The sequence below is a fragment of the Agrobacterium sp. AGB01 genome (genome assembly GCF_014851585.1).
Classification (GTDB): Bacteria; Pseudomonadota; Alphaproteobacteria; order Rhizobiales; family Rhizobiaceae; genus Agrobacterium.
Window position 1 is genome coordinate 922,747 of record NZ_JACVAB010000001.1, and the last position, 56,628, is coordinate 979,374.

Consider the following 56,628-nt stretch of genomic DNA (forward strand, 5'->3'; position numbering starts at 1 on the left):
CATCGAGAATACCGATGTCCTCCCAGATGTCGGCAAGGGCCGCCTCCAGATTGCTGCGCGCCGTTTCTTCATCACTGGACGAAATCTCAACGATGAAGGCGCAGGCGCTTTCCGGCAGCCAGGAGAGGTCAAAATTGCGCAAGGCGGCATGGTCACGAATAAACAGTGGCCACATCATTTCTGCCGCTTCCAGCTTGAGGCCGGTCATGTCAGTGAGACGTTCGGCAATGGCCAGCGCGCTTTTCGCATTATTGACCGCCAGCATGGCGGTGGCGCGGTATGGCCGCAAAGTTTCAAGTTTCAGCACGAGGCGTGTGATGATACCGAACGCGCCCTCGCTTCCGATCAGCAACTGCTTGATGTCAGGCCCGGCACTGACTTTGACCACGCGGGTCAGGTCGCTGAATATCGTACCATCAGGCATGACGGCCTCGATGCCGAGTATCTGATGGCGCATGACGCCGTTGCGAAATGCCAGCAGTCCGCCTGCATTGGTGGCCGCCATGCCGCCAATCGTTGCCGTTCCGCGCGAAGGAAGGTCAATGCCGGTGGTGAGGCCGTATGCCGCTGCCGCTTCCTGAAGGGCCTGCAACGTCATGCCCGCCTGCACTGTTACGGTCTTTTCCTCGATATTGATGCTATCAACGGCGTTCAGCCGTGATGTCGAGATGATGATCTGCCCTTCATGGCTGACGCAACCGCCAGCAAGACTGGTGCGCCCGCCATGAGGCACAATGCTGACGCCGTGTTCGCGACACCATGTCACCAGTGCAGCGACGTCCACTGCGCTAGAGGGAGACACCACAATGCCTGCGCCAAAATTGTCCGGGTGTTCTCCGGGGTCGCGTCCTTGCAAGTCGGCATGTCCTGCAACGTGCATATCCGGGAAGGCAAATTTCAGCTTCGCTTCAAGGGTGAGGGCGGACGTGTCTGGCATTAGCGGTTCGTTTCGCGACGTGAATTCAGTTGGCAAATCAATAGCAGCCTGCGGCCGGGCGTCCAATGTAGTTTGAGCAATCCACTAATTTTGATGACGACGTGCCTTGACGGTCAAGCGTGATCATTTGCTTAAACGCGCCTTGACCGACGCTAAAACCGACCTTATTTGTATATTACGTGAACGTAAAAGTAATTTAATCGTCAGGTTGTCTGACAATAATGTGTGAATCGACATGACTTGCCGCATTCAGCGCTCGACAAGTGCCGTTTGCTTTGCCAAGAAAGAACCGAAAGACAGGGACGGGGTGGTCAACCCGGCGGGATTGAGAGGCTGATATGACAGAGCAACATGAACTTCCTGAACGCGAGTCGATGGAATTCGACGTTGTGATTGTGGGTGCAGGTCCTGCGGGTCTGTCGGCAGCAATTCGTTTGAAGCAGGTTAATCCGGACCTGTCGGTGGTTGTCTTGGAAAAGGGCGCCGAAGTTGGCGCACACATCCTGTCCGGCGCGGTGGTTGACCCTATTGGTATCGACCGCCTGTTGCCCGGCTGGCGTGAGGAAGAGGGCCATCCCTTCAAGACCGAGGTGAAGGACGACCAGTTCCTGTTCTTAGGGCCTGCTGGCTCAATTCGTCTGCCCAACTTCATGATGCCACCGCTAATGAGCAATCACGGCAATTACATCGTGTCGCTTGGTCTGGTCTGTCGTTGGCTGGCGGAAAAGGCGGAAGCTCTCGGTGTCGAGATCTATCCCGGTTTTGCTGCCAGCGAGGTTATCTATGGTGATGACGGCGCTGTCATTGGCGTTGCAACCGGTGATATGGGCATTGAAAGAAACGGCGAACCTGGCCCCAACTTCACGCGCGGTATGGCCCTGATGGGTAAATATGTGCTGATCGGTGAGGGTGTGCGTGGTTCTCTGGCCAAGCAGCTTATCTCGAAATTCGACCTGCAGAAGGACCGTGATGTCCAGAAGTTCGGTATCGGCATCAAGGAATTGTGGCAGGTAAAGCCCGAGAAGCACAAACAGGGTCTGGTGCAGCACTCGTTCGGCTGGCCGCTGGGCTTTAAAACCGGTGGCGGATCTTTCTTGTATCATCTGGAAGACAATCTGGTGGCCGTCGGTTTCGTGGTACACCTCAACTACAAGAACCCGTATCTTTATCCGTTTGAAGAGTTCCAGCGGTTCAAGACGCATCCGACGATCAGTGAAACCTTCGAGGGCGGCAAGCGCCTGTCCTATGGCGCCCGCGCCATCACCGAAGGCGGCTACCAGTCGGTGCCAAAACTTTCCTTCCCCGGAGGCGCACTGATCGGCTGCTCAGCCGGTCTGGTTAATGTGCCGCGCATCAAGGGCAGCCACAATGCCGTGCTATCTGGCATGCTGGCGGCAGAAAAGATCGCCGATGCGATTGCCGCAGGCCGCGCCAATGATGAAGTGGTCGAGATCGAAAATGAATGGCGCCTGGGCGACATCGGCAAGGACCTGAAGCGGGTTCGCAACGTCAAACCACTGTGGTCCAGGTTCGGCACGTTGCTGGGCATTGGCCTGGGTGGTCTCGACATGTGGATCAACCAGATTTTCGGCTTGTCAATCTTCGGCACCCTGAAGCACGGCAAGACCGATGCGGAAAGCCTTGAGCCTGCTGCGAAACACAAGCCGATTGCCTATCCGCGACCAGATGGCGTGTTGACCTTCGATCGCCTGTCATCGGTGTTCCTGTCTTCCACCAATCATGAGGAAGACCAGCCGGTGCATCTGCATGTCAAGGACATGGATTTGCAGAAGCGCTCCGAGCATGATGTCTATGCAGGGCCTTCTACACGTTACTGTCCGGCAGGCGTGTATGAATGGGTCGAGAAGGATGGCGAAGAAGTCTACGTCATCAACGCGCAGAACTGCGTGCACTGCAAGACCTGTGACATCAAGGACCCCAACCAGAATATCAACTGGGTTCCGCCACAAGGCGGCGAAGGGCCGGTTTACGCCAATATGTAAGATGGCCCGGCCCGCACGGACCGCCGTCGACAAGGACAGAAGGCCAGGTTGTGAAAATGGATGATCTTGTCTCGTTTTCCATTCGGCCCGCGCGGCGCAATGAAATAGAGACATTGAGACAGATTGAGCTCGATGCCTTTTTTGCGCTTCGCGATGCCGGCGGGATTCCGGGCGAACCAAGCGCCACATCGGCTGACAGTCTTTTCGTCATGCTTGACAATGGTCTTCTTGTCGTTGCCGTAAACAGCGAAGATCGCCCCTTGGGTTTTCTTGGCGCAACGCAGATCGGCGATGAACTCTACATCAATGAAATCGATGTTTTGAGGGCAGTGCAAGGCAAGGGGCTGGGCAAAGCTCTGATTGTCTGGGCTGTCGAAGAGATGGGGCGACGCCGACTGCGACGTGCGACGCTGACCACCGACCGGTTTGTGCGGTTCAACGCACCGTTTTACGCCCGCAACGGTTTCCGTGTGTTGGCGGATGATGAACTGTCGTCTCATCTGCGGCAAACACTGGGTCACCAGATTAAATGTGGTCTTGATCCTGCCCGCCGGGTCGCCATGGCTTCGGATAAGCACTAAATCCACAACCGCGTGCAACGGCCTGTTGAATTCCCTGCGTTTAACCATGACATGTGGGGAGGTGCTGATATAATGCTGTGGCGCATATCGCGTCCTGGGGTGGTGTTATGGACTTTGGTGTTAAATGCGGCGTTATCTCCTTTGGCCTTAAAAGCAGATGGCTATGGTCTGCTGTTGCGGCATGCGGTTTTCTATCGGTCATGACCTCAGCGCATTTCACTGCCGCCGCCGATTGCCGGTCTGATCCGGCCCCCGGCGTGGACTGGAGCCAGTGCAACAAGCGATTGCTGATGCTCGGTGGAAGCAATTTCGAAGGTGCCAACCTGGAGGGCACTGATTTCACCTATACAGACCTGCGTGAGTCGATTGTGAAGTCGGTGAACTTCACCAAGGCCAAGCTGGTCAGAACGTCACTTGCAAATACCGATCTTGCAGGCGCAACACTCAACAAGATTGAAGCCTACCGCAGCGATTTCACCAATGTGAAGGCCGACAAGGTGCCATTTGTGAACGCGGAAATGCAAAGAGCCGATTTTACCGGCGCACATCTTGCTGGCGCGGATTTTTCGAAGGCCGAACTCGGCCGGGCGAATTTTGAGAACGCGGTGCTGGATGACGTGCATTTCAGCATGGCAAACTTGTCTCGCGCGCGCTTCATCGGTGCAAAGCTTGGCGGCGCGGTGGATTTGCAGAACGCATTTCTTTTCTTGGCACGTTTTGAAGGCGTCGACCTGTCAAAGGTCTCTGGATTATCTCAAGGCCAGCTTGATCTCGCCTGTGGTGATGCAAACACCAAGCTACCGGAAGGCCTTACGGCATCTAAAGAGTGGCCCTGCCATCCAGACGAAGACCCTTCATGATGTAAAAAATCCCCCTGACCAAAGGCCAGGGGGATTCAAGATCACTAGAAGCCGGACAGGACGATCTTGCCCTTGGCCGTGCCGCTTTCAATCAGCGCATGGGCTTTTTTCAGGTTGGCGGCGTTGATGCTGCCATATGTTTCCGTCAGCGTTGTCTTGATTTTCCCGGCATCGACGAGTTCTGCCACATGGCTCAACAACTTGTGCTGCTCGATCATGTCAGGTGTCTGGAAGACAGCGCGTGCGAACATCATTTCCCAGTGCACCGACAGGCATTTACGCTTGAATGGCATGACGTCAAACCCGCCTTTGGGATCATCAATCAACGCAAAACGGCCCTGTGGTGCCAGCAAGGTCACGCTTTCGCCGCCATGAAGATCGCTCTGTGTGGTGGAAAACACGAAGGAAGGCGCGCCTATTCCAAGTGCCTCGACCTGCGTGGCTATCGGCTGGCTATGGTCGATGACATGGTGAGCGCCGAGTTCTTTTGCCCATTCTTTCGTTTCCGGACGTGACGCCGTTGCGATGATCGTCAGATCGGTCAGCTGGCGCACCAGTTGGATGGCAATCGAGCCAACACCACCGGCGCCACCAATGATGACGATGGCGTTAGCGCCACCGGATACCGGCTCATTGATCTTTAGGCGATCATACAGGGTTTCATAGGCGGTGATGGCTGTCAGGGGCAGGGCAGCCGCTTCTTCAAAGCTCAGGCTTTTGGGCTTTGCGCCGACAATGCGCTCATCGACCAACTGGAATTCACTGTTGGAGCCCGGCCGGTTAATGACGCCAGCGTAATAGACCTCGTCTCCGGGCTTGAACAGGCTGACCTTGTCGCCAACCGCCTTGACCACACCCGCCGCATCGAAGCCGAGTACGCGGTGCTGGCCATCTTCAGGCACAGCACTTTTGCGCACCTTGGTATCAACGGGGTTCACCGATACCGCCTTGATCTCGACAAGCAGGTCGTGACCGGTGGCGACTGGAACTGACAATTCAATGTCCAGAAGGGACGTTTCGGCAGTGATGGGTTGAGGGTTCAAATAACCGACGGCACGCATGTAAAGCCTCCTTGCTTGTTTGCATGCATGGTAATTGATACATATGAAATGAAACCGCAAGAATGCACAAATTCTGTATATACGCACAAAAAGGATACTGTGATGTCTCGTCCTCGTGCAAAATTGACTGGCAACTTTCCCGGCTGTCCCGTTGAATCCACGCTGAGTTTTCTCGATGGCAAGTGGAAGGGCGTCATCCTCTATCACCTGCTGAATGGCGGTACGCTTCGCTTCAACGAACTGCGTCGCCACATTCCAAGCGTCACCCAGCGCATGCTGACCAAGCAGTTGCGTGAGTTGGAAGAAGCAGGTCTGATTTCTCGCAAGGTTTTTCCCGTCGTGCCGCCTCGGGTGGACTATGCGCTGACGCCACTGGGTCTCAGCATGCAGCCGGTTATCGCCGCCCTGAAGACTTGGGGTGATAGCCACGTCGTTTGCGAGAACGGCACGAAATACGTCCGCACACCGGATGGCAGGAAGGAACTGGCAGCCTGAGCTGCCAGTCCTTTGATCAGAGCAGGGTGCCGCTGAGGATCAGCAATGCGACGCTGAAGTAGATGACCAGACCCGTGACATCGACAAGAGTTGCCACAAAGGGTGCCGAGGCGCTTGCTGGATCCAGACGCAGTTTCTGGAGGATGAACGGCAGCATTGAACCACAGATCGAACCGAAGCTGACGATGCCGACCAGTGCGGAAAATACCGTGAAGCCAACCAGCAGCCAGTGTTCGCCGTAATCGTAAAAACCTGCCTTCTGCCATACCGTCAGCCGCAGGAAACCGATTGCGCCGAGTATGGTGCCCAGCATCAGGCCGGTTGGCAGTTCACGCAGCAGAACTCGCCACCAGTCGGAAAGCTTTAGCTCTCCCAGCGCCAATGCACGAATGATCAGTGACGTTGCCTGCGAACCGGAATTGCCGCCGGAGCTCATGATCAGCGGAATGAACAGCGTCAGCACGACAGCCTTTTCCAGCTCGCCCTCAAAATGCTGCATGGCGCTCGCCGTCAGCATTTCACCGATAAACAGCGCAGCCAGCCATCCGGCACGTTTGCGGATCATCTCTGGAAAGCCGATTTTCATATAGGGCTTTCCAAGAGCCTCCATGCCACCGAATTTCTGTGCATCTTCGGTCGTGTCGGCAATCATCGTGTCGATCACATCATCGACGGTCACAATGCCAAGAACATGTCCGTGTTCATCAACCACAGGCAGGGCCAGCAGGTTGTGCTTGCGGATCAGCTTGGCGACCACTTCCTGCGAGGCCAAGGGGTCGATGAAAACAACGCTTTCTGCCTGGGCGACCGACAGGATCGAGGCTTCTGGCTGACCGGTCAGCAGGCGGCGAAGTGTCACGACATTTGTCAAAACGCCGTCATGGCTCAGCACATAGATGGCGTAGACCGTTTCGCGGGAACGACCGACTGTACGGATATGATCAAGCGTCTGCTCAACGGTCCAGTCATCAGGGACGCTGACAAACTCCGTGGTCATGATGCTGCCCGCCGTGCGGGGCGGATAGTTCATCAGATGCTGTATGGCGAGTGCCGTTGTGCGGTCCAGTCGTGAAGACAGCCGGGCGCGTTCACCGTCTTGCATTTCCTGCAAAAGGTCTGCGACACGATCGTTTGCCATGGTGTTCAGCAGGCGAACGGCAACGTCGATCGGCATTGCGTTGATGATGGCAGCGGCGTGATGCAGCTCCGGGCGAGCCAGAATGGCCACGGCTTTTGGCTGTGCCATGTTGGAAAGGGCAGATGCAGCCTGTGCCACGTCAAGCGTGTTCAGTTGATCTACACGTTCTGCAATGGTGAGGCCTGTTGCATGGGTGCCACGAAATAGGCGTGCAGCCTTGCCGGCTCTCTGGGAGAGGGTGTGAAAGTTCATGATTACTCACCTTTCTATCGATCCGCCGATTGCGGCAGATCGTGGTGAGCCGACAGGAGTCAGATCAGAGCACGAACGCCGTTCTCGGCAAAGGCAATCGACTAATACTGTCGCTAGACATCTAATGATGCTCCGGTTGAAATCCGCGCGATGAAAAACCATGCGCGTAAGGCATGTGTTGCGCCTGAAACGGCCAATAGTCAAGAAGAGAATAACTACGTTTTTGCAAGGCTGCTTTGCTTTGGCACGCGTGTCGAAAAACGATGCCAAAGCAATGCGCTAAGGGGGCAGTTCAGGCCGTTTTTGCGCGTTTGTCGATGGAGACGGAAATCGCAAAAACCACAAGGCCAGCGGCTGAGAGTGCAGCGCCGACATAACCGGTTGCAGCGTAGCCGTAGCCCCATGCAATCACCAGACCACCGAGCCACGCGCCAAGCGCATTGGCGATGTTGAAGGCGGAGTGATTGGAGGCGGCGGCCAGCGTCTGTGCATCCGCTGCAACGTCCATCAGGCGGGTCTGAGCAGCCGGGCCAGCTGCAAAGCTACAGCCAACAAGGAACACGCAAAGGCAAAGCATGAACCAGTTATCAGCTGTTAGCGAGAACAGTGTCATGACCAGAATGTTGAACACCAGCATGCCACCAATCGTGCCGGTCAGCGAAATATCGGCAAGGCGTGAACCGATGATGTTACCGACATTCATGCCGATGCCGAACAGCGCCAGAACGATGGAAACCGAAGCAAGCGGCATCATCGCAACATCGGTCGTTGTTTTGGAAATGTAGCTGAAAATCGAGAACATGCCACCGAACCCGACCGAAACGATCAGCAGGGTCAGCCAGACCTGAACGCGTTTGAATGCACCAAGCTCACGTGCAATGCTGGCACCTTCGGCAACAGTGTCACGGGGCTGGAACAACCACACCAGGCCAACCGTCAAAAGCCCGATACCACCCACCAGCATGAAGGCCGCGCGCCAGCTCATCAACTGGCCGATAAATGTCGCCAGAGGTGTTCCAAGCAGTGTTGCAATGGTCAATCCCAGCATTACACGCCCGACAGCTCGGGTTCGTTTGTGGACGGGTGCCATGGAGGCGGCCACCAGTGCGGCAACACCGAAATAGGCGCCATGCGGCAAGCCGGTTATGAATCGCAGTGCGGTGAAGGAAGCAAAGTCCGGGGCCACGGCACTCAGGATGTTGCCGATGGTGAACAGCCCCATCAGACAAAGCAACAACGTACGACGGCTAAGGCGCGCCGACAGAACCGCAATGATCGGTGCACCGACCACAACACCCAGTGCGTAAGCGGTAATCACATATCCGGCCTGCGGAATACTGACCCCATAGGTGCTGGCCACTTCCGGCAGCAGACCCATAATGGCGAATTCACCGGTACCGATACCAAAGCCACCGGCAGCCAACGCAATTTCGATAAGCGCGATTGCAAGGGGCGATAACTTGGCCGCGTCAGTCGCGGAACCGGATGATTGCGCACGTGTATCGTGCATGACGGACTCGGTCATGAGGAAACCTGATATGTGAACTGTATTCGGTGCGGGAGCTGCAACGGATGTGCAGGGACTGACAACTGGTCACCAAAATGACCTGATCTGACGTTTATCATTTGATTGTGCGGTGCGGTAGAGGCTTCGCATCAAAAATGACGTCGGGTGATTTTATCTGGAACAGAATTTCAAATCATGAGTTTTATCGCCGCGGCAACGGGCGGCCCATCTGTGGGGAACAGAGATGAAATTGATTGCTATATTCAACCGCGACGGCGGTACGTTCAAAACAACTGACATGACTGAATATTGCTCTCTGGTACAGACAACGTTCCGCGGGGCAGGGCATGATATTGAATGCCGCCTTGTCGAAGGCGCCAATATTGTCGAGGAAATGGAAAAGGCAGCGGCAACGCCAGGGCTCGATGGCCTGATTGCCGGTGGCGGCGATGGCACCATCTCGGCTGCTGCCGGTATTGCATGGAAAAATGGCCTTTCACTCGGTGTCGTTCCCGCCGGTACCATGAACCTGTTTGCCCGCTCGCTAAAGCTGCCGCTTGATATAAGGGCGGTCGTTGACGTGCTGGCGGAAGGTAATGTGCGTGACGTGGACATCGCCAGCGTTAACGGACGCCCTTTTGTACACCAGTTTTCTGCTGGTCTGCATGCCCGCATGGTGCGTTATCGCAACAACATGGCCTTTGCCTCAAGGCTCGGCAAGATACAGGCGAGTGCCCGTGCGGCGCTGGGCGTCGTGCTCAATCCACCGGTCTTCGATGTCGAATATATGGTCGATGGCGTGACGCGCCACCGGGAGGTCTGCGCCATTTCTGTCTCTAACAATGAATTTGGCCAACATCCCTTTCTGGTGCCAGATGATGTTGCCGGTGGCCATCTGGGTTTTTATCTGGCCGACGTCATGACGCCACCGGGCGTCGTGCGACTGGCCTTTGATATCTTGCGAGGCAAGCTGAAGGAAAATGCTGCGGTCACCTCAATGACCACGCCGGAACTGGAGCTGCATTTTCCCAAAAGCCGCCGCGATGTGCGCTGCGTTATCGATGGCGAGTTGCTGCCGATGGAACGGGATGTGCTGATCAAGCTGCATCCCGGGGAATTGAAGGTGTTCACGTCCCCGGTTATCCAGCAAGCTGCTGCCTGACGTTCATACTCTCGGCAGGTAAGTCCGGTAATCGAAGTCCGATACCGTCTGCAGATAGGTGATGGCTTCCTTGCGTTTGGTATCGGCAAACAGCTTTTGATAGGCCGCGCCAAACGCATCGGCGATAAACGCCGATGCCGCAAAATCCTCGACGGCTGTCAGAAAATCGTGGGTCAGCTTGCTCTGGGATTGTACTACACCGCCGGGTTCGGTTGCCGGACCGGGATCAAGATCATTTTCGATGCCGCGTAACATTCCCCCTAGAATGGCCGTCAGTAGCAGATGCGGATTGGCGTCTGCACCGGCAACCCGGTGTTCAATGCGCGCTGCCGGACCGTGCGTATCGGGGATACGAACAGAGGTACCACGATGGGCAAATCCCCAATCGATGTCGACAGGTGCAAATGAGCCGGGCTGGAAACGCCGGTAGGAATTGGCAAAAGGTGCAAAGATCAATTGCGCATCGCGCATGGTCTCCAGCATTCCTGCACACACAGACTTCAGTCGGGTTGGTTCACCGCCTTTCGCGTCGAGTATATTGTTGCCTTCTCCATCGAGAATGCTGATGTGGACATGCAGCCCCGATCCAGCCTGATCCGAATAGGGCTTGGCCATACATGTCGACTTCAGGCCATGGTGTTTGGCAGCCTGTTCGGCAATCCGCTTCAGATAAATGCAGTCGTCGGCGGCCGCCAATGCATCTGGCCTGTGCAGCAGGTTTACTTCAAACTGGCCGGGGCCGAATTCTGCTGTTGTTGCATCAGCGGGCAGCCCTTGTATCTTGGCCCAGGCATTCAGCGTTTGCAGATAATCGTCCATGATGTCTGTGGCGCCCATATCGTAGAGCTGCGCACCGGTCGCTTCGCCCTTGTAGGCAAGCCGGGCAGGCGGGCGTGGTTTGCCGGTTGCGCGCCAGTCATCCTCCACAAGATAAAACTCAAGCTCGGTCGCAACAACCGGTGTGAGGCCAAGCTGCGCATAACGTTCCAGCATGCGTGACAGTATGGCGCGCGGGTCCATGAAGCTTGGTCCACCATCCATGTCGTGCATGGTGGCCAACACCTGCGCTGAACCCTCTGGTGCCCAAGGCATCGGCGCCAGGCTGCGCTTGTCTGGCACACACACGCCATCAGGATCACCCAGCGTTAGCGACAGGCCAGTAAATTCGTCATTGTCATCACCCCAGATATCCAGCGACTGCGTGGAGGCGGGAAGCCGGACGGAGCTTTCCCATATTTTTTTCTCGGCTTTGAGCGGAATGCGTTTGCCTCTGAGATCACCATTCATGCCAACAAGCAGCAGCTCTATGCGTGGCTGCATTTCAACAAAATGGCTAGGGAGTACGGTTTCTCTGCGGGTCATTTTGGTATTTCGGCTTTCTCGTCTGATCGTAGAACGTGCAACGATAAGCTTAAACACACCGCCTTGCCAAACGCATTTCATAACGCCATGCTCGCTCCAGCAACATGACTGAGAAAATCGGTGGTAACTGGCATGAATGAAATGAGCAAAACCCTTTCCAACCTCGCAGCTATCGATGCTGCTCACCATCTTCATCCTTTTTCAGACATGGGTAAGCTCAACGAGGCCGGAACTCGGATTATCGAGCGTGCCGAAGGCGTTTATATCTTTGACAGCAACGGCAAAAAATATCTCGATGCATTTGCCGGCCTGTGGTGCGTAAACATCGGTTACGGCCGCAAGGAAATGGCGGAAGCGGTTTCTCGCCAGATGAACGAGTTACCCTACTACAACAGCTTTTTCGGTACCACGACCCCGCCAACCACCTTGCTGGCACAGAAGATCGCGTCCCACACCGGCGGTCACATGAACCATGTGTTCTTTACCAATTCCGGCTCGGAAGCCACCGATACCTGGTTCCGCATGGCACGTGTTTACTGGAAGGCACTGGGCCATCCACAAAAGACCAAGATCATCGCGCGCCGCAATGGTTATCACGGTTCCACCGTAGCCGGTGCCTCGCTTGGCGGCATGAAGTGGATGCACGAGCAGGGCAACCTTCCGATTGAGGGCATCGCCCATATCGGCCAGCCCTACTGGTATGCCGAAGGCGGTGATCTGTCTCCCGCCGAGTTTGGCTTGAAAATGGCCAGAGAACTTGACGCGAAGATCGATGAGCTGGGCGAAGACAATGTCGCAGCTTTCGTTGCTGAACCCATTCAGGGCGCGGGTGGTGTTATCGTGCCGCCTGATACCTACTGGCCGGAAATTGCCCGCATCTGCAAGGCACGCAACATTCTGCTGGTTTCCGACGAGGTTATCTGCGGTTTCGGCAGGCTCGGTTCATGGTTCGGTTTCCAGCATTTCGGTTATCAACCGGACCTCGCGCCGGTCGCCAAGGGACTGTCTTCTGGTTACCTGCCAATTGGCGGTGTGTTGGTGTCGGACCGTGTGGCGGAAGTAATGATCAAAGATGTCGGTGACTTCAATCACGGCTTTACCTATTCCGGTCATCCGACATGCGCGGCTGCTGCGTTGGAAAATATCCGCATTCTGGAAGATGAGGGTCTGGTTGACCGCGTCAGAGACGACATTGGACCTTATTTTACCAAGGCATGGCAGAGCCTGGCCGATCATGAAATCGTCGGTGAGGCGGTCAATGTCGGTTTGATGGGCGGTTTACAGCTTGCTGTCGATAAAACCACGCGCCAGCGTTTTGCCAAACCGGACGATGTCGGCATTGTCGTGCGCAATCACTGCCTTGAAAACGGGTTGGTCATGCGTGCCACCGGCGACCGCATGCTGGCCTCACCAGCATTGACGATCAGCCATTCGGAAGTCGATCGCATTATCGAAACACTGCGCAAGGGGCTGGACCACCTTCGCGATACCGTCAAGGAATAGGACATTCCGTCTGGCACTTAAGAAAAACCCCGCTTCATTGAAGCGGGGTTTTGTATTTCTGGAATTATTGGAAGGCCGTCTCATAGAAACTGCGCAGCTTGCGGGAGTGCAGTTTTTCCGGCGGCATGGCGGCCAGCTTCTGCACCGCACGAATGCCGATTTGAAGATGCTGGGCAACCTGCGTTTTATAAAATGCCGTTGCCATGCCCGGCAGTTTCAACTCGCCATGCAGTGGTTTGTCTGAAACGCACAGCAACGTGCCGTAGGGCACACGGAAACGGAAACCGTTGGCGGCGATGGTCGCAGATTCCATATCCAGTGCGATGGCGCGTGATTGCGAAAGCCGTTTAACCGGGCCAGCCTGATCGCGCAGTTCCCAGTTACGGTTGTCAATCGTGGCGACGGTGCCGGTCCGCATGATACGCTTCAGCTCAAAACCTTCGTAACCCGTGACTTCGGCCACGGCTGCCTCGAGTGCAACCTGCACTTCCGCCAGTGCCGGAATAGGCACCCACACTGGGATATCATCATCCAAAACATGGTCTTCGCGCACATAGGCATGGGCCAGCACATAGTCGCCCAGGCGCTGGCTGTTGCGCAGGCCGGCGCAGTGGCCAACCATCAACCATGCATGCGGACGAAGCACGGCAATATGGTCGGTAATCGTCTTGGCGTTGGATGGTCCAACCCCAATATTGACCAGCGTGATACCGGCATGCCCCTTCTTTTTCAGATGGTAGGCAGGCATCTGTGGCAACCGCGACAAGGTCATGTCGGTTTCCGGGCGATCTGAACCGGCATGGGTGATGATGTTGCCGGGTTCGACGAACTCCGTATAACCTTCACCGCCCTTTGCCATCAGGTCGCGCGCCCAGTTGGCGAACTCATCAATATAGAACTGGTAGTTGGTGAACAGAACGAAGTTCTGGAAATGGTTGGCACTGGTCGCCGTATAGTGGCTCAGACGCGCCAGCGAATAATCGACGCGCTGTGCGGTAAAGGGCGCCAGCGGCGCAGGCTCGCCCGATACCTGATCATATTCACCATTGGCGATCAGGTCGTCTGTATTGTTGAGATCCGGCGTATCGAAAAGATCGCGCAGCGGTACATCGGAAAGAGACGATGTGGCGGAGGCCTCGACATGGGCGCCTTCCCCAAAGGCGAAATGCAGCGGAATGGGCGTTGCCGATTCCGATACGGTAATCGGAACATTGTGGTTGCGCATCAACAGCTCGAGCTGCTCTTTCAGATAATGCCTGAACAGATGCGGACGGGTGATTGTTGTGGTGTAAATGCCGGGCGACGTGACATGGCCGTAGGACAGTCGGGAATCCGCGTGGCCAAAGCTCGTCGTTTCCATGCTGACCTGCGGATAGCAGGCACGGTAACGGCCGGTTATCGGCGCACCCGCGGCAAGTGCGGTAAACGCATCAATCAAAAATTTGGTGTTGCGTTCGTAAAGCGCGGTCAGGGCCTCGACCGCCTCTTTGTGATCTGTAAAGACCTGCGGCGCATAGGGCTCAGGGCTTATGAAAGTAAGGGCTGATATAGAAGGGATTCGTGTGCTCATGAGGCATTATAGATACGCTATTGAGACACGCAAGCGACAGCACACAGCAATGAAGTGCAACGAGACTGTTATTTTTTATCTGTGAGTGCGGCGATTCCCATGGCCTGCAAACCCTGATGTTTTAGCCCAGCGCGCCGCGCTGCAAGCTTATCAACAGAACAAAGCCAGCGCCTTTGTTCATCGCGCTACGTTCATTTTCTTTCATGGCGGCAAGCCCCGCAATAGGGCCAAGAAACATGGTGGCGATGAGAGCCAGACGAACACTGCTGTAAACCGTGCCGGAGAAGGTCTTGGTCATGGTATTTCGTCCTTCTTACAGAATGGTCGTGCAGTTGGTCTGGATGGATTCGTTGCAAGGCGTAATGGTGCCAATTTGCATACGCTGGAAATTACGGTGCGGATTGATGGCAAGTGCCGCAAAAGACATCGCAAAAATGGCCATCAGCAAAGTAATGATCGTTAAACGCCGTATCAGAATTGCCATTGTCCGCTCCCCTTTGCGAATGTGATGCTATGGTTTTGCCACATTCGGTCTGAACCATTGCTGAGAGCCAAATTCATCTCGCGTTCAGAAGCATTAACAGGGCTGGTAAGTGCAGATCTGCGCTTAACCATAGGAGTGCGCGGGCAATTTTCGGGGACTTTAAGTAAGTGAGCCAGAATGGCAGGCGGTGCCATCCTGGCTCCTTCCCGTTATTGAACAGAAAACGTTCTAAAGCCTTGTCCAGGTCTGCGACTTGCACAGAACCTTTAGAACGCATCCTTTCATTTTCAGGGAATTGCCGGAAACACTGCCTGAACCACTATAGGTCTTGTCATTGGCAGGATCGGTGATTTCGCCGGAATACTCATTACCGCTGCCGCTCATGCGGCCAATCTGCTTGCCCGCATGTTTTCCGGTTTTCAGCGTTACGCAGAAAGCAGAGCCGCAAGAAGCGATCGTTGCCGTTTCACCGCTTTGGGTTTTCCAGTTCCCTTCGATATTTTCAGCCGCAAATGCCTGACCTGAAATCAGCAGTGCAGCAAGAAGTGCAATCCGTTTCATAAATCCTCCTCCGGTGTTTGACGGCCAAGCGCGCGCACGAGCCATCAACATCGTGTTCCTCCACACGAGTGGGCAATTTATAGTTTACGTTCACGTAAAAGGAAAGAAGGTTTGCTGCCGCTGACAGTGGTTTTCCACCCAGATAAACGTGGTGGTTTATGCAAATGGAAAAATGGATGCTGTTTTTAAAGTTAGCAAAGGGTTGAAATCGGCGGGTAAAATTTTCGTAAAATTTTCGCGAAATCCCTTAATTCTCAGGCAAAGCCATATTTAACAAAAACTCAAATTTACCAACTGTTTGGACTTTGTTTGTCTCAAATTAATCATGCATTTTAAGCGTCCGTTGAAGCGGCTTTGGCATAGTAAGCCCATCAAACGAGCAGGGAATAACCCGCCAAACCGGAAGGATACGCAAAGCCGCAGAAGACGGCGCGATCCTTTCGGAAGCCCGGATAAGGGGCAGCACAACGACTGAACCAAAACAGGCTTTAACAGGGATAGAAAAACAATGGCACGCTTTGAAATTCGCGATATCGAAACAGCAGCAATGGGCGGTGAAGCCCGCGCCGATGTGTTCTGCAATCTGGGTCTTATCTACGCCACAGGGCGCGGATGTGACGTTGATGTGGTTGCAGCCCACAAGTGGCTGAACATTGCAGCAATCAAAGGATCCGAGCGCGCAGCAAGCCTGCGTGCCGACCTTGCCCGCAACATGAGCAAGGCCGACTTGGCTGCGGCACTGCGTGCTGCACGTGAATGGATGACCATTCACTAATTGATAAGGCCAGAAAGGCCAAAACGAGATACCCAAGGGAGGGTAGAACGAAGATAACTCGCAAGAGGAACGCGGCGGGGAATTTGGGAAGGACTGACAACACGCAAATGCTGAAGGGCAAATCCATTTGCGAAAATGTTGCAGAAAACCGAAGCTTGCGCTGACACATCAAACCGCGACTGGCAGAAACAAGGCCAGCGCGGTTTTTTCTTGTTCGGTGTTGCGGGAAGAGGCTGGCCGTATCAGGCCAGCTTTTTCAGCACTTTCGGCAGTGCTTTTTCAAAGAGATCAAGCGACGATTGAATGCCGGCGCTGACCCGAATGCAGCGGTTAAGCGGTGCAACACCCGGCATGCGAATGAACACGCCGTGTTCCATCAGGCCATCGACGATAGCTTTGGCATAAACGCCGTCGCGACCACAATCAATGGTGACAAAATTGGTGGCGGACGCCAGCGGTGACAGGCCATTGGCCTTGGCAATTGCCGAGATACGCGTGCGGGCTTCGTCGATCTTCTGTACGACCTCATGCAGATAGGCCTGGTCATTCAGCGCGGCCAGTGCTGCGGCGACGGAAACCCGTGCCATGCCGAAGTGGTTACGAATCTTGTCAAATGCCTGCACGTTTCCAAGTGTGCCGATCGCATAACCGACGCGGGCGCCTGCCAGGCCATAGGCCTTTGAAAACGTGCGCATTCTCAAGATATTGGGCAGGCCGATAAGTGCTTTAACGTCAGGCGTTGCACCCTTGGGTGCGGTTTCACAATAGGCTTCATCCAGAATGAGAAGACAATTGTCCGGCAAGGACTTCGCGAAATTCTCGACTTTGTTTGCGTTCCACCAGCTGCCCATCGGGTTATCAGGGTTGGCGAAGTAGACCAGCGGTGCGTTTTCACGCTTCACGGCGTCAAGCAGACCATTCAGATCTTCGCGGTCATTGACATAAGGTGTTGTGACCAGGCGTCCGCCAAAACCATTGACGTGGTAATTGAAGGTTGGGTACCCGCCAAATGACGTGACGACAGGGGTGCCGGGCTCAACGATAAGCCGGGCAATTTCACCCAACATACCATCCACGCCGCTGCCGACCGCAATATTGTCTCGCGATACGCCATGGTGGATGGCCAGTGCTTCCTTCAGTTCAAAATTTTCCGGGTCAGCATACATCCACGTTTCGGTTGCCGCATTGCGCATGGCCTCAAGAACAGACGGCGCCGGGCCGAAGCTGCTTTCATTGGCGCCGATACGGGCTTTGACGGCCAAGTGGCGATTACGCTCTATGGCTTCAGGTCCAACGAAGGGAACGGTTGATGGCAGGCTGGCGGCGAGGGGCGTAAAGCGGGAAAATGCGGACATTACAGACTATTCCGGTATCGATTTGAAATCGACGACACAATAGGTTGAAAACCATCCCGTGCAAGCCACGTTTTTGCTGAAACTGTACGGACGCCAATGACTTTTGCGTCATGCGAAACCGCACAAACTGGCCCTAAATACCAAAAAGCGGGGGCATCAGAAATGACCTGCGCCTTGATCTTTTCAAGGTGTCTGCACTTACAGGCTGGCGTCGAAACTCAGTCTCTGCACGTGGTGCAGGAACTCTGGATCGATCAGCATATTGAAGCCGATAACCGCTTTTTCTTCTTCGCGGCGGATCAACGTGCAGCCAATTTCGTCACGAATTCCGAGCAATTCGAGGAAGAAGTTATTGGGAATTTCCACCTCGGGGCTGACTTCGAGTTCAGCGCCGTAGAGTGAAATCGTCCTGACAAGGCAACGTACGCTGTCCTTGGTGCTCAGGTGGCGGCCGAGTACCACGATCTTGCCGGGGCGGTCGATCGTGAACTTCTCGTACATCTCGTCCTGAGGAACCGACTGCCGTGGATCAATTGTTACGTTCAATGGCATGACAACCTCCCATGATTGCCCATTATTTATATATGAAGGTACGCCTCAAGCATTGCTCCAAGCTTAATCGAGCTTCTAAAATACAAAACAATGTGCATGATTTTGCCACACAACGACGCTCAGAATTGCTTCTGCGCAGTTGTTCTGTGTGGTTGGCTCCACGGGAGTTGACGCAAGGCGTACGCAGCGTTACGCCTTTGTCATGTAAACAAGCATGCGGTTCTCTTGCGACGAATCGTAATGGGGAGTCGTGTTGTGAGTGGCAGATTGGTCATTGTGGGGGCAGGGCAGGCGGCCTTCGCACTTGCTTCTAAACTGAGAGCGCTAAAGGATGATCGTCCCATCACAATCCTCGGCTCAGAAGATGTCCTGCCTTACCAACGTCCACCTTTATCCAAGAAATATCTTCTCGGTGAAATGACTTTTGATCGGCTGCTGTTTCGGCCGGAACAGTGGTACACCGACAATAATGTTGAAATCAGAACTTCGGCGTGGGTTGAAGAAATCGACCGCGTTGCAAAGACTGTTCGTCTGCAGGATGGCAGTACCGTTGTTTACGAAACACTGGTTTTGGCAACCGGTGCCGAACCACGTAGCCTGCCACCTGGCATCGGTGGTGATTTGCAGGGCATTTTTACGGTTCGCGACAAGCGCGACGCGGATCGCCTGATGGAAGAGATGCGTCCCGGCCGCCGCCTGCTCATTGTCGGCGGAGGTTACATCGGACTTGAGGCTGCGGCTGTTGCCCGCCATCTCGGCCTTGACGTGACATTGATTGAAATGGCGGATCGTATCCTTCAACGCGTTGCGGCGCGTGAAACTGCCGATGCCATCAGGGGAATCCACGTGTCGCATGGTGTTTCCATCAGGGAAAAAACCGGCTTGGTTCGTCTGAACGGCGACAACGGTCACGTGAACACTGCGGAACTGTCCGACGGTTCTGTCATTGATGTGGATTTTGTGATTGCCGGTATCGGCGTGACCCCCAATGACCGCTTGGCGCGCGAGGCCGGGCTGGATGTCGCCAATGGCGTGGTTGTGGATGCCTTTACCCGCACATCAGACAGTTCAATTCATGCATTGGGCGATTGCGCAGTCTTGCCTTGGCAGGGCACGCAGATCCGGCTTGAATCCGTACAGAATGCCGTTGAGCAGGCAGAAGCCGCTGCCATCGTCTTGACCGGTGAGGACCGTCCCTATGATCCAAAACCGTGGTTCTGGTCCGATCAGTATGATGTGAAGCTTCAGATCGCCGGATTTAATGCTGGCTATGACGAAACCTTGGTGCGCATCGGCACACGTGAGGGTAGTCTTTCCATTTGGTATTTCCGCCAGGGCCAGTTCATCGCCGTCGATGCTATCAATGATGCCAAAGCCTATGTCACCGGTAAAAAGATGCTCGAAGGCGGTATCAATCCGGACCGTATGATTCTTGCCGATACCTCAGCTGATCTCAAGCAGCTTCTTGTTTAAAGGAAAGTGCATGCCCGTCTCTGAAAATCGTTTCAAAACAGCCATTAAATCCGGAAAACCACAGATCGGTCTGTGGCTGGATATGGGCGAGGCAATCGCTGCCGAGATTGCTGGAACTTCTGGATTTGACTGGCTTGTCATTGATGGTGAGCATGGCCCGAACGACCTGCGCAGCATTATCGAGCAGCTGAGAGCACTTTCCAGTTCGCCGGCAGAGCCCGTTGTGCGTGTTCCCGTCGGCGAAACCTGGATCATCAAACAGATGCTCGACGCGGGCGCCCGTACACTTCTCGTGCCGATGGTCGATTCGGCCGAACAGGCGAGAGAGCTAGTGCGTGCAATTCATTACCCCCCGCACGGCATTCGTGGGGTGGGAGCGGCGGTTGCGCGTGCATCAGCGTTCAACACGATTGATGACTACGCTGAAACGGCGGCTGAAGGTCTGTGTCTGCTGGTGCAGGTTGAAACCCGCGCAGCGATTGCCGATCTCGATAATATCCTCGCTGTTGAAGGTGTCGACGGTGTTTTCATCGGTCCGGCTGACCTTGCGGCTGATCTTGGATATCTTGGTCGGATGGACGCACCGGAAGTGCAAGAGGTGATTGAAAACGCCATCACCAAGATTGTTTCAGCAGGTAAGGCCGCTGGCATCTTGACCTTCAATGAGACCTTCAACCGTCGTTACCTTGAACTCGGCGCGACTTTTGTTGCTGTTGGCGCGGATGTGTTCGAGTTTGCTACTGCGCTTAGGAACCTGTCTGCTCGCTATAAGGTGGGCTCTTCAGCGACCAAAAGCCCGGCCAAGGGATATTGAAGGACGAGGCGGAGTATCACATACTCCGTCACGTGGCCCCGACAGTGGTTTCCGCTTCAGTCATCGTTGCTGGCGTTCAGTTTTTCCGGTGGAATGCCCTGATCGCCAGAATGCAAATAGCCCTCATTTAACAGCCAGTTGCGCAGGATCTGCCGTATAGCGTCATCTCGCTGCATCTGCCTCGATGTCGCAAAGGACATCAATGCTTCCTCGAGTTCTGGTTCGAATACTTTCGTTCTTTCCATTTGCATGATTACTACTCCTCCCCGCTTTCAAAATGCCAACGACAAAAAGGGGCGGTAAACGCCCCTTTGAGATAGTGTCTTGCTGTCTTACGGCAGACGCCAGCGCGATGGAGGCTGGTTCGAGCTGCTGTTGGCGATAAAATAGCCAAGCGCAAATCCGATAACGCCAACCGTCGTCAAAAGCGACGTCGCAGTGCCAGGGTTTTCCTTGACGGCTTCGACGACATTGTAGCCTTGTTCACGTACGTTATGGGCTGCTTTGCGCACCCGGCTGCTAGCATCGTCAACGACTTCAGCAGCGCTTTCCGAAAAACTTCCGGCTCTTGCCGACACTGACTTAGTCAGTGAATCAATCTGCGATCGCAGTTCTGCAATCTGCGTTTCAATCGTGTCTTCCACGACATTGAGTTTGGTTTGTGCCATTACCAATCACCTCATATGGTTACGGGTAAAGAACGGCCTGAACTAACATTTGGTTCCAATGTCGGGTCGTATTTTGGTTTGAAATGAAAGCATTCGACCTGCCGCGCGCCAACGAGCGCAGCGCAGGTCGAATATATCTGGCGCATACAGCCTCGAAACTACGAGGCGTGATTTATTTGACGTGCCGTTCCAACACGGGCAGGCACATATCGAGATCGTGTGACGCCAGATGTGCGTAACGCATTGTCATCTGTAATGTCTGATGACCGAGCCACATTTGCACACGCCTGATGTCAATGCCGCCCTGAACAAGCCTCGACGCGCATGTATGTCGCAAGATGTGCGGAACGACATCGTCATCACTTCCAAGCCCGACCGTGTGGCGAGCCGCGTGCCAGCTTGTCCGGAACCGTTGCTGATCAATGCCAGCAAACGGACCTTTTCCGCGCTTCTCAGATGCAAAAACCGCATCATAGGCACGTGTGGTCAACGGTACCGATCGGCTGCGGCCGGATTTGGTCACCCAGAATGTTGCACGTCTTTCGACGATATCACCCCATTGCAGCCCAAGACCCTCTCCAAGACGTGCGCCGGTATCGACGAGAAAAATACAAAGTCGTTGATAGACCTCTGATTCTTTACCTATTGCCTCAAAAAGGCGCCGCTCTTCTTCATGATCAAGAAAGCGAATACGTCCGGCCTTTTCCTTCTCTCGCCGGAATTCCGGCAAGCTGTGGATATCCCCCATTTTATGCGCCTTGCGCAGCAACTTTCGCAGCGCAGCCATCTTTCTGTTGATGGTGGCATTGCTGTTGCCGCGATTACGCAGCTTGCCAATCAGGCTATCCAGCATATCCTGAGAAAACACAGTAAATAACGGATTTTCTAAAATTTCATGCAATTCGCCAATGAAATTATTGACGTTGTATTTATGGCTTCCCGGCTGCCACAAAATGTCGCCGTAGCGTTCGAGCAAGCCCTTTAATGAAATTTCTCTGACCAGCTTTGCTGCTGTCGTTAAATTATACCGATATGGAAAATCATAGGACCCGTAGTCCCTCAAAATTCCCGTATCGTCGCCCACGCATAATTGCTGCATCTAGTATGCTCCTTTGCCCCCTTTCCGCCAATGATCATGGCCGGTTAAAATTTCATAAAATGCAAACTATCGTTGCATCTTAGAATGTTTCAATTTCTATGCGTCCGCGAGAAAAACGGACCCATAAAGCAGCCGACATAATACCCGTGTCCCCAAGCATATCGGCCTCTGTGAGCGAAGATGAATAATCCGTAATAAAAAATTCACCACGCTTATGAATTGAGCAGCCCTAATGCTCAAAATGAAGAAGCCCGGCATTTCTGCCGGGCTTCACTGACATCAGTCAGATTAGAACGAACGGGTCAGGCGAACCCAACCAGAAACGTTGTCGTCTTCGTTGTCTACGTCAACGTAGTCAACAGTCGCACCGACCTTGAGGCCCTTAGCGAGCTGGTATTCAGCCAGAAGGCCAACGCCCCAAGCGTCTACGTTGTCCTGTGTGCTCCAGTAAGAAGCAGATGGAGTGATCGTCAGCTTGTCTGTAGCCTTGAGAGCGTAAGAAGCAGCAACAGTCCACTCGTAATCGTTGTTAACGTATACGGTTGTGCCGGAAGCCCAACCAACAGCAACGTTCAGTTCGCCTGGGCCAACTGGAGCAACGAGAGTTGCGTACAGAGCGCCTTCTTCAGCTTCGAAGTCGTAAACGCCGCGCAGAGCGATGTTCGATGCGCCGAAGTCAACCTGTGCGTAACCTTCGATACCGAGTTCGTTGCCTGGGTTGTTTGGAACAGCAACGCCGCCAACCAGTGTCGAGCCGTTGTATTCGCCAGACAGGTCGTCTACGCCGAGACCGATGCGGAACGAGCCAGCGTCGTACAGGTAGCTGATGGTGTTGAAGTTGGAAGCGTCAGCAAAGTCGTCGAGTTCGCCGTTGATGCCGGTGTCATCCCACCATGTGAGAGCCTTACCAGCCTTGAGGCCGCCAACAGTGATGTAAGCCTGCTCGAGCGAAACGGCGGAAGAAGGTGTGCCAGCGGAGCTGTAGTTGCCCTGCAGACGGATGTAGGTGCCGATTGTGCCGAGTTCAGAGTCGGTCTTCGTGTCGAAGAATACGCGGCCACGAGTAGCGGAGTACCAGTCGCTCGTGCTGTTTGCACCAACGTCTTCACCGAAACCAACAGTGAAACGAACTTCACCGCCGATGCGCAGGCAGGTTTCAGTGCCTGGGATGTAGAAGTAGCCAGCGCCGAAAGCGTCGCAAACGCGAACGTATTCCAGGGGCTCTGGCTCAGCAGCGACGATAGCGTCAGCGGCCTGTGCGCCAGAAACTGCTGCGAGTGCTGCAGCGGAGCCGATGAGAAGGCTCTTGATGTTCATATTGACCTCCAGTCAAGTTTGACGAAGGGCTTCAAAAAACAGCCGGAATCGCAGCAAAAAGCGGGCTTTTTGCGGAGTTCATTGTTTTCGGAGAATTCGGCGTGGCAAATCCAGATCCTAAATGCGAACGTGGGATCGCATCTCATGATCGTCAATTATTTTGGGAAATCAATATGATGGCGGAGAGGATGGGATTCGAACCCACGATACGCTTTTGACGTATACTCCCTTAGCAGGGGAGCGCCTTCGACCACTCGGCCACCTCTCCGGTGCGGCCTGATTATTGCGTAACTTTTTTGAATGCAAGGCCTTTTATCATTATCAACGAAAAACACTGCGCTTTCTTCACAGGGAGCGGCCTCATGCACGCGCTATATATAGGATGGCGCGTTTATAGGACGGATTTTGAAAAGAATCACCTAACACTCCAGCAACAGAATCTTGGACGATTCTCCAAATTTCGTGGTGGGACAGCTGTTAGGATGGGTGAACCAGCTGCATGCGATAACCTGCCCGAGACGGCTAGTCAGCCGAAAACACCAGGCTTTTAGCCCTAAAATCCCTTGAAATTGTGCTGAAAGAATACGAAACCTCAAAATGTCGTCTCGTTAAGTGACGGATTCAAAAGGTTTTTATTAAGAAGTCGTAAACCTTTTCCACTGCCAGCACCATGTTTTGTGTCCTTTGCGCAACAGCGTGGGATGAAGCAACACAGGAAAGTGCGTTTCCGTGAAGATGATGATTGCATGCGCGGGTTCGTTTTGTATTTTCAACATCAGGAAGCGCGGCGGTGGATCGTCCGTTTCTTAAATCGACGGGAATGGGGCAGGGAATGCTGTCCTTCAGCTAAGAACCCAGACCCTTGTGAAACTTGACTGGAGGTCAATATGAACATCAAGAGCCTTCTCATCGGCTCCGCTGCAGCACTCGCAGCAGTTTCTGGCGCACAGGCCGCTGACGCTATCGTCGCTGCTGAGCCAGAGCCCCTGGAATACGTTCGCGTTTGCGACGCTTTCGGCGCTGGCTACTTCTACATCCCAGGCACTGAAACCTGCCTGCGCATCGGTGGTGAAGTTCGTTTCACCGTTGGTTTCGGTGAAGACGTTGGTGCAGACGAAACTAGCGACTGGTACTCCGCTACTCGTGGTCGCGTATACTTCGACACGAAGTCTGACTCCGAACTCGGCACAATCGGCACCTACATCCGTCTGCAGGGCAACTACAGCTCTGAAGGTGGCGTTCCTTCCTCTGGCGTTTCGCTCGAGCAGGCTTACATCACTGTTGGCGGCCTGAAGGCTGGTAAGGCTCTCACATGGTGGGATGACATCGGTATCAACGGCGAACTCGACGCATTCGATAACGCAACCAACTTCAACACCATCAGCTACCTGTACGATGCTGGCGCGTTCCGCATCGGTCTCGGTGTAGACGACATCTCCAACGTTTGGGTCGGCGCTCCTGGCAATGAAATCGGCTTCCAGGCTTACGCCCAGGTTGACTTCGGCGCTTCGAACCTCGCTCTGCGCGGCGTTTACGATACTGAAGCTGAAGAAGGCGCTCTGTACGCAACTCTCGTAGCTCCAATTGGCCCAGGCGAACTGAACATCGGCGCTGGTTGGTCTTCTGGCGTTAACGCCTACGTTGGTTCTTATCGTGACCTCGGCCTCACTTCTGGCTGGTCTTACGAGTGGACTGTTTCCGCTTCTTACGCTCTCAAGGCAACAGACAAGCTGACGATCACTCCATCGGCTGCTTACTGGGAAACCGAAAACAACGACGACATCTGGGGCGTTGGCTTGCTGGCTGAATACCAGCTCGCAACTGGCCTGAAGGTCGGCGCGACTGTCGACTACAAGGACTCCGACCTGCTCGGCGACAACACTTCTGGTTGGGTTCGTCTGACCCGTTCGTTCTAATCTGACGTTAAGTCGATTAGTGAAAGCCCGGCAGCAATGCCGGGCTTTTATGTTTTGGAAGATATTTCGTTCGTAAAGTTAAGGTTGTCGTTATGCCTATGGCAATGCCGCGCACCTGCGTTCGCTGGCTTCAATAAAAGGACAGCCCCATAATATGGCTGCGCCACAGCGTCTCTCTGATGCTCGATGAATTTCAATGCGAATGCGCTCAGTAGCGCCCGACACTAAAGAAGCTGAATCGTGGCAGCCCAAAAATGGCGCAAGAGCATCAGGCAACGTTTTGATTCGTTGTGAGATAACTGTGCTTAACGACCGTTTCTCAGATCGTAGACAATGTCGGACTTCTGCCCCAGCCGTGTTTTGTAGACCTGATAATTCTCCATCACCCGCTGCACGTAATTGCGGGTTTCAGGGAAGGGGATACGTTCAATCCAGTCAACAACTTCATCGATCGGCTTGCCGCGCGGGTCGCCATAGCGCGTAATCCATTCGGGAACACGTTTTGGCCCAGCGTTATATGCAATGAAGGTCAGGATGTAGGATCCGCCAAACGCATCGATTTGTTCGCCGAGGTAATGAGCGCCGAGCGTCGCATTATATCCAGCATCACTTGTCAGCTTGGCTGGCGTGAAGGTCAGGCCATGGCGGTTTGCAACGCCTTTGGCTGTTCCTGGCAGAAGCTGCAGCAGGCCACGGGCGTCGGCGGGCGATATGGCGCTTGGATTAAACGCGCTTTCCTGTCTGGCAATTGCATATGCCAAAGCCTTGCCGGAGCCGGCAATATTGGCGCTGTCAGGAATGACACCAAGCGGATAGGCCAGCGCTGCCGCGTTGATACCGCGTGAAAAGGCGGTTTTGCCAATCTGCAGCGATACCTGATGGTTACCGTTACGCTCGGCACGTGCCGCCAGAATTGCAAGTTCGCCGGCACTGTCCAATTGTTGAGAAAGCGCCCTGTAGAGGCTGTCAGCTCTCCAGCTGTATCCGGCGGCCTCGAGACGGTCTATTGCCCGCACCGCTTCGCGAGAGGCAAAAACCTGTCTGTCTGTGTTGCTAGGGGTCGGGTAGGTGACATTGAGCGTCTTCACGCCGATTCGTGCCGCCGCCAATTGACCATAAAACGTGCCGGGATGGTTCGCCGCCTTGGCAAAATAGTCACGTGCATTTCCTGGCGCGCCAGCTTCTGCGGCACGGCCAAGCCAGTAATAGGCGCGGGATGCGGAGAGAGGGCGATTGGACGTATCAAGCAGTTTCTGGAAATGTTTTTCGGCGGTCTTAGGATCATTCAGCGCACGCAGCGCGTACCAACCGGCATGAAACTCTGCGTCCGCAACATCGGTTGGAGATGTGGCGGCGTGGTTTGAAACGATACGATAGGCCTGCCTGAAATCCCCAAGATCAGTCAGGCCGCGAGCGATGATACGTTGCTCGTTCCACCATTCGCCAGGATTGACGAGCTTTGCCTTGTCCAGCGGCATTTGCTCGAGCAGCTTGGCAGCTTCAGGATATTTCTGCTGGCTGCGCAAATATTCGACACGGGCAAACAGATAGGCCGGATCGCTCGTCCATGACTTGTCGACGGCGCTGAGCAGTGACGACGCATTGCTGGAGCGCTGCAAAACGGCACCCCAAGCCTTGTAAAGCGACTGCGCCTTGCCGAGATCTCCGAATCGCTTAGCCTGACTAATCCGGCTGCGATACATCAGATAATCCATGCGGGCCTTGTGATCAGCGCTGGTCAGCAGAGATGAAAACTCGCTTAAGACCTGATCCTCAAGATCCTTGTCCATACCCTCGCGCAGCCAGATACGGCGAATATTGGCCGCGGCTTCACTTGCCTTGCCGGTCGCCATCAAGGCGCGCGAAAGAACAATGGCGCCTTCGGCTGTCTCCGGCTGGCTTGTGCCGAATGATGCCAGAACCTGAGCTGCCGGTGGATTTTCGCGCAGCAGCGCCCGTTCCGAGTTGGATCGGAATGCTGCAACGCCTGGCCAGCCCTTAAGCTCGCGTTGTGCCGTGGCAATTTCAGAGGAAGGTACTTCTTTCATACCGGAAACGGCAATCGCCCAAGTCAGAATGTGCCGGTCCAGACTGTCTGCTGCCAAACCGTTGCGAATCGCGATGGCGCGAGCCGCATTACGAGACGATAGGGCATCCAGTCCGCTTTTCAGGTCGGTCACATCACCGGGTCGGCTGGTGCGGGGAATAGCACCGGTAATAATTTCAGGATTGGGGGCTGCAAACGGGGCAGGGGCATTGGGACGAACGTAAGGCAGTGGCGCCGATGTCGGCAGGGTAGCGGCTTCCGGCACGGGTGATGCAAAGGCATGCCACACACCTGCGCTCAAACTCGCCGCCAGAAAGGTTATCGCCGTCTTCTTCATCCCGTCACTCGCAACTTTGGAAATTCACCTTCCATTAACCGCCTGCTGCATTAACGAAACCTTACTCCACTGCTTCAAATTCGATCAAATATCTTTGAGCGAACCGTGCAGGCGTAATCAGACCAGTTTGAGAAATAAAACTGTCACATGATTTTGTTTTTAGCAGAAAATAGCGCCCTTGCATGCTTGTCGGCTGATAAGACCGGAACTAATGTGTGGCGGTTTTAACCATGGAAATGCGGCTGAAGCGTGGATAGCCAGTCGCAAGGAGCTTTGTATGTTCAAGGGATCCATTCCCGCCCTCATTACTCCGTTTACCGCCTCAGGCGCGGTAGATGAAACGGCTTTCGCCGCTCACGTCGAGTGGCAGATTGCGGAAGGCAGCAGCGGCCTTGTGCCGGTTGGCACGACGGGAGAGTCGCCAACCCTTTCCCATGACGAGCACAAACGTGTCGTCGAGCTGTGTGTGGAGGTCGCGGATAAACGGGTTCCAGTGATCGCAGGTGCCGGTTCTAACAACACCAGCGAAGCCATCGAGCTTGCAAAGCACGCGCAGGACGTTGGTGCTGACGCATTGCTTGTGGTGACACCTTATTATAACAAACCAACGCAGAAGGGGCTCGTCGCTCACTTCTCGGCTATTGCTGAAGCTGTGAGCCTGCCTATCGTCATTTACAACATTCCGCCGCGATCAGTCATCGACATGAGCCCGGAGACGATGGGTGCGCTTGCCAAGGCACACGAAAACATTGTCGGCGTTAAAGACGCTACCGGCAAGATTGAACGCGTGTCAGAGCAGCGCATTTGCTGCGGCAAGGACTTTGTTCAGCTGTCCGGTGAAGATGCCACGGCGCTTGGCTTTAATGCTCATGGTGGTGTTGGCTGCATTTCCGTTACCGCAAACGTCGCTCCCCGCTTGAGTGCAGAGTTCCAGGCCGCCATGCTGGCTGGAAACTATGCTCTCGCACTGGATTATCAGGATCGTCTGATGCCGCTGCACAAGGCAATCTTCATGGAGCCAGGTGTGTGTGGTGCAAAATATGCACTTTCGAGAATTCGTGGCATCAACCGCACCGTTCGCTCTCCGCTAATGAGTTCGCTGGAGCCAGCAACCGAAAGTGCTATTGACGCCGCGCTGAAACACGCAGGACTCATCAATTGATATCAACTGGTGGAGGCGCGTTGTGTTGCGCGGCTTCACATTCCGACATGCCTGCACTAAATAAGGCGTATAAAACCGTTTGCGCATACAACGCGACGACATAACAAAAAAACGACAAAAGGCGGATCGGATTCCATGGCTCCCAAAGGCAGTCAGCGCACGGTAAAGAAGATTGTCGCGGAAAACCGCAAGGCACGCTTCAATTACGAGATTATTGATACCTACGAAGTCGGCTTGGTACTCACCGGCACCGAGGTCAAATCGCTGCGTGAAGGCAAGGCAAACATCGCTGAATCCTATGCGTCGGATGAAGGCGATGAAATTTGGCTGATCAACTCGCATTTGCCGGAATATCTGCAGGCCAATCGTTTCAATCATGAGCCGCGCCGCCGTCGCAAGCTGCTGCTGACCAAGCGTGAAATCAATCGCCTGCGCTCTGCCATCAACCGTGATGGCATGACACTTATTCCGCTCAAGATTTATTTTAATGATCGCGGCCGCGCCAAGATGGAGCTTGCGCTAGGGAAGGGCAAGAAGTTGCACGACAAGCGCGAGACGGAGAAGGAGCGCGATTGGAATCGCCAGAAGTCCCGACTACTCAAGGGTGATTCCCGCTAAGGCTTCCATCCTTAAGGATGCCATCAAAGTAGGCTTAAGATAACAAGAAGGGCTCCAAAACCGACGTTTTGGAGCCCTTCTTGTTTTGTTGTACCTTAAGCTGCGCGGTAAACTGGTTGTTCGAAGCTCATCTGGGTAGAGACCTTGAAGCGGGAAACAAGATCCGCGAGGCTGCTGCTGATATCGCTGAGGCCGTGTGTCGCTGCATTGGTTTCTTCAACCATCGCAGCATTCTGCTGCGTCAATTGGTCCATGCTTGCAACGGCGGTGTGAATTTCCTGAATGCCGGCGGCCTGTTCCTGCGCAGCCGTCGAAATCGCACCGATATGCTCTTGAATGCTGTCGACTTTTTCACCGATGGAATGCAGGGCTTCGCCGGTCTTGTTGACGAGAGAAACACCGTGCAACACATCCGCGAAAGACTTGTCGATCAGGGTCTTGATTTCCCTGGCAGCAGAGGCGGAGCGTTGTGCCAGTTCACGGACTTCCTGGGCAACCACGGCAAATCCCTTGCCGGCTTCGCCAGCGCGCGCCGCTTCAACACCGGCATTGAGTGCCAGAAGGTTTGTCTGGAAAGAAATTTCGTCGATCACGCTGATGATCTGGGTGATCTTCTGCGAAGAATCTTCAATTGCCCCCATTGCCTGAACGGTCTCGGCGACAATATCTCGTGATTTATTGGCCTGTTGGGCCGAACTGCGCACAATATCTTCGGCCTCACGCGTACGCTGGGCGGACTGGCGGGAAATTGTAGTGATTTGCTCAATCGCGGTCGAGGTTTCTTCAAGCGCCGCAGCCTGTTGTTCTGTTCTGCGCGCCATATCGTCCGTCGACGTTGTCAATTCGCGCGTATTGGCAGAAATCTTGTGTGTCTCGACGACGATATTGGAAAATGCTTTGGAAAGATTGCTGACAGCCTGGTTGTAGTTATCGCGCAGCGATTCAAACTGCGGCGCAAGGGTTGCATCAATCTTGGTGGCGAGATCACCACTGGCCAATTTATTCAGGGCCTGGTTGAGAACTGCCAGAGCATTTTCCTGTTCGGCCTTCATCTGCTGCTGCTGAATTTCCGCTTTTTCACGTTCTTCAGCCAGCGCATCAAGATACACAGTGATGGAGTAATCCATGTCGAGCAGGGCGGCTTTGAGCACAACGGAAATGTCGCGCGTCAGTGCCCTGGCCTTGCTGTCGTAGAGAAAGCCTTTCAGCTGGTTTTCAATCAGCGCCTTGACAATGCCTTCGACGACAAGCGCGTAGGCGCCGATATACCAGCGTGGTTCAAGTCCGAGCTTGGCGTGGGTGTGGCCAATAGCACTGACGGCCTTGACGTAATCTTCGTCGAAACGACCGCTGGCAATACGCGACCAGTGCTTGACCTGCATGCTCTTGGCGTGTGCAATATGCGCATCATTGGCAAAGAACTTTGCGGTATGGGGAACCGTCTTTGCCTTGTTGTAGAATGTATCCAGAGAGCTGCTCAGCGAATCTGTGATAACAGGCATGATGTTGTGAAGATCACGCTTTTGGTTTGCGGCGATTCCCAAAAAGGAAAGTCGTTCTTCCAGTGCCTGATAACTGTTCTGCTTGCCACTCATGAATTTAACTCGTTCATTTGCCCGAGGAGAAGAGTCTCCTGGTCCCGTGGCGTGACAAGGCCACAATTAGGTTTAATCAATTCCTAACAAAGGTTTTGATGAAATAGGCAGTGTGGAGGAGAGAGTACCAATTAACCTCGGTTGCATCGCATATTTCTCATGCATCCAAGCGCAGTCGCTATGCTGCCCAAGTGTCTGGCAAGAATATGTATGGTTAAATTAAGTTAAAAAAAATTTTTGCAGAAATTTGACTTTGAGCAAGTTCAACGTGTGCTTAGTTTTATTGCGTTATTGTTTTGAGTGCAGAAAATAATGTGAAATAAACGGGAAATATAAAATCCGTAATCGCAAAATGCAGGGAATGTAAAAAATGAACCCGCACTGTCAAAGCATTAAGCTGTTCGACAGTGCGGACTTGTGGATGTGAAGTATAAATTCCGAAACAAGACTTTATTCCTGAATTGCGCCTTCGGTAACACGCTGTGGTTTTTCCGACGGGTCACGGCCAATCTCAGCTTTCAAGGATACGAGATCGATGAAGTGATCTGCTTGGCGACGCAGGTCGTCAGCAATCATTGGCGGCTGTGTTGCCATGGTGGAAACGACGGAAACCTTGCGGCCTTTACGCTGCAAGGCATCTACGAGCGTGGTGAAATCACCATCACCAGAAAATATAACAAGATGGTCGACAGTGCTGGATTGCTCCATGGCATCGACGGCCAGTTCAATGTCCATATTGCCTTTGATTTTACGGCGGCCCATGGAATCAGTGAATTCCTTGGCAGGTTTGGTCACAACTTTGTAGCCGTTGTAATCAAGCCAGTCGATCAATGGTCGGATGGATGAATATTCCTGATCTTCAATAAGGGCCGTGTAATAATACGCACGCAGAAGGTAGCCTCGTTTCTGGAAAGCTTTTAGCAGCTTGCGGTAGTCAATATCAAAGCCGAGATTTTTAGAAGCTGCGTAGAGATTTGCGCCGTCGATGAAGAGAGCAATTTTCTCTCGGGGATCGAACATGTATGGTTGGTCCTTCCTCATAAATGCGGGCCAGAAATGCTGACCAGGATTTCAAAACCGGTAGTAGCAAATCACTTTAGTTACTCATCATACATTATGAGCACGTCATATAAAGTTCATTATTCGAGGTTTAGCTTTATTCCAAGTCAATTATGGCTGATAATTCACCTAAAAGCGCAAACAATGCGCAAATCCTACTAAAGTTACGCCCATTCACGAAAAACTTGAATTTTGTGCCCAATCACTGTATCGGGCAAGCATACAAGCGATATAACGACCGCAAAGGACAGGCAATGGCCCGTGTCACAGTAGAAGACTGCATTGATAAGGTAGACAACCGTTTTGAGCTGGTGCTTCTCGCAAGCCACCGCGCACGGCAGATCTCTCAGGGCTCGCAGATCACGATTGATCGCGACAACGACAAGAACCCAGTCGTGGCTCTGCGCGAAATTGCTGACGAAACCCTGTCTCCTGACGACCTGAAGGAAGACCTGATCCACTCGCTGCAGAAGCATGTTGAAGTGGATGAGCCAGAGCCCGATCCAGCTGCTGTTGCGGCAAATGCTGCATCTTCCGACAGCGAAGAGGATGACCAGCCAGAAGCGATCACATTCGACCAGATGTCGGAAGAGGATCTGCTGGCCGGTATCGAAGGCCTCGTTCCGCCGGAAAAAAGCGACGATTATTGATTCTCTTATGTCGGCTAGGGCAGGCGGTTACCGTCTGTAAATCTTTGCTGTCATAATTTGATCCCATATGATGCAGAATTGTGCGCCAATCGAATAGATTGGCGCGCTTTCTTTTTAATGGCGGTTGGTTTCCAATGATGAGGCAATACGAACTCGTTGAGCGGGTTCAAAAATACAAGCCGGATGCAAACGAGGCGCTGCTGAACAAAGCCTATGTTTATGCGATGCAAAAACATGGCCAGCAGAAACGCGCCAATGGCGACCCCTACATTTCGCATCCGCTTGAAGTTGCCGCCATTCTCACAGAAATGCACCTCGATGAATCGACCATCGCTGTTGCTCTCCTGCATGACACAATTGAAGACACCTCTGCCACACGTCAGGAAATCGACGAGCTGTTCGGCGAGGATATCGGCCGCCTTGTTGAAGGTCTAACAAAGCTCAAGAAGCTAGATCTGGTCAGCAAGAAGGCCAAGCAGGCGGAAAACCTGCGTAAGCTGCTGCTGGCCATCTCTGACGACGTGCGGGTGCTGCTGGTCAAGCTGGCCGACCGTCTGCACAACATGCGCACCATGGAATACATGCCTGCGGACAAACGCAGCCGTATTTCCGAGGAAACCATGGAAATCTATGCGCCGCTTGCCGGCCGCATGGGTATGCAGGACATGCGTGACGAGCTGGAGGATCTGTCCTTCCGTTATCTCAATCCTGAGGCCTACGAGACCGTGACAAAGCGGCTCAGTGAGCTTGAGGAGCGCAATCAGGGTCTCGTCAAGAAGATTGAGGACGAACTGCGTGATCTGCTGGTAGCGAACGGAATAATCGGTGCCATGGTCAAGGGGCGGCAGAAAAAGCCCTATTCGGTTTTCCGCAAGATGCAGTCGAAGTCACTGTCGTTCGAGCAGCTTTCTGACGTTTACGGCTTCCGTCTTCTGGTTGGTGATATCCCGTCCTGTTACCGTGCCTTGGGCATTGTGCATACGCGCTGGCGCGTGGTGCCTGGTCGCTTCAAAGATTATATCTCGACGCCGAAGCAGAACGACTACCGCTCTATCCACACCACCATTGTTGGTCCCTCGCGTCAGCGTATCGAGCTGCAGATCAGAACCAAGCGCATGCACGAGATTGCCGAGTTCGGCATTGCTGCGCATTCACTGTACAAGGATGGCGAAAACGGCGAGGGGGATTTGCTCTCTCCGGAATCCAACGCCTATTCCTGGCTGCGTCACACAATTGAGGCGCTTGCCGAAGGCGACAATCCGGAAGAGTTTCTGGAGCACACCAAGCTCGAACTTTTCCAGGATCAGGTGTTCTGCTTCACGCCAAAGGGCAAGCTGATTGCGCTGCCGCGTGGTGCAACGCCCATCGACTTCGCTTATGCCGTTCACACCAATATCGGTGACACGACCGTGGGTGCTAAGATCAACGGCCGTATCATGCCGTTGGTAACGCGCCTTAATAACGGTGATGAAGTCGAGATCATTCGCTCCGGCGTGCAGGTGCCGCCTGCCGCCTGGGAAGAGATCGTGGTGACCGGAAAGGCGCGTGCCGCCATTCGCCGTGCAACCCGTATGGCCATCCGCAAACAATATGCAGGCCTCGGTTATCGTATTCTGGAACGCACCTTTGAGCGCGCAGGCAAGGCCTTCTCTCGTGATGCGCTGAAACCAGCCCTGCATCGTTTGGCGCAGAAGGACGTTGAAGACGCGATCGCGCTTGTCGGTCGTGGCGAAATGTCGTCGCTCGACGTGTTGCGTGCGGTTTATCCTGACTATCAGGACGAGCGCGTCACCGTGAAGCTGAATGGCGATGACGGCTGGTTTAACATGCGCAGCGCATCCGGCATGGTCTTCAAAATCCCCGGCAAGTCGCGTTCTGTATTGGAAGACGATGGTGCGGCAGAGATTGCAGAAGGACCTGATCCTTTGCCGATCCGTGGCCTGTCCGGAAATGTTGACGTACATTTCGGGTCAGCTGGTGCCGTACCGGGCGATCGTATCGTCGGCATCATGGAAAAGGGCAAGGGTATTACCATCTATCCCATCCAATCACCGGCATTGCAGCGCTTCGATGATGAGCCGGAACGCTGGATTGATGTGCGTTGGGATCTGGACGAGGCCAACAAGTCGCGCTTCATGGCGCGTCTGATGATCAATGCCTTGAATGAGCCTGGAACCCTTGCCTCTGTTGCGCAATCCATCGCCACGCTCGACGTCAACATTCGCAGCCTGAACATGATCCGCATCGGTACGGACTTCTCCGAGCTGTCGCTGGATGTCGAAGTCTGGGATTTGCGTCAGTTGAATCAGCTTCAGTCGCAGTTGAAAGACCTCGATTGCGTCTCAACCGTGACACGTGCCTTCGATTGAGGCAGAAATTGCACTTAAAATAGACATTAAGGCCGCTGTTATGCGTTGAGTGCATACCAGCGGCCTTTTCATGTCTGTAGTCAAGTTGCTCGTGCAGGACTATCTTCCAGATCAGAAAACAGGAACAAAGTTTCCGACGCCTTGGTGAAAACTCAATTCAGGGCCGGTTTGGAAGAAAAGGAAAAGATCATGTTTAGTCCTATTCGTAAGATTGCTCGTGCTGTTCGTGGTAAGACTGTTCAGGAACGCGAGTTTGACTACCTCAATGCTTCGATGTCGCAGGTTGATCTTGAGTTTCGTCAGCGCGAAATCGATCGCGGCCTGTTCCGCCGTTAATCTAGTCAGGTTTAACGGCAAGGCCTCTATGGATCGCATTTTGTAACAAACGCCGCTTGGCGGTTTTGAAACGATGCAATAAACTAACCAGATGCCATTTCGCCGGAAAAAACCTGCTGGATTTGTGGAAAGATTGCGCGCGCTGATTTGGCCGCGCAAAGGGTTTAAGCGTTCGTTTCGCTATTTGGCGCTGCGACTTTCACGCCTCTCGGCGTCGCCGCATTCGATTGCGGCAGGCTTTGCCATCGGTGTTGCCGTTGCGTGGACGCCATTTCTGGGTGTCCACATTATTCTGGCATTGGCTGTGGGCTTCATATTGCGTGTCAGTCTTGTGGCTGCGGCACTGGGAACGGCGGTCGCCAATCCTTTAACACTTCCCTTCATCTGGGCATCCACATGGGAAATCGGTCGCCAGCTTTTGCGCAGGGACGAAACGGCTGCCACAAATAATCTCGATCTGGGTTCGCTTATCCACCATGTGAGTTTCCGCGAACTCTGGCGGCCCGTGCTGGAGCCGATGATTGTTGGATCGGCGCTTCCTGCACTGTTAAGCGCCTTCATTGCCTATTTCGGTGTCTTTTTTCTGCTGCGCGCCATGCGCCGTCAGCGTCAGCAAGCACTTTCTTTCTCCAATAACGATACAGGAATTTCTGCATGATAATCGGCATCGGCAGTGATCTCATCGACATTCGCCGGGTCGAGAAGTCTATTGAACGTTTTGGCGAACGTTTCACCCACCGCTGTTTTACGCCCATTGAACGGGCCAAATCCGACGGACGGAAAAATCGGGCTGCGTCCTATGCCAAACGTTTTGCAGCCAAGGAGGCCTGTTCCAAGGCTTTAGGCACCGGGCTTTCGCATGGCGTGTTCTGGACCGACATGGGTGTTATCAATCTGCCGGGTGGAAAGCCGACCATGGCCCTGACTGGCGGGGCAGGTGAACATCTTGCAAAATTGCTGCCGGCAGGCCACGAAGCATTCATCCATCTAACGATCACAGATGAATTTCCTTACGCTCAAGCATTCGTGATTATTGAGGCAAGGCCCGTCAGCGCTTAAGCAATTTTCGCCGGACGGTGGTGAAATTGCCGCCACGGTCTGGCATTGAAACAGAATACTTTCCTTTACGCTGGAAAGGTTCTAGAGAAGTCTTCGATTTTAGGAACGAGCAGGCAGGTCTTTAAGTGTCCGATAAAGCTGAAAAGAAGCAGAGCGCCCTTTGGGAAAACATCAAGGTCATCGTGCAGGCATTGCTGCTTGCGATGGTTATTCGTACGGTTCTGTTTCAGCCTTTCACCATTCCGTCCGGCTCGATGATGCCGACGCTGCTGGTTGGCGACTATCTGTTCGTGAACAAGTTCTCCTATGGCTATTCGAAATATTCGCTGCCATTTTCGCCCAACCTGTTTTCGGGCCGCATTTTTGCAAGCGAACCGGAGCGTGGTGACATCATCGTATTCCGTCTGCCGCCAAACCCGGAAGTGGATTACATCAAGCGTCTCGTCGGCCTGCCGGGTGACCGTATTCAGGTGACCAATGGCGTGCTGTTCATCAATGGCAAGCCGGTTCCAAAGCAGCCTGATGGCACCTTCACGTCTGACTACCGTCTTGATCCAGGCTCTGACGTTCCGGTATTCCGCGAAACGCTCGATAACGGCGTGACCTATGATACGCTGGATCAGGTGCAGGATTCGCGCGGCGATAACACCCGTGAATTTGTCGTGCCGGAAGGCCACTACTTCTTCATGGGCGATAACCGTGACAACTCTCTCGACAGCCGCTTTGACGTCGGATTTGTTCCCGCGGAAAACCTGATCGGTCGCGCCAGCATCATCTTCTTCTCGCTGGGCAACGACACATCCTTCCGTGAATTCTGGAAATGGCCTGCCAACATGCGTTGGGACAGACTGTTCAAGGCCGTGGAATGAGCAAGGCAAAACCTCTTTCGCCGGAGGAAATTGGCCGTATCGAAGCTCTCATCGGTCATGTATTCACAGAAAAGGCGCGGCTTGACCGCGCCTTGACGCATGCAAGTGCCCGTTCTGCTTCCGCCGGAAATTATGAGAGACTGGAATTTCTGGGCGACCGCGTTCTGGGGCTGTGTGTTGCAGAACTTCTGTTTTCCACCTTCCGCTCTGCTGCGGAAGGTGAACTGTCCGTTCGTTTGAACCAGCTGGTCAGCGCCGAATCCTGCGCTGCCATTGCCGATGAAATGGGCCTGCATCAATTCATTCGTACCGGCGCAGACGTCAAGAAACTGACCGGCAAAAGCATGCTGAATGTTCGTGCCGACGTTGTGGAAAGCCTGATCGCCGCGATCTATCTCGACGGCGGCCTGGATGCCTCGCGACGCTTCATTCTCAAATTTTGGCAGAAGCGCGCCACCCGCATTGATGCCGGTCGCCGTGACGCCAAAACCGAACTTCAGGAATGGGCGCACGCCCGTTTTGCCGTCACCCCATCTTACAGGGTTGACGATCGCAGTGGACCGGATCACGATCCACGCTTTACAGTGACTGTGGAAATTCCCGGCGTCGCACCGGAAACGGGTGTTGAACGCTCGAAACGCGCAGCAGAACAGGTTGCCGCCACCAAATTACTCGAACGAGAAGGCGTCTGGCACAAAACGCCCGCCGCAGACTGATTGGACATTATGACCGAACATGAAAACAATGAAGGCCTGGGCGACGAAACCGTTGCCGCCGGTCCAACCCATTCCGGGTTTGTCGCGCTTATCGGCCCGACCAACGCCGGCAAATCGACGCTGGTAAACCGGCTGGTCGGTGCAAAAGTGTCCATCGTCAGCCACAAGGTGCAGACGACACGCGCCGTCATGCGTGGCATCGCCATTCACAACAATGCCCAGATCGTGTTCATGGACACGCCTGGCATTTTCAAACCACGCCGTAAGCTGGACCGCGCCATGGTGACGTCGGCCTGGGGTGGTGCCAAGGATGCGGATGTCATTCTGTTGTTGATCGACAGTGAACGCGGTCTGAAAGGCGATGCGGAAGCCATTCTCACCGGCCTCAAAGATGTGCCACAGCCAAAGATCCTGTGCCTCAACAAGATCGACCAGGTGCAGCGCGAAGATCTTCTGAAGCTGGCGGCTGCTGCCAATGCCGAAGTGAATTTTGAGCGCACCTTCATGATTTCGGCCACCAATGGTTCCGGCTGTGATGACCTGATGGATTATTTGGCGGAAAAGCTGCCGGAAGGCCCTTGGTATTACCCGGAAGACCAGATTTCAGATTTGCCGATGCGCCAGCTGGCTGCTGAAATCACCCGTGAAAAGCTGTTCCTGCGTCTGCATCAGGAGCTTCCTTATGCATCGCATGTCGAAACCGAAAAGTGGGAAGAGCGCAAGGACGGCTCTGTTCGCATCGAACAGGTGATCTATGTCGAGCGCGACAGCCAGAAAAAAATCGCACTTGGCAAAAACGGCGATGCGATCAAGGCAATTTCAACTGCGTCCCGTAAGGAACTGTCTGAGATCCTCGAGCAGACAGTGCATCTCTTCCTATTCGTGAAGGTGCGCGAGAACTGGGGCAATGACCCAGAACGCTTCCGCGAAATGGGTCTGGAATTCCCGAGAGGATAAGGCTGATTTTCAAGAGGACGGTTGGAACAATTGCTAAATGAGCGAGTTAGTAATCGCATAACTTAATTGTTCACAACCGTTTTGAAAATCAATGGCCCCTCGAAGTCCAGCTGGATCGTCAACCACCCCATGTGAAAAGTGTCCCTTGCGGCACATGCCGCATTTTCGAGATTTTTCTGGCAGTGAACTCGCATTTGTATCCCGTTTCAAAACCGGTGAGCTGACCGTTGAACCGGGCGCGCTGATCCTGATGGAAGGATCGCATAGCGCCCACCTTTATACCGTGCTCGACGGTTGGGGATTTCGCTACAAGACGCTGGAGGATGGGCGCCGGCAAATCCTCAATTACCTCATGCCTGGCGATCTTGTCGGTCTTCAGGGCACCGTTATGGGAGAGATGCAGCATTCTGTCGAAGCGCTCTCTCCGGTCACCCTGTGCGTTTTTGAACGTGGCAGGCTGAACAACCTTTTCACCGATCATCCGACGCTTGCCTATGACCTGACCTGGATTGCCGCCAGTGAGGAGAGAATGCTGGACAGTCACTTGCTCAGCATCGGTCGACGCACTGCGCTGGAGCGTGCCGCCTACCTGATTGCGTTTCTTTACAGCAAGGCGCGTGCGGTCAATCTGCTTGGCAAGGAAGATACCTTGCCGGTCACCCAGCAACATGTGGCCGATACGCTGGGCCTGTCCATCGTGCATACCAACAAAACCCTGCGCAAACTCTCCGATCGCAATCTGTTGCGCTGGACGGACAAAGGCTGTCTCGTGCTGGATGAGGCAGGTCTGGCGGCCGTTGCCGGTTGGGACGGTGACGACAAACAGAGTCGGCCGTTTATCTGAGCTAACGTCCAGGAACATGTCTTTTTTAAATGACGTCTTGGTCCGCATTTGCGATTCCATAATACGGGTCGCAGTGTTGCGAGGGCCGGGCAGATGGGTGAGGATAGAGAGAAGATATGGTGCGGCAACGAGCTCTCGTGCTGGAAGATGAATATCTCGTCGCGCTGGATATCGAGACAACCTTGCTTGGTATGGGGTTTGATACGGTTGACATCGCGACATCTATTGCAGGCGCAGTTACGGCTCTAGAAACGCACATTTATGATTGCGTGTTTCTGGACGTGAACATCGCAGGAGAAAACAGCTTTGATCTGGCGCGTGCGCTGGGCGAGCGGCAAATTCCCTTCGGCTTTATCAGCGGTTATAACGATACCAGTGGCTTCCCCGAGGATTTGAAGCAGGCGGTAGTGCTGGGCAAACCGTTTGATGACGGCGAATTTGCGACCTTTGTGTCCGGCATTCTCGGCGAACATGAAAAACGCGCCTCGTCTGAGGCACGGTAGGCTGTAAAGCAATTTCGCTTCTCGGGCCGATGCTGTAGAGTGACTTGAATCAGCATAGCGGCAGTTTATTCCATGCAGTGGCAGGACGAGGCAATCATTCTTGGCGTGAAGCGCCACGGCGAAACAAGTGTCATCGCCGAGGTGATGAGTCGTTCGCGTGGCCGCCATTTGGGCATGGTTCGGTCCGGCCGTTCCCGCAGCATGCAGCCGGTGTTGCAGCCGGGCAATCTGGTTGATGTGACCTGGCGTGCGCGTCTGCATGACCACCTTGGTGAATACCGCATGGAGCCTGTGCGCTTGCGCGCTGCCCAGCTGATGGAAACCGCAACTGCGGTCTATGGTGTGCAGGCCATGGGTGCGCTTCTCAGATTGTTGCCGGAACGTGATCCGCATCCGCATCTGTTTGAAGCGATGAATGTGATTCTTGAAAACATGACCAATCCCGCCGATGCCGGGGAACTGTTCGTGCGGTTTGAGCTCGCCGTGCTGAACGATCTCGGTTTTGGACTGGATTTGAGTGAGTGTGCGGCAACCGGTACGCGCGACGAACTGGTCTATGTCTCACCCAAAACCGGGCGTGCTGTGTGTCGTGCTGCCGGTCAACCCTATGCGGACCGAATGTTGATGTTGCCGCCGTTCCTTGGCCATCAGGGCAGAGCTGCCGCCACCTGTGAGAGCCTGACCGCCGCTTTCCGACTGACCGGTCATTTCCTCAACCGCCATGTTTATGAACCGCGTGGCCTAAACGACAATGCCGCCCGAGACGGTTTCGTCCAGGCGGCATTAAAAGCGTTGATGGCTGTCCAGCAGCCAGTGCTGGATTAGGCGATCGCTGGTCGCTCAACCGCCTGTTCGCGGATTGGCCAGTGAACAATGGCCGCAAAGATACCCATTCCCACACCAAGCCACCATACGAGATCGTAAGAGCCGAGAATATCGTAGAGGTAGCCGCCCATCCAGACGCCAAGGAATGAGCCGATCTGGTGCGAGAGAAACACCACGCCACCGAGCATGCCCAAATGACGCGTGCCGAACATGATGGCGACCAGTGCATTGGTTGGCGGAACGGTGGACAGCCACAACAGACCCATTACGGCAGCGAAAATGACAACTGAAAGCGGCGTCTGCGGCAGCAGCAGAAAGGCCGTCACGGCAATCGAGCGGCCAATATAGATATAGGCAAGGAAATAAGGCTTGGAGTAACGCTGGCTGATGTAACCTGCCGCCAGCGAGCCGATGACGTTGAAGAAACCGATCAGTGCCATGGCAATGACAGCGTAGCGCGGTTCAACACCTATATCACCGAGATAGGCCGGGAAGTGGGCGGTGATAAAGGCCACCTGAAAACCGCAGACAAAAAAGCCGGTTGTCAGCAACAAATAACTTTTGTGGCCAAGAGCTTCCCGCAGGGCCTCGCCAGCCGTTTGCTTAAACTGCGCCTGTGACTGCGTGCCGGATGTCGCGTTGCCGCGCAGCGGCCATGCCAGCAATGGAACGATCAGCATCATTGCGCCGATATAGACAAGGCTGTCGGACCAGCCATAAGCCGAAATCAAGCCTTGGCTGATCGGCGCAAAGAGGAACATGCCAGCAGAACCGGCGGCCGTTCCGATACCAAATGCCATGGTGCGCTGCTGCGGCGTCACATTGCGGGCAAAGGCCGAGAGGATGACGCTGAACGAACCGGCGGCAATGCCAAGGCCGACCAGTACGCCGCCGCCAAAATGCAGCCAGAAGGGTGATGTGCCAAAAGACATGCACACCAGACCCGCAGCGTAAAGAATGCCGGACAGAATAAGCACACGGCCTGTTCCATATTTATCGGCAAGCGCACCGAAAAACGGCTGGCCGATGCCCCAGAACAGGTTCTGCAATGCCATGGCAAGCCCAAAGGTCGAGCGGTCCCAGCCAGTGTCCTGCAACATTGGCAGCTGGAAAAAGCCCATGGCCGAGCGCGGGCCAAAGGTCATGACGGCAATCAGCGATCCGGCAATGATGATGAGCCAGGGCATCGGCTGGCGGATAGAATCGGGCATTCAGTAATCTCCTGATAGGCGCCCATATTAGCTTTCATCATATTTTCGCGCCAATCAGTTTTGTTGAGGTTGTGCATAATGCGCGTTGATGGAAACTGCATTTGCTGTCAAAAGCATCGCCACCATTCTATGTTGTATTTAAAAGGAAAATCTCAGCCAATGATATGTGTTCGCCGTGCCCGCTCTGCTGATGTCGACGCCATTTTTGATATCCGGACGAGTGTAACGCAGAACCATCTGACGCATGAACAACTGCTGGAGATGGGCATCTCGCAGGATGTGGTGACCGAAACGCTGGAGAGTGCAGAATGCGGCTGGATTGCCGAGGTGGACGGGCAGCCGGCTGCCTTCGCCATCGTGGACTTTGAAGACGCCTCGGTATTTGCGTTGTTCGTGAAACCGTCATTTGAAGGCCGTGGCCTTGGCCATCTGCTGATGGATAAAGCCGAGAAAGCCCTGTTTGCCAGCCATGAAACCATCTGGCTGGAGACGGACGCATCCCCGGATATTCGCGCCAATGGCTTTTACCAGAAACGCAACTGGATTGCCGTTGGCGTCGATGACAAGGGTGATGTTCGTTACGAGAAAAAGCGCGGTTGAGGGTTAACCGCGCTTCTTGATTGCCCAGCCGTCATTGCGGCTTTCGATAATGATTGCCGTGTCACCCACGGCAATCTGGCCTTCACCACGCGGTGTGACGTTCCAACCGAAAAGCGGGCCGGGCACACGGCGGTCGGCCGACATGCGTAACCGCCCCATCGCCTTCATTGGCGACGCACCCTCGCGCGAACCAGTCAACTGGTCCTGAGTGGTCATGATGCAGCGGGCACAGGGTTTGACCAGATCAAAACGGATGCCGTTGATTTCCAATGCCGCCCAGCGGTCTTCCGCCCATGGCTCATCCGTATCCAGCACGACATTGGGACGGAAACGATCCATGCCAATGCCGTCTTCGCCATTGGCGGCCATGTTTTCATTGAGTGCAGCCAACGACGCAGTTGTCGTGACGAGGATCTGATAGCCGTCGGCAAAGGTGACGGGCGTTTCATCGCCAGCCCATTCTTCAGAGGCGATGCGCGTGGACGCCTCATCAAAAAACACCAGCTTGAGTTCGGTGCCCATCCAGCCTGACAGCACGGTGTTGATCTCATCCGGTGCCACGGCTGCATTGACTGTTGATTTCCAAACCACGACATCCATGCGTTCTGGCGAGGGCAGGGCGAGAATCTCGCCATCCGTGTCGGTGGACAGGCGCAGTCCGCTGCCGGACTGCAAGGCGGTAATCCGCGCGATGGATGGCAATTCGCGTTGGGTAATGAACTGACCGGAAGCATGCACAAACATGGCGCGGCGATCGCCGGGCAAACCTTCCCAGGTGATAGGGCTTTGCGAAAGCGGAATGCCGCGCGCACTTTTCAGCGGGTAGATATTCAGCGCCGATATGCGCATGCAAACCTCCTCAGATTTCATCCAGAAACAGATCCAGCACCTGCTGTAATCTGTCATGCCGTTCCTTGGCCAGCGCCCTTCCGGTTTCTGTCTTGAACCCGTCGGCCAGCGTGAACAACTTCGTCTGGAAGTGGTCTATTGCAAATGTCCTGTCGTCAAGGGGGCGTTCTCTGGCTAGTGGGTCTTGCGGGTCATAAAGTGCTGAACCCAACCGTCCGGCAATATAGAAACACCGGGCTGCCCCCACCATGCCGATGGCGTCCAGCCTGTCCGCATCCTGCAGGATTTTTGCCTCCAGCGTTTGTGGCTCCAGATTGGCGGAAAAACTGTGCGTGGTAATGGCGTGTTTCACCGCCTCGATATCTGCGGTCTGCCAATTCAGCCCCAGCAATATGCCTTCGGCCTTTTCCGCAGCCAGCCGTGAGGCCTGTGCCCGCAGCGGTGAGTTCTTCTCAACGGCCACGCAATCATGCAGCAACACACTTGCAGCCAGAACAGGTCCATTGCCGCCTTCGGTCGCATGAATACGCATTGCGTTGCGAAACACGCGGTGGATATGGGCCAGATCATGCGAGCCGTCATCGCCCTCGGTTGCGTGAGGAATCAACTGCTCGGCAAGCGAAGCGAAGGGGGCGAAGGATTGGGCCTGCATATGTTCTTTCCTTGGAATTTTTTCGCTGTTTAGAACCAAGTGCAGGCCATGGCAATCTGCATCACGTCTTGCTTTCGGCGAGAACTTCCGCCGCTGATTTTCCGGTCAGGATCTTCTGGTAGAACAGACCAATTCCGATCAGCACCACACCCAGACCAATGAAGGAGAGGGCGCGCAGCACACCTTCAAGGTTGCTCATGTCAATAAGGAAGGCTTTTGCAACTGCCAGCAGCACCAGCCCTGCGGAAGCAAGACGCAGGCTCTTGGCATCAAATTTCGAGCCGAGCGCCAGCAGCAGAACGCCGATTGCCAGCCATACCACCGAGTAGGTGTAGGTTTCGCTCTGTAGGAAGCCTTTCCAGCTGGCGATATTTTCACCCTGCCAGAAACGACGCACCGACAGTGTTGCCCAGGCAAACAGAAGTGCCGCACCAGACAGTGCCAGCATCACCACATAGGCAAGCGGACGTTTGCCGCGCGCGTAATAGGCAAGCCCGCCATAGGCCATCCCAGGCAACAGATAACCGATCAGCAGCAGGTTGAGGAACGGCCATGGTCCGGTATTTTCACCGCTGAAATACGGGTTGAGTGCGCCGAAATGCATGGTCAGAACATTGACCATGGCAATGGCGCCGGCAATCATAGAGCCAACACGGAAGATCGGGCTTGGCGATTTCAGGTCGAGCGTCATCAACACGCCCGACATGCCGATGGTCAAAAGCGTATAGATCGACTGTTCACCAAGTGTCGGAACCGCGTCGTTCAGTACGCCGCCATTCATGGCGTGTCGAACGAGGATTGCAATCGCCAGGAGGCCCATGAGGCTGGCAATGGCCTGCAGGAAGTTCTTGATGCGGTTTTCCGGCCAGTTGCGCAGCTGGTAAGCGGCAGCGATGGCGAGCACCGCCGGAATACCATAACCGGGCAGTAGCGCGTTGAATACCGGCGTCAGCCCAAGGTTTTGTGGTCCGACGATTGTGGGTTCCCAGGCGATGCGGCCAAGAACGCCGACGCTTGCGATGGCCATGATCCATGGCAGGGCGTCCCATGTGCGCCACCGGGTGGCCAGAACATAGACAAAGCCCAGCACGGAAAGCAGTACGGTTGTTGCCAAACCATCAGTCAACGTATGCAGGGTAAAGGCGAAGGCGATAAATGAGCCTGTCACCAGCAGGTTGAGCGGCATCCGATATACAGCATCCTTATCCTGCCTGTGCAGCCATTCCGCGCCGGCAATCAGGATAAAGCCAAGTGCCAGACCATAGGCTGCGTGCGGCCAATCGCGTGTCAGGTTACCATATTCAACAAAGCTAATTGTGCCGAGCCATACAGGAATGATGGCCGCAATGCCGGCCCAAAGCAACGCAAAGTCAGGATCTTGCTCGCCCTTGCGCTTGAGGAAGGCAAAGCTGCACAGTAGGAAAATGGCGCCAAGGCCAAGTGCGATGGCAATATCGGCACCGACATTGCCCTGTGCGACAGCCGGCGGGGCAATGTCGGTGCCGGTAATCATTCCCGAGAAATAGAACACGCTACGGGTGGTCAGTGTGACGATGGCAAGGGCGCCAAGTGCGGAAAATACCGCAGGCCATACGGCAAAATGGCGGCTGGCACCCAGCGCCGCGAGGGCTGCGATCACGCTTGCCATGGCAAAGCTTGGATGAATATTTGTCGACGCGGCTGTCAGGACCATGGCCATGGCGGGCAAGATCGCCGCCAGTGATGCGGTCAGGCTGATAGCGATCGGGTGGCGCGCCGCCAGTTTCAGCATGCGCACGGACAATCTGGCAGGTGCGGTCTTCTGCGGCGGATCCGTTTCTGCGACGCTTTCCTGTTGTTGCAGTTGTCCATCAAACGCCTTGCCCGGCCAGATGAAGATGGTTCCAGCCAGCATTGCCAGCAAGGCAAGTGTCGGTGGTGTCAGGTCAACGATATCGCTGGCGCCGATATAACCAAGCGCCCAGAGCCCAAGGCCGGCATTGGCAAGTGCCGGGACAATTTTCCAGTTCTGGCTGCGGCAGGCGAATGCGGTGGCAGCCCAGGAAATGGTGAGGAAAATGAACAGCGCCCATATGTTGGGTGTCTCGGTCGAAACCAGTGCTGGCGTTAACATGGAGCCAAACAGACCAAGCCCGGCCAGTGCCTGCCCATGCAGCAGCGAAAGTCCAAGAGTGGCAAAGGCCACCAGACCAAGCGTTATAAACGCTGTTGTCGGGCCGATATACTCGTAGATTCCATAGGCGGCAAAGACCACGCCAAACAAGGTGAGTGAGCCTGCAGCCGTCAGAACGCCGGGGATCATGGCGTTTGAATAGGCGGCTGTTACGCTGGGAACGGCCTTTCGGCGAATGGCTTCACCGGCAGCCCACAGCAGAAGACCAAAGATACCGGCCAGAGCAAGGCGTACGGCTGGGCTGAGCAGTCCGCTTTCAATGGAATATTTGACAAGGAAGATGCCACCCAAGGCCAGCGCGATGCCACCGGCCCAAACCGCCCAGCGCGCGCCTAGACGGTTTTCAAAGCTTTCGCGCGGCGGCAAGGTCGCTGCTGCTGTCTGCTGTTCCGGCACGGTCTCTGTGACAACATCCTGGTCCTGCGCCACTTCCTGTGCGACGAGATCCGCGGGGCGTGAGGGTTCCTGCTCTTGTGGCCTAAGGGCAGCGACGTCTTTTTCCGGACCTTCTGCGCCAAGGAAAGCGTCCTGCTGTTCTGCCTCGGCCTGCAGGCTTTCTTGCGTTGCCACGGGCGGCTGGCCAGCTGCCAGCATTCTTTTCAGCGCCTTGACTTCACGTTCAAGGACTTTGATGCGACTGGCACTGCGGAAACTGGAAACGAGCGTGTAGATAAAGGCGGCCACATAGGCTACGGCCAGCAGAACGAGCATTTCCAATAGTCACTCTCCCGATTATAGCGGTTCAGAAACACGAGCGTGTGGCCATGTCTGCTAAACAGCGCAAAAACAGGAATGCGGGGTGTTTCCGTGACAAAGCATGTCCGGAAGCACTGTTCATTCCTGTGCCTCATCCGGTTTTATACGTGTGTGCGAATTTATTGTGCAAGCCATGATTTAGCCAGCTCAATATCGGATGCACCGATATCGTGTCCGTGAGGCGCAGTTTCCAGCCGTATTTCTGCGCCTGCGCCTGACAATATCTCGGAAAGACGCACGGTCTGATCGCGGTATTTGTCGGTCTCTCCGGCTGAGAGCAGGATTTTGCGGCCGCTCAAATCCGCCGCCGGCCAATGTTCTAACACCGGCATGGCCCGCAGTAGAAGTGTATCGGCCGCAAACTGCGGGTGAAGCGCAAAAAACGCCGCCAGGAAGTTGGCACCGTTGGAGTGACCGATGAAACGCAGCTTTTTGACATCAATGCCATAGGCGGCAATCGCGCCCTCGACAAAGGCGGCAAAGGCTTCGGCTTCGCGGGCAATATCGCTCTGGTCAAAGGACGAATTGCCAAAACGCCGGAACCAGCGGGCAATGCCTTCTTCGGTGCTGCGACCGCGCACCCCAAGCAGCGTGGCGTTGGGTGCCGCTTTTGCGGCGAGAGGCATAAGGCTCGTTTCGCTGCCGCCGGAACCATGCAGTAATATCAATACGCTGCCATCCGGCTGCTGCGGTGTGTAGAAGCGGTGCACGAACGGCAATTCGCGGTAAATCACCCGCTCATCGCCCGGCATTGCAAATTGCGGCAGGGAAACTCGGGCAGCCTCAGCGTCGGCCTCAAAATCGGGTGGAATGAACAGCGCCTCACCGAGTCTGTTGGGCGCTTCGTCAATGGTCATGCCGGGACCATCGGTCGCCATTTCGATCAGCACGCCGCCGGGCTCACGCACATAGAGTGAGGCGAAATATTTGCGGTCATGGGTATTGGTGACGCTGGAGTTCAGCTTTTTCAACTCGGCATGCACGCTGTTCAACTCGTCGTCGTTACGGGCGCGAAAGGCAATGTGGTCAACCGTGCCGGTGCCGGGTGCGCTAGACCAGAAGCCGGTGGCATCGCGCACATCGATAATGTCGCCGGAAGCCGAAACCATGCGGCGAATGGCGCCTTGCTTTTGTGTGAAGACGTAACCGAAATAGCGGGACAGAAAGCTCTGGGTCTCATCCTGCGCTTCGCTGAGCATCGTCGCGCCACGGATGCGGCGGATGGCATGCTCACGCGGAATGCCCGGCGCTTCATGCGGGTCGGCCTCGGCAAATGCGGTCGTGCCACAAAGCTTGACGATGATTCCGTCCGGATCTTTCAGCCGGATGACCGGTTCGCCAAATTCCTCCATCGGGCCTTCGGTGCGAATGCCTGCCGTTAGTGCGCGGGTCAACCAGAAGCCAATGCTGGCGGGATCAATCGCCAGAGATACTTCCAGCGTTTGCCCGTGACCGACACGGCCTTGACCACCATCTTCCCAGATCAGGAACGTTACGAGGGAGCCGGGGCTTGCGGAGTGATCGCCATAGATCAAATGTAGCTGCATCGCATCTTCAAAACCTGCGGTGCGTTTGACGAGGCGCAGGCCAAGAAATCCGGCATAGAAGTCGACGTTGGCCTGTACCTTCCGGGCAATCATGGTGATGTGATGAATGCCTGCATCCGCGATCATGCTCAAACGACCTTTCTTCAATCCTTGTCAGCTCTGCACCATATGGTCGCGTCACCTGACATTACGCAAGGGCAGGAGTGTGGATATCACTAGGAGGTGAAGGTTTTGCGCAAAAAGCGTGCGTGTTGCTTTTTGTCTTGTCTGTAAATGATTAAAAAATAAACAGTATTAAATATAGCATATTTTATGTGCATTTTTTACTTGCGCCTTGAGTTTGAATTGGATTTGATAAGGCTAATTCAATCAAAAACTTCCAGGGGGAAGAACAATGTTAACGCGCAGGTTGTTTTCGAAAATCGCGACATTTACGGCTCTTGGCCTTTCGGTCGGCTTTGCCGCTCCGGCGTTTGCCGAAACGCCGATCAAGTTCACGCTCGATTGGAAGTTTGAAGGTCCGGCCGCCGGCTTCCTGCTGGCGGTGGACAAGGGTTACTTCAAGGCCGAGGGACTGGATGTCACAATCGATAGCGGTAACGGTTCGGTGGAAGCCATTCCACGCGTTGCCACCGGTGCCTACCAGATGGGTTTCGGCGACATTAATTCGGTGATGAAATTCCTGGATGAAGACCCAAGCCAGAAGGTGAAGGCCGTCTACATGGTTTATGAGCGCCCGACATTTGCTGTTGTTGGCCGCAAATCGCTCGGCGTCACCACAGACCCGAAGTCTCTGGAAGGCAAGAAGCTTGGTGCGCCACCGCCGGATGGCGCGTTTGCCCAGTGGAAGGCCTTCAAGGAAGTGGCTGCGCTTGACGACAGCAAGATCACCATCGAATCGATTGGTTTCCCGGTACGTGAGCCGATGCTGGCCAAGGGTGATGTCGATGCGGTCTTTGGTTTTGCATTCTCGGTCATTTTGAACCTGAAGGCGCAGGGTATTTCTGATGATGATATCGCCACCATTCTGATGGCTGAAAACGGCTTGAATCTTTACGGCAACGCCGTGCTGGTAAACACTGATTTTGCCGAGAAAAATCCAGAAGCCGTCAAGGGTTTCCTCAAGGCTCTCGCCAAGGGGTTTGCTGATGCCGTGGCCAAGCCGGAAGAGGGTGTCGCGGCCGTTCTTGCGCGCAATGAAACCCTCAACAGCGAGATCGAACTTGAGCGCCTCAACATGGCCAATGCCATGAACATCAAGACACCTTACGTCGTTGAAAACGGTATGGGCGGTATTGATCCGGAGCGTCTGGCCGCCTCGATCGAGACACTGAAAATCTCGCTCGGCCTCAAAGGCAACGTCAAGGCTGAGCAGGTTTTTGATGCCAGCTATCTGCCAGCCAAGGAAGAACGCATGCTGCCTTGATTGGCCGCAAAGTCGCATCGTTATGCCCGGGCTGTTCCCGGGCATCTACCAACGCTCATAGACTTGCATGGGGAATGGACCGGGAGGGGCAACAATCGCCCGGTCCGCCCACGCAGGTGAGCGTCAGAATTACAGGGACTGGGAACATGGCTCATCTGGTTGAAATCGATAACGTTGACATGCGTTATGGTGGCGCGGCGGGAACGCTTGCCGTGTCAGGTCTGAACCTCACCGTGGACAAGGGGCAATTCACTGCGGTCGTCGGGCCTTCGGGGTGTGGAAAATCGACGCTGATGAAGCTGGTGACCGGCCTGCACATTCCGCAGGTTGGCAACGTGATTGTTGCTGGAAAACAGGTGACACAGCCTGTGTCGATTGTCGGCATGGCGTTCCAGAACCCGACTATGCTGCCATGGCGCACGACGTTGGAGAACATCCTGTTGCCGCTGGAAATCGTCGAAAAGCACCGTCATCGCCTGCGTGCGCATAAGGCCGAATATGTTGCCAAGGCAGAACGCCTGCTGGAAATTGTCGGGTTGAAAGGATTTGGCTCGAAGTTTCCATGGCAGCTATCAGGCGGTATGCAGCAGCGCGCCAATCTGTGCCGCGCACTGATCCACGAGCCGGAACTACTGATGCTGGACGAGCCGTTTGGTGCGCTGGATGCCTTCACCCGTGAGGAACTGTGGTGCGTCATCCGAGACCTGCATGCGGCCCAGAACGTCACGATTATTCTCGTCACGCATGATCTGCGCGAGGCAGTATTTCTGGCCGACAAGATTTTTGTGATGACGGCACGACCAGGCCGTATCCTGAAAGAACATACGGTGCCGTTTGTCCGGCCCCGGCAACTGGACCTGATGTATGAGCACAGTTTTAACGACATGGTGCACGAACTGCATGGTGAAATTGCAAAGGCGAGGGTAGCCGCATGAGTGCGTTCGTCGAAACTGGCATGGCCACAGAACGTCCCAAACCTCTGATCGCCCGGGTCAATTGGGTCAAGGCGGCACCGTGGCTTTATACGCTGGCGCTATTTCTTTCGTGGGAACTGCTGGTCAAGGCGCTGGATATGCCGCCGACCATCCTGCCGTCGCCGACGCGGGTGTTTCAGGCCATTGCCCAATATTGGTCACCCATCTGGAAAAACTCGCTGCAGACGCTTTACACGACGACGCTCGGTTTCATTCTGGCGGTTGTCGCAGGTCTGGCTATCGGCCTGTTCATTGGTTGGTCAAAGACCATTTATGCCGGGCTTTATCCGCTGATGATCGGTTTTAACGCGATTCCGAAAGTCGCCTTGGTGCCAATTCTTGTCATTTGGTTCGGTATCGGCACGGTACCGGCTGTCCTGACGGCGTTTCTGATTTCCTTCTTCCCGATCGTGGTCAATGTTGCCACAGGCCTTGCTACCATCGAGCCGGAAACCGAGGATGTGCTGAGGGCGCTTGGCGCGAAGAAAATGGATATCATGCTGAAGGTGGGTATCCCGCGCTCCATGCCCTATTTCTTTGGATCGCTGAAAATCGCCATCACGCTTGCCTTCGTGGGGTCTGTCGTCTCAGAGACGGTGGCCTCCAACTATGGCCTGGGCAATATGATGAGCTCCGCGCAGAGCCAGTTCAACGTGCCCCTGGTGTTTGCTGGCCTGCTGATGCTGGCGATAGAAGGTATCGTCATGTATGCGGTCATGGCCTGGCTTGAAAGACGCATGACCGGTTGGGCGCATCGCTCCACTATGGGACAATAACCCAAACAAAAAGGCCGATTGTGAAATCGGCCTTTTTGTTATGGCGTTCGTTATTCTGCCGGTTGCGCCGCCGTCACTTCTGACCGTTCGTCAAAGGCCAGTTTCATCGCTTTTGTCATGTCACGGGTCGTTGACCACCAGCCTTCGCTGCGCGCCCAATAACGTAATTTCACGGTGGCGGTATCCCCACTGACGGAATCAATGAAGGTAACAGGGGCAGGATCGAGCAGCACGCGACTGTTGGAACGTGCGACATTCATCAGAGTGTCCTGCGCCTCTGCCAGGCTTTCGCCCTTTGGTACAGTCACGCTTAACTCATGGCGACGCGACGGAAAACGGCTGTAATTGGTAATCGGCACATTCCACAGCGTCGAGTTTGGCGCCAGTCTGTATAGTCCGTCACTGGTTTTCAGCTCGGTGGCAAATAGACCAATTTCAATCACGGTTCCGCTGACCGCGCTGGTTTCAATATATTCGCCAACCCGAAACGGGCGCAGCACCAGCAGCATGATACCGGCGGCAATATTCTGCAGCGTGCCTTGCAGGGCAAGACCGATGGCCAAACCTGCTGCACCAAGAGCCGCCAGAATAGAGGCGGTCTGCACGCCAAACTGGCCAAGCACCATGACGATTACCAGAATAAGGATCACATAGCGGATCGCACCGGAGAAAAACCGCGCCAGCGTTTCGTCAAAACCGCGAATGCGTGACAGGCCCTCGAAAGCCCAGCGCTGCACGAACGATGCCGCCAACCAGCCGATACACAAGAGCAACAACGCCCCCACGATCGAGAAGGAATATTGCACAAGCAGCGCGCTTGCCTGACGAAGAGCCGCCTGCGAAGCGACAAAAAATTCCGTAGCTTGTTGTTCCATGAAACTATTCTGAAGCCTTGTTTCCTAAATGTTCAAATTGCCAACGACAAAGATTGGAAATGGTTCCGCCAAAAATGCAATGCATTTTATATAGCGCGCAACGCGTGCTTCGAGCCAGTCAAACCGGCCGTTGGGTGTCGTCAGCCTTTCAATGGCAGTACAAAGGGAACATTTCCATCTGTATCGGCGCCCCGGCCAATAGCCTTGAAGGCGGCAACCAATCGGCCATCACGGTTCAGCAGGCGGTCGCCAATTTCGATGATCCGTGAATTGGGCGTTGCATAGGGTGAGGCCTGCCGCAAACGTTTGGCCAGATCCTGTTCGTTCTGTTCCGGGTATAACGCCAGAGAAACAAGGGCAGCAGCAGCCGGAGAGCGGGAGACCCCCATCCAGCAGTGGACCAGCAGCGGAGCCGACTGATCCCAACTCTTCGCAAAATCGATCAGGTTCTGGATGTGACCATCCTGCGGGGCGATCAAATTACCGGTGCCAGCAAAACTGATGTCATTCATCGCAAGCGTCAGGTGACGCTCTGCAAGAATGACCGCAGGGCGATGGAAATCCTGCTTCTCAGCCAGCAGGCTGACCATTTCCCGAGACTTGTGGCGTACCGCCATTTCTGCAATTCGCCCCAGTGGTGAAACAACAATTGCGGTCATGCAACACCGCTTTTCTGCTGGGTGCGTAAAGATTCGATGGCGTTGAAACGCTCAATGAACAGGTGCTGGGCCTCAAGGGCCGGCAAAGGGTCAATCAACAGCATGTCGCAGGTAATACCACGGGGTTGGCCAAAGAACTTCTTGGCCTCGGTCATCGAAAAACCGGCAAGCTCGGTTGCCTCGAAATAGGCCGCAACCGTATCGGCCTTCTTGATGCGGTCCTTGAGTTCGCTGGATGGGTGCGGCGCCAACGAGAAGCGCAGATGAATGGCCGCCTCTAGCCGTTTCTCCACCGACTTGTAACCGCCTCCGACGACCGACTTGAACGGAGAAATCATGTCGCCGATCACATATTCCGGTGCATCATGCAGCAGGGCCATCAGCATTTCGTCTGGCGTGGCGTCATTGCTGCGGCTGAAAATCGTCTCGACGATCAGACTGTGTTGTGCAACCGAAAATGCGTGATTGCCGTGCGTCTGGCCGTTCCAGCGCGCAACGCGAGCAAGCCCATGGGCAATGTCGGCAATTTCAACATCAAGCGGCGAGGGGTCCAGCAGGTCGAGGCGGCGGCCGGACAACATCCGTTGCCATGCGCGGGTGTTGAGCTTTGCGGCCACCCTTATTCCTCCGCGCTGGCTGTGTTTTCCGCGGCCGGGAAGCTCAAACCGCTCCACGCAGGCAATGTGAGTTTGACGGGCGTCTCGCCAGCTAGGATAGGTGTCTCGGTGGCCAGAGCATCTGCCACGCGGTCAACGCGCACAATCGCCACGCCGTTATTGCCAGACACACTGCCCAGTGTGCCAATCGTTTTGCCATTGGCCGTCAAATCGGTGCCACCAGCCGGAAGGTGAGCATCGGCCTCCACGATCACCACACGTCTACGGGCAGTGCCACGATGCTTCATGCGCGACACGACTTCCTGTCCGACGAAGCATCCCTTTCTGAAGGATACACCGTCATTGACGTCCATCAGCACGTCATGCGGAAAGGCATCCTGCAATGCGTAGTCTGAGCCCGAATGAACAATGCCAGCAGAAATCCGCAATGCATCATAGAGCTCAGTTGGGCCGCTGGCAGAGGCACCGGCTGCGCGATAGAGTGCAATGCCGGCCTTGGCAAAGCGGCTGTCCAGTTTTGCACCTTCAGGCTTGTCGCCATCCCAGAAAATACTGACACCTTCCTGCGCGTGCGGTTTGATCTCAACGGCCGCTCGCAGCTTGTACATGGTCAGGCGGCGGATCAGTGCGTCCAGCTGGCTGTTATCGGTTTCGAGAATAAAACCATCCGCCTCACGCGACACCAGAAAATCAAACAGGATTTTGCCTTGTGGTGTCAGAAGGGCGCCAGCGCGCACCTCATTCTCCGGCAGGTTCTCAACGTCAGTGGTGATGAGATTGTTCAGGAATTCCTGTGCGTCTTTGCCCGTAATCTCGATCTGGCGCTGCTGCGGTAAAAAGGCGGAGGACATTTATGTGTTCCTGTTGAAGTGTCAGGTGTGATGGATCGCGATATCCCGTCGCGCTGACGACAGCCGGCGAAAAGGGATCAGTCAACACAAGGCAAGACTGTATGTCAGGGATTTAGGCATTGAACGTTCATGCGGCAAGCCATGCTCGCCACATTATCGAATGCATCTGCTTTCAGTTCAGTCGCCTGCGGTGAAAAACTTCCACTGGCCATCCGGCGTGATGCCGATGCGGTAAAAGCTGTAGGTGCCGTATTCCTGCATGTCGGCAAGATCACCCGCGGTGATGATGCGCAGCAACTCGACCTTTTCCGGTGCCGTCAACTCACCCAGTGATTTGCCCACAAAGTAAGGCCAGACATACATTTCTTCCGGGGTGCCAGCATCCATATGGGCATAACCGGTGGACAACAGATCAAGAAGAATGGCTAGAACTTCCAGCCCGTCAGGATCGCCGGAGAAGCTTTTCAGCGCGGCAATCGGGTCATCCCCGTCGTCGCCGGTAATCTGAGCCTGGTTCGGGCCGGGATTGACCAGCGGACGCAGCTTTTCGATGTCGCCTGTGGCCGACGCTTCAACAATTAGCTGACGCAGGCGCTGCACGGCGGCAGGGGCCTTGGTATTGTCGTGCTGAATATCGGAAACAACTGACTGATCTTCGTCCGGTTCACCGGCCGTCTGGTCATTGGTGCCAGCAGATTTATCGATCAATGGGCTCGGCATGGGAATGCCGCCGTCCGAATCACCCTCTACGGTATTCGGCTCAGTCACCTGCGGTGCGCTCTGTGCACTCTCGCTAGTGGCCTGATCAGGCATGTTCTTGAGTTCTGAAAGCGCAAATACAGGTTGGGCTGTCACCAAAACCGCAGCAAAAATAGCTGCCGACAGGGCCAGTTCTTCCCTAACACGAAACGTCATAATGCTACCCTCCGGTTTTACTGGATGGTGCGGGTCGGGGAAAATTCGCCTGCCAGCATTCTTTGGCGCAGTGATTCGAGCATGGCTTCTGCTCCAGCCTCACCATGCAGGCGAATCGTTTCGCGCATGGCCAGTGCAATGGCAGCGTCGGCAATGATTTCCGGTTCGATGCCGTCGGCCATACCGTCGGCCCAGGCTTCGTTCTGGTGTTCCAGAGCGACCTGCATCTTCTCGTGAACAATCATTTCGGCGATGTCGTTGCGGCTTTCTTGCATACTTTCTTCCTCGTCGAGACGGTTGAAGTCTTACCACCTCGTTAACAACTCTAACAGCCTTTTATCAAAACGGCACGGGTT

At 54.7% G+C, this 56,628-nt stretch carries 56 protein-coding genes and 1 tRNA gene (1 of these 57 only partly in view); 27 read left to right on the plus strand and 30 right to left on the minus strand.

Features of this window, described 5'->3' with window-relative positions; translation table 11 throughout:
• Positions 1-937, minus strand: the 5' portion of a protein-coding gene (locus IB237_RS04335; protein ID WP_192487350.1) for an FAD-binding oxidoreductase. The gene continues 458 nt to the left of window position 1, outside the view; only the first 937 of its 1,395 coding nucleotides appear in the window; the start codon lies at positions 935-937; its stop codon lies beyond the left edge, outside the window.
• A gap of 338 nt (positions 938-1,275) precedes the next feature.
• Here IB237_RS04335 and IB237_RS04340 point away from each other — a divergent pair, with 338 nt between their 5' ends.
• The 3 genes from IB237_RS04340 to IB237_RS04350 all read left to right on the plus strand — a co-directional run bounded on the left by IB237_RS04340 (position 1,276) and on the right by IB237_RS04350 (position 4,381).
• Positions 1,276-2,940 carry an electron transfer flavoprotein-ubiquinone oxidoreductase gene (locus IB237_RS04340; RefSeq protein WP_192487351.1) on the plus strand — a complete coding sequence of 555 codons (1,665 nt, stop codon included), beginning with the start codon at positions 1,276-1,278 and terminating at the stop codon, positions 2,938-2,940.
• A 56-nt stretch (positions 2,941-2,996) separates the two neighbouring features.
• Complete coding sequence (locus IB237_RS04345) at positions 2,997-3,521, plus strand: GNAT family N-acetyltransferase (protein WP_192487352.1); 525 nt, start codon at positions 2,997-2,999, stop codon at positions 3,519-3,521.
• Positions 3,522-3,628: 107 nt separating this feature from the next.
• Positions 3,629-4,381, plus strand: a complete 753-nt coding sequence (locus tag IB237_RS04350) for a pentapeptide repeat-containing protein (RefSeq protein ID WP_246787641.1) — start codon at positions 3,629-3,631, stop codon at positions 4,379-4,381.
• A 44-nt stretch (positions 4,382-4,425) separates the two neighbouring features.
• On the opposite strand, the gene IB237_RS04355 is transcribed toward IB237_RS04350, so the two are convergent.
• Positions 4,426-5,442 carry a zinc-binding alcohol dehydrogenase family protein gene (locus tag IB237_RS04355; protein WP_192487353.1) on the minus strand — a complete coding sequence of 339 codons (1,017 nt, stop codon included), beginning with the start codon at positions 5,440-5,442 and terminating at the stop codon, positions 4,426-4,428.
• Between the two features lie 102 nt (positions 5,443-5,544).
• Between IB237_RS04355 and IB237_RS04360 the strand changes: the two genes are divergently transcribed.
• Positions 5,545-5,937 (plus strand): helix-turn-helix domain-containing protein, encoded by a 393-nt coding sequence (locus IB237_RS04360; RefSeq protein WP_192487354.1) that lies wholly within the window; start codon positions 5,545-5,547, stop codon positions 5,935-5,937.
• A gap of 16 nt (positions 5,938-5,953) precedes the next feature.
• Here IB237_RS04360 and mgtE read toward each other — a convergent pair whose 3' ends face one another.
• Together mgtE and IB237_RS04370 are read right to left on the minus strand one after the other, a co-directional pair.
• Positions 5,954-7,327 (minus strand): magnesium transporter, encoded by a 1,374-nt coding sequence (mgtE, locus tag IB237_RS04365; protein ID WP_192487355.1) that lies wholly within the window; start codon positions 7,325-7,327, stop codon positions 5,954-5,956.
• Between the two features lie 292 nt (positions 7,328-7,619).
• Positions 7,620-8,837, minus strand: a complete 1,218-nt coding sequence (locus IB237_RS04370) for an MFS transporter (RefSeq protein WP_246787684.1) — start codon at positions 8,835-8,837, stop codon at positions 7,620-7,622.
• 241 nt (positions 8,838-9,078) lie between these two features.
• Between IB237_RS04370 and IB237_RS04375 the strand changes: the two genes are divergently transcribed.
• Entirely contained in the window at positions 9,079-9,996 is a 918-nt protein-coding gene (locus IB237_RS04375; RefSeq protein WP_192487357.1) for a diacylglycerol kinase family protein, read from the plus strand.
• Positions 9,997-9,999: 3 nt separating this feature from the next.
• Here IB237_RS04375 and IB237_RS04380 read toward each other — a convergent pair whose 3' ends face one another.
• Positions 10,000-11,358, minus strand: a complete 1,359-nt coding sequence (locus tag IB237_RS04380; protein WP_192487358.1) for a glutamine synthetase family protein — start codon at positions 11,356-11,358, stop codon at positions 10,000-10,002.
• Between the two features lie 132 nt (positions 11,359-11,490).
• On the opposite strand from IB237_RS04380, the gene IB237_RS04385 reads away from it, so the two are divergent.
• Complete coding sequence (locus IB237_RS04385; RefSeq protein WP_192487359.1) at positions 11,491-12,861, plus strand: aspartate aminotransferase family protein; 1,371 nt, start codon at positions 11,491-11,493, stop codon at positions 12,859-12,861.
• A gap of 64 nt (positions 12,862-12,925) precedes the next feature.
• Here the strand turns inward: IB237_RS04385 and amn are convergent, their stop codons facing one another.
• The 4 genes from amn to IB237_RS04405 all read right to left on the minus strand — a co-directional run bounded on the left by amn (position 12,926) and on the right by IB237_RS04405 (position 15,476).
• Complete coding sequence (gene amn, locus IB237_RS04390; RefSeq protein ID WP_192487360.1) at positions 12,926-14,431, minus strand: AMP nucleosidase; 1,506 nt, start codon at positions 14,429-14,431, stop codon at positions 12,926-12,928.
• Between the two features lie 121 nt (positions 14,432-14,552).
• The gene (locus tag IB237_RS04395; RefSeq protein ID WP_192487361.1) at positions 14,553-14,729 is read right to left on the minus strand and encodes a hypothetical protein; all 177 of its coding nucleotides are present in this window, start codon (positions 14,727-14,729) and stop codon (positions 14,553-14,555) included.
• Between the two features lie 15 nt (positions 14,730-14,744).
• Positions 14,745-14,915 (minus strand): hypothetical protein, encoded by a 171-nt coding sequence (locus IB237_RS04400; protein ID WP_192487362.1) that lies wholly within the window; start codon positions 14,913-14,915, stop codon positions 14,745-14,747.
• A gap of 228 nt (positions 14,916-15,143) precedes the next feature.
• Positions 15,144-15,476, minus strand: a complete 333-nt coding sequence (locus IB237_RS04405) for a DUF2147 domain-containing protein (RefSeq protein WP_192487363.1) — start codon at positions 15,474-15,476, stop codon at positions 15,144-15,146.
• A gap of 508 nt (positions 15,477-15,984) precedes the next feature.
• Here IB237_RS04405 and IB237_RS04410 point away from each other — a divergent pair.
• Positions 15,985-16,251, plus strand: a complete 267-nt coding sequence (locus IB237_RS04410; protein ID WP_192487364.1) for a sel1 repeat family protein — start codon at positions 15,985-15,987, stop codon at positions 16,249-16,251.
• A 242-nt stretch (positions 16,252-16,493) separates the two neighbouring features.
• Here the strand turns inward: IB237_RS04410 and IB237_RS04415 are convergent, their stop codons facing one another.
• The gene (locus IB237_RS04415; protein ID WP_192487365.1) at positions 16,494-17,606 is read right to left on the minus strand and encodes a pyridoxal phosphate-dependent aminotransferase; all 1,113 of its coding nucleotides are present in this window, start codon (positions 17,604-17,606) and stop codon (positions 16,494-16,496) included.
• A gap of 198 nt (positions 17,607-17,804) precedes the next feature.
• Positions 17,805-18,158, minus strand: a complete 354-nt coding sequence (locus IB237_RS04420; protein ID WP_246787643.1) for a hypothetical protein — start codon at positions 18,156-18,158, stop codon at positions 17,805-17,807.
• A gap of 255 nt (positions 18,159-18,413) precedes the next feature.
• Between IB237_RS04420 and IB237_RS04425 the strand changes: the two genes are divergently transcribed.
• Positions 18,414-19,631 (plus strand): FAD-dependent oxidoreductase, encoded by a 1,218-nt coding sequence (locus tag IB237_RS04425; RefSeq protein WP_192487366.1) that lies wholly within the window; start codon positions 18,414-18,416, stop codon positions 19,629-19,631.
• A 10-nt stretch (positions 19,632-19,641) separates the two neighbouring features.
• Positions 19,642-20,445 carry an aldolase/citrate lyase family protein gene (locus IB237_RS04430; protein ID WP_192487367.1) on the plus strand — a complete coding sequence of 268 codons (804 nt, stop codon included), beginning with the start codon at positions 19,642-19,644 and terminating at the stop codon, positions 20,443-20,445.
• Between the two features lie 56 nt (positions 20,446-20,501).
• Here IB237_RS04430 and IB237_RS04435 read toward each other — a convergent pair whose 3' ends face one another.
• The 5 genes from IB237_RS04435 to IB237_RS04455 all read right to left on the minus strand — a co-directional run bounded on the left by IB237_RS04435 (position 20,502) and on the right by IB237_RS04455 (position 23,797).
• Entirely contained in the window at positions 20,502-20,696 is a 195-nt protein-coding gene (locus IB237_RS04435; RefSeq protein ID WP_371815231.1) for a hypothetical protein, read from the minus strand.
• Positions 20,697-20,777: 81 nt separating this feature from the next.
• Positions 20,778-21,113, minus strand: coding sequence for a hypothetical protein (locus tag IB237_RS04440; RefSeq protein WP_192487368.1), 336 nt, complete (start codon positions 21,111-21,113; stop codon positions 20,778-20,780).
• 172 nt (positions 21,114-21,285) lie between these two features.
• Complete coding sequence (locus IB237_RS04445; RefSeq protein WP_192487369.1) at positions 21,286-22,212, minus strand: site-specific integrase; 927 nt, start codon at positions 22,210-22,212, stop codon at positions 21,286-21,288.
• Positions 22,213-22,500: 288 nt separating this feature from the next.
• Complete coding sequence (locus IB237_RS04450) at positions 22,501-23,529, minus strand: porin (RefSeq protein WP_192487370.1); 1,029 nt, start codon at positions 23,527-23,529, stop codon at positions 22,501-22,503.
• A gap of 177 nt (positions 23,530-23,706) precedes the next feature.
• Positions 23,707-23,797: transfer RNA gene (locus IB237_RS04455), tRNA-Ser, on the minus strand.
• A 619-nt stretch (positions 23,798-24,416) separates the two neighbouring features.
• Here IB237_RS04455 and IB237_RS04460 point away from each other — a divergent pair.
• Positions 24,417-25,445, plus strand: coding sequence for a porin (locus IB237_RS04460; protein WP_192487371.1), 1,029 nt, complete (start codon positions 24,417-24,419; stop codon positions 25,443-25,445).
• Between the two features lie 305 nt (positions 25,446-25,750).
• Here IB237_RS04460 and IB237_RS04465 read toward each other — a convergent pair whose 3' ends face one another.
• On the minus strand, positions 25,751-27,829 hold the full coding sequence (locus tag IB237_RS04465) for a lytic transglycosylase domain-containing protein (protein WP_192487372.1): 2,079 nt from the start codon (positions 27,827-27,829) through the stop codon (positions 25,751-25,753).
• Positions 27,830-28,106: 277 nt separating this feature from the next.
• Here IB237_RS04465 and dapA point away from each other — a divergent pair, with 277 nt between their 5' ends.
• Complete coding sequence (gene dapA / locus IB237_RS04470) at positions 28,107-28,991, plus strand: 4-hydroxy-tetrahydrodipicolinate synthase (RefSeq protein WP_192487373.1); 885 nt, start codon at positions 28,107-28,109, stop codon at positions 28,989-28,991.
• Between the two features lie 135 nt (positions 28,992-29,126).
• Complete coding sequence (gene smpB / locus IB237_RS04475) at positions 29,127-29,609, plus strand: SsrA-binding protein SmpB (RefSeq protein WP_192487374.1); 483 nt, start codon at positions 29,127-29,129, stop codon at positions 29,607-29,609.
• A 95-nt stretch (positions 29,610-29,704) separates the two neighbouring features.
• Here smpB and IB237_RS04480 read toward each other — a convergent pair whose 3' ends face one another.
• Positions 29,705-31,204, minus strand: a complete 1,500-nt coding sequence (locus IB237_RS04480) for a methyl-accepting chemotaxis protein (protein WP_192487375.1) — start codon at positions 31,202-31,204, stop codon at positions 29,705-29,707.
• Between the two features lie 450 nt (positions 31,205-31,654).
• Positions 31,655-32,224, minus strand: coding sequence for an NYN domain-containing protein (locus IB237_RS04485; RefSeq protein ID WP_192487376.1), 570 nt, complete (start codon positions 32,222-32,224; stop codon positions 31,655-31,657).
• Between the two features lie 293 nt (positions 32,225-32,517).
• Here IB237_RS04485 and rpoZ point away from each other — a divergent pair, with 293 nt between their 5' ends.
• The 11 genes from rpoZ (at position 32,518) to recO (ending at position 41,391) form a co-directional block, all read left to right on the plus strand.
• On the plus strand, positions 32,518-32,913 hold the full coding sequence (gene rpoZ / locus IB237_RS04490; protein ID WP_192487377.1) for a DNA-directed RNA polymerase subunit omega: 396 nt from the start codon (positions 32,518-32,520) through the stop codon (positions 32,911-32,913).
• A 134-nt stretch (positions 32,914-33,047) separates the two neighbouring features.
• Complete coding sequence (locus tag IB237_RS04495; RefSeq protein WP_192487378.1) at positions 33,048-35,282, plus strand: bifunctional (p)ppGpp synthetase/guanosine-3',5'-bis(diphosphate) 3'-pyrophosphohydrolase; 2,235 nt, start codon at positions 33,048-33,050, stop codon at positions 35,280-35,282.
• 189 nt (positions 35,283-35,471) lie between these two features.
• Positions 35,472-35,618: a DUF3563 domain-containing protein gene (locus IB237_RS04500; RefSeq protein ID WP_192487379.1), complete on the plus strand. Its 147-nt coding sequence runs from the start codon at positions 35,472-35,474 to the stop codon at positions 35,616-35,618.
• A gap of 124 nt (positions 35,619-35,742) precedes the next feature.
• Positions 35,743-36,276, plus strand: a complete 534-nt coding sequence (locus IB237_RS04505) for a DUF2062 domain-containing protein (RefSeq protein ID WP_371815253.1) — start codon at positions 35,743-35,745, stop codon at positions 36,274-36,276.
• Entirely contained in the window at positions 36,273-36,677 is a 405-nt protein-coding gene (gene acpS / locus IB237_RS04510; RefSeq protein ID WP_192487381.1) for a holo-ACP synthase, read from the plus strand. The genes IB237_RS04505 and acpS overlap by 4 nt, the downstream gene beginning before the upstream one ends.
• Positions 36,678-36,802: 125 nt before the next feature.
• Positions 36,803-37,546: a signal peptidase I gene (gene lepB, locus IB237_RS04515; RefSeq protein ID WP_192487382.1), complete on the plus strand. Its 744-nt coding sequence runs from the start codon at positions 36,803-36,805 to the stop codon at positions 37,544-37,546.
• On the plus strand, positions 37,543-38,262 hold the full coding sequence (gene rnc, locus IB237_RS04520; RefSeq protein ID WP_192487383.1) for a ribonuclease III: 720 nt from the start codon (positions 37,543-37,545) through the stop codon (positions 38,260-38,262). Before lepB ends, rnc begins: the two co-directional genes overlap by 4 nt.
• A gap of 9 nt (positions 38,263-38,271) precedes the next feature.
• A complete protein-coding gene (gene era / locus IB237_RS04525; protein ID WP_192487384.1) occupies positions 38,272-39,219 on the plus strand; it encodes a GTPase Era in 948 nt (315 codons plus the stop codon).
• Positions 39,220-39,310: 91 nt separating this feature from the next.
• Positions 39,311-40,063 (plus strand): Crp/Fnr family transcriptional regulator, encoded by a 753-nt coding sequence (locus IB237_RS04530; protein WP_192487385.1) that lies wholly within the window; start codon positions 39,311-39,313, stop codon positions 40,061-40,063.
• Between the two features lie 116 nt (positions 40,064-40,179).
• The gene (locus IB237_RS04535; protein WP_192487386.1) at positions 40,180-40,566 is read left to right on the plus strand and encodes a response regulator; all 387 of its coding nucleotides are present in this window, start codon (positions 40,180-40,182) and stop codon (positions 40,564-40,566) included.
• A gap of 72 nt (positions 40,567-40,638) precedes the next feature.
• Positions 40,639-41,391: a DNA repair protein RecO gene (gene recO / locus IB237_RS04540; protein WP_192487387.1), complete on the plus strand. Its 753-nt coding sequence runs from the start codon at positions 40,639-40,641 to the stop codon at positions 41,389-41,391.
• Here recO and IB237_RS04545 read toward each other — a convergent pair.
• Complete coding sequence (locus IB237_RS04545; protein ID WP_192487388.1) at positions 41,388-42,602, minus strand: MFS transporter; 1,215 nt, start codon at positions 42,600-42,602, stop codon at positions 41,388-41,390. The genes recO and IB237_RS04545 overlap by 4 nt on opposite strands.
• Before the next feature lie 159 nt (positions 42,603-42,761).
• Between IB237_RS04545 and IB237_RS04550 the strand changes: the two genes are divergently transcribed.
• The gene (locus IB237_RS04550; protein ID WP_192487389.1) at positions 42,762-43,202 is read left to right on the plus strand and encodes a GNAT family N-acetyltransferase; all 441 of its coding nucleotides are present in this window, start codon (positions 42,762-42,764) and stop codon (positions 43,200-43,202) included.
• A gap of 3 nt (positions 43,203-43,205) precedes the next feature.
• Here IB237_RS04550 and IB237_RS04555 read toward each other — a convergent pair whose 3' ends face one another.
• From IB237_RS04555 to IB237_RS04570, 4 genes are all read right to left on the minus strand, one after another.
• Positions 43,206-44,051 carry an MOSC domain-containing protein gene (locus IB237_RS04555; protein ID WP_192487390.1) on the minus strand — a complete coding sequence of 282 codons (846 nt, stop codon included), beginning with the start codon at positions 44,049-44,051 and terminating at the stop codon, positions 43,206-43,208.
• 10 nt (positions 44,052-44,061) lie between these two features.
• Positions 44,062-44,703: an HD domain-containing protein gene (locus IB237_RS04560; RefSeq protein ID WP_192487391.1), complete on the minus strand. Its 642-nt coding sequence runs from the start codon at positions 44,701-44,703 to the stop codon at positions 44,062-44,064.
• Between the two features lie 61 nt (positions 44,704-44,764).
• Positions 44,765-47,587 carry a DUF2339 domain-containing protein gene (locus IB237_RS04565; protein ID WP_192487873.1) on the minus strand — a complete coding sequence of 941 codons (2,823 nt, stop codon included), beginning with the start codon at positions 47,585-47,587 and terminating at the stop codon, positions 44,765-44,767.
• A gap of 164 nt (positions 47,588-47,751) precedes the next feature.
• Entirely contained in the window at positions 47,752-49,305 is a 1,554-nt protein-coding gene (locus tag IB237_RS04570; RefSeq protein ID WP_192487874.1) for a VOC family protein, read from the minus strand.
• A 268-nt stretch (positions 49,306-49,573) separates the two neighbouring features.
• On the opposite strand from IB237_RS04570, the gene IB237_RS04575 reads away from it, so the two are divergent.
• From IB237_RS04575 to IB237_RS04585, 3 genes are all read left to right on the plus strand, one after another.
• Positions 49,574-50,605, plus strand: a complete 1,032-nt coding sequence (locus tag IB237_RS04575; RefSeq protein WP_192487392.1) for an ABC transporter substrate-binding protein — start codon at positions 49,574-49,576, stop codon at positions 50,603-50,605.
• A gap of 146 nt (positions 50,606-50,751) precedes the next feature.
• Positions 50,752-51,540 (plus strand): ABC transporter ATP-binding protein, encoded by a 789-nt coding sequence (locus tag IB237_RS04580; RefSeq protein WP_192487393.1) that lies wholly within the window; start codon positions 50,752-50,754, stop codon positions 51,538-51,540.
• Complete coding sequence (locus IB237_RS04585; protein WP_192487394.1) at positions 51,537-52,355, plus strand: ABC transporter permease; 819 nt, start codon at positions 51,537-51,539, stop codon at positions 52,353-52,355. Before IB237_RS04580 ends, IB237_RS04585 begins: the two co-directional genes overlap by 4 nt.
• A 50-nt stretch (positions 52,356-52,405) precedes the next feature.
• Here the strand turns inward: IB237_RS04585 and IB237_RS04590 are convergent, their stop codons facing one another.
• From IB237_RS04590 to IB237_RS04615, 6 genes are all read right to left on the minus strand, one after another.
• A complete protein-coding gene (locus tag IB237_RS04590) occupies positions 52,406-53,230 on the minus strand; it encodes a mechanosensitive ion channel family protein (protein ID WP_192487395.1) in 825 nt (274 codons plus the stop codon).
• 140 nt (positions 53,231-53,370) lie between these two features.
• Complete coding sequence (locus IB237_RS04595) at positions 53,371-53,889, minus strand: tyrosine phosphatase family protein (RefSeq protein WP_192487396.1); 519 nt, start codon at positions 53,887-53,889, stop codon at positions 53,371-53,373.
• Positions 53,886-54,470 carry a YfbR-like 5'-deoxynucleotidase gene (locus IB237_RS04600; RefSeq protein ID WP_192487875.1) on the minus strand — a complete coding sequence of 195 codons (585 nt, stop codon included), beginning with the start codon at positions 54,468-54,470 and terminating at the stop codon, positions 53,886-53,888. Before IB237_RS04600 ends, IB237_RS04595 begins: the two co-directional genes overlap by 4 nt.
• A 38-nt stretch (positions 54,471-54,508) precedes the next feature.
• On the minus strand, positions 54,509-55,357 hold the full coding sequence (locus tag IB237_RS04605; protein WP_192487397.1) for a folate-binding protein YgfZ: 849 nt from the start codon (positions 55,355-55,357) through the stop codon (positions 54,509-54,511).
• 177 nt (positions 55,358-55,534) lie between these two features.
• Positions 55,535-56,272 (minus strand): hypothetical protein, encoded by a 738-nt coding sequence (locus IB237_RS04610; protein ID WP_192487398.1) that lies wholly within the window; start codon positions 56,270-56,272, stop codon positions 55,535-55,537.
• A 17-nt stretch (positions 56,273-56,289) separates the two neighbouring features.
• The gene (locus tag IB237_RS04615; RefSeq protein ID WP_192487399.1) at positions 56,290-56,547 is read right to left on the minus strand and encodes a hypothetical protein; all 258 of its coding nucleotides are present in this window, start codon (positions 56,545-56,547) and stop codon (positions 56,290-56,292) included.
• Positions 56,548-56,628: the final 81 nt, after the last annotated feature.

Excerpts from the sequence above, each read along its gene's own strand:
- IB237_RS04450 (WP_192487370.1), bottom strand. The coding sequence starts at position 23,529 with ATGAACATCAAGAGCCTTCTCATCGGCTCCGCTGCAGCACTCGCAGCA.
- IB237_RS04400 (WP_192487362.1), bottom strand. The coding sequence starts at position 14,915 with ATGGCAATTCTGATACGGCGTTTAACGATCATTACTTTGCTGATGGCC.
- IB237_RS04555 (WP_192487390.1), bottom strand. The coding sequence starts at position 44,051 with ATGCGCATATCGGCGCTGAATATCTACCCGCTGAAAAGTGCGCGCGGC.
- IB237_RS04385 (WP_192487359.1), top strand. The coding sequence starts at position 11,491 with ATGAATGAAATGAGCAAAACCCTTTCCAACCTCGCAGCTATCGATGCT.
- IB237_RS04375 (WP_192487357.1), top strand. The coding sequence starts at position 9,079 with ATGAAATTGATTGCTATATTCAACCGCGACGGCGGTACGTTCAAAACA.
- IB237_RS04500 (WP_192487379.1), top strand. The coding sequence starts at position 35,472 with ATGTTTAGTCCTATTCGTAAGATTGCTCGTGCTGTTCGTGGTAAGACT.
- IB237_RS04610 (WP_192487398.1), bottom strand. The coding sequence starts at position 56,272 with ATGACGTTTCGTGTTAGGGAAGAACTGGCCCTGTCGGCAGCTATTTTT.
- IB237_RS04585 (WP_192487394.1), top strand. The coding sequence starts at position 51,537 with ATGAGTGCGTTCGTCGAAACTGGCATGGCCACAGAACGTCCCAAACCT.
- IB237_RS04395 (WP_192487361.1), bottom strand. The coding sequence starts at position 14,729 with ATGACCAAGACCTTCTCCGGCACGGTTTACAGCAGTGTTCGTCTGGCT.
- recO (WP_192487387.1), top strand. The coding sequence starts at position 40,639 with ATGCAGTGGCAGGACGAGGCAATCATTCTTGGCGTGAAGCGCCACGGC.
- IB237_RS04410 (WP_192487364.1), top strand. The coding sequence starts at position 15,985 with ATGGCACGCTTTGAAATTCGCGATATCGAAACAGCAGCAATGGGCGGT.
- IB237_RS04535 (WP_192487386.1), top strand. The coding sequence starts at position 40,180 with ATGGTGCGGCAACGAGCTCTCGTGCTGGAAGATGAATATCTCGTCGCG.
- dapA (WP_192487373.1), top strand. The coding sequence starts at position 28,107 with ATGTTCAAGGGATCCATTCCCGCCCTCATTACTCCGTTTACCGCCTCA.
- IB237_RS04550 (WP_192487389.1), top strand. The coding sequence starts at position 42,762 with ATGATATGTGTTCGCCGTGCCCGCTCTGCTGATGTCGACGCCATTTTT.
- IB237_RS04435 (WP_371815231.1), bottom strand. The coding sequence starts at position 20,696 with ATGCAAATGGAAAGAACGAAAGTATTCGAACCAGAACTCGAGGAAGCA.
- IB237_RS04350 (WP_246787641.1), top strand. The coding sequence starts at position 3,629 with ATGGACTTTGGTGTTAAATGCGGCGTTATCTCCTTTGGCCTTAAAAGC.
- mgtE (WP_192487355.1), bottom strand. The coding sequence starts at position 7,327 with ATGAACTTTCACACCCTCTCCCAGAGAGCCGGCAAGGCTGCACGCCTA.
- rpoZ (WP_192487377.1), top strand. The coding sequence starts at position 32,518 with ATGGCCCGTGTCACAGTAGAAGACTGCATTGATAAGGTAGACAACCGT.
- IB237_RS04405 (WP_192487363.1), bottom strand. The coding sequence starts at position 15,476 with ATGAAACGGATTGCACTTCTTGCTGCACTGCTGATTTCAGGTCAGGCA.
- IB237_RS04575 (WP_192487392.1), top strand. The coding sequence starts at position 49,574 with ATGTTAACGCGCAGGTTGTTTTCGAAAATCGCGACATTTACGGCTCTT.
- IB237_RS04440 (WP_192487368.1), bottom strand. The coding sequence starts at position 21,113 with ATGGCACAAACCAAACTCAATGTCGTGGAAGACACGATTGAAACGCAG.
- smpB (WP_192487374.1), top strand. The coding sequence starts at position 29,127 with ATGGCTCCCAAAGGCAGTCAGCGCACGGTAAAGAAGATTGTCGCGGAA.
- IB237_RS04480 (WP_192487375.1), bottom strand. The coding sequence starts at position 31,204 with ATGAGTGGCAAGCAGAACAGTTATCAGGCACTGGAAGAACGACTTTCC.
- IB237_RS04360 (WP_192487354.1), top strand. The coding sequence starts at position 5,545 with ATGTCTCGTCCTCGTGCAAAATTGACTGGCAACTTTCCCGGCTGTCCC.
- IB237_RS04560 (WP_192487391.1), bottom strand. The coding sequence starts at position 44,703 with ATGCAGGCCCAATCCTTCGCCCCCTTCGCTTCGCTTGCCGAGCAGTTG.
- amn (WP_192487360.1), bottom strand. The coding sequence starts at position 14,431 with ATGAGCACACGAATCCCTTCTATATCAGCCCTTACTTTCATAAGCCCT.
- IB237_RS04530 (WP_192487385.1), top strand. The coding sequence starts at position 39,311 with ATGGCCCCTCGAAGTCCAGCTGGATCGTCAACCACCCCATGTGAAAAG.
- IB237_RS04430 (WP_192487367.1), top strand. The coding sequence starts at position 19,642 with ATGCCCGTCTCTGAAAATCGTTTCAAAACAGCCATTAAATCCGGAAAA.
- IB237_RS04580 (WP_192487393.1), top strand. The coding sequence starts at position 50,752 with ATGGCTCATCTGGTTGAAATCGATAACGTTGACATGCGTTATGGTGGC.
- rnc (WP_192487383.1), top strand. The coding sequence starts at position 37,543 with ATGAGCAAGGCAAAACCTCTTTCGCCGGAGGAAATTGGCCGTATCGAA.
- IB237_RS04565 (WP_192487873.1), bottom strand. The coding sequence starts at position 47,587 with ATGCTCGTTCTGCTGGCCGTAGCCTATGTGGCCGCCTTTATCTACACG.
- IB237_RS04415 (WP_192487365.1), bottom strand. The coding sequence starts at position 17,606 with ATGTCCGCATTTTCCCGCTTTACGCCCCTCGCCGCCAGCCTGCCATCA.
- IB237_RS04460 (WP_192487371.1), top strand. The coding sequence starts at position 24,417 with ATGAACATCAAGAGCCTTCTCATCGGCTCCGCTGCAGCACTCGCAGCA.
- IB237_RS04380 (WP_192487358.1), bottom strand. The coding sequence starts at position 11,358 with ATGACCCGCAGAGAAACCGTACTCCCTAGCCATTTTGTTGAAATGCAG.
- IB237_RS04615 (WP_192487399.1), bottom strand. The coding sequence starts at position 56,547 with ATGCAAGAAAGCCGCAACGACATCGCCGAAATGATTGTTCACGAGAAG.
- IB237_RS04495 (WP_192487378.1), top strand. The coding sequence starts at position 33,048 with ATGATGAGGCAATACGAACTCGTTGAGCGGGTTCAAAAATACAAGCCG.
- IB237_RS04570 (WP_192487874.1), bottom strand. The coding sequence starts at position 49,305 with ATGATCGCGGATGCAGGCATTCATCACATCACCATGATTGCCCGGAAG.
- IB237_RS04355 (WP_192487353.1), bottom strand. The coding sequence starts at position 5,442 with ATGCGTGCCGTCGGTTATTTGAACCCTCAACCCATCACTGCCGAAACG.
- era (WP_192487384.1), top strand. The coding sequence starts at position 38,272 with ATGACCGAACATGAAAACAATGAAGGCCTGGGCGACGAAACCGTTGCC.
- IB237_RS04600 (WP_192487875.1), bottom strand. The coding sequence starts at position 54,470 with ATGTTGTCCGGCCGCCGCCTCGACCTGCTGGACCCCTCGCCGCTTGAT.
- IB237_RS04420 (WP_246787643.1), bottom strand. The coding sequence starts at position 18,158 with ATGCCATTGAACGTAACAATTGATCCACGGCAGTCGGTTCCTCAGGAC.
- IB237_RS04445 (WP_192487369.1), bottom strand. The coding sequence starts at position 22,212 with ATGCAGCAATTATGCGTGGGCGACGATACGGGAATTTTGAGGGACTAC.
- IB237_RS04370 (WP_246787684.1), bottom strand. The coding sequence starts at position 8,837 with ATGCACGATACACGTGCGCAATCATCCGGTTCCGCGACTGACGCGGCC.
- IB237_RS04485 (WP_192487376.1), bottom strand. The coding sequence starts at position 32,224 with ATGTTCGATCCCCGAGAGAAAATTGCTCTCTTCATCGACGGCGCAAAT.
- acpS (WP_192487381.1), top strand. The coding sequence starts at position 36,273 with ATGATAATCGGCATCGGCAGTGATCTCATCGACATTCGCCGGGTCGAG.
- IB237_RS04590 (WP_192487395.1), bottom strand. The coding sequence starts at position 53,230 with ATGGAACAACAAGCTACGGAATTTTTTGTCGCTTCGCAGGCGGCTCTT.
- IB237_RS04465 (WP_192487372.1), bottom strand. The coding sequence starts at position 27,829 with ATGAAGAAGACGGCGATAACCTTTCTGGCGGCGAGTTTGAGCGCAGGT.
- IB237_RS04595 (WP_192487396.1), bottom strand. The coding sequence starts at position 53,889 with ATGACCGCAATTGTTGTTTCACCACTGGGGCGAATTGCAGAAATGGCG.
- IB237_RS04605 (WP_192487397.1), bottom strand. The coding sequence starts at position 55,357 with ATGTCCTCCGCCTTTTTACCGCAGCAGCGCCAGATCGAGATTACGGGC.
- IB237_RS04345 (WP_192487352.1), top strand. The coding sequence starts at position 2,997 with ATGGATGATCTTGTCTCGTTTTCCATTCGGCCCGCGCGGCGCAATGAA.
- IB237_RS04340 (WP_192487351.1), top strand. The coding sequence starts at position 1,276 with ATGACAGAGCAACATGAACTTCCTGAACGCGAGTCGATGGAATTCGAC.
- IB237_RS04545 (WP_192487388.1), bottom strand. The coding sequence starts at position 42,602 with ATGCCCGATTCTATCCGCCAGCCGATGCCCTGGCTCATCATCATTGCC.